The sequence below is a fragment of the Rathayibacter sp. PhB151 genome (assembly GCF_004366415.1).
GTDB classification, from domain to species: Bacteria; Actinomycetota; Actinomycetes; order Actinomycetales; family Microbacteriaceae; genus Rathayibacter; species Rathayibacter festucae.
In genome coordinates, this window is sequence record NZ_SOEN01000001.1 from 1 (window position 1) to 57671 (window position 57671).

Genomic DNA, 57671 nt, shown 5'->3' on the forward strand with positions numbered 1-57671 from the left:
CGACCACGACACCACCATCTTCGAACCACACCCGCCCAGCCACAAGCAGTTTTCCCTCACCACCGAGACGCGAAGCGGCTTCGCCGCTCGATACGTCCGCTCCGCGGGCTACTCGATCAGCATGGAGCGTCCCCCCTGACGAGGTGACCTTCTCGCGTCCCGGACGCACTCCGCTCGGACGTTCGGCTCGCGCTTCCGCTCTGGGCTCGCGATCTCGGCGCATTTCAGCGTGCCGGAGGTGTTTCCGCGTGCCGGAGCTCGCGCGTCACGACGTTCGGCTCGTGCTTCCACCCCGGGCTCGCGGTTCCGACGCATTTGAGCGTGCCGGAGCCGATTCCGCGTGCCGGAGGTCCAGCACAGCCTGGACCCGCGCCCGGCCGCCGTCCGGCGCGACCGGGTAGCATCGCAGGGCCTGTTCCGGCGGACGAAAGCGACGAGGCCATGAAAACGCGAGTCATCTTCTACCTCATCGGCGGCGTCCTGCTCCTCGGCGCCGGCATCAGCTCGCTCGGCGACGGGGTCTCCGTGCCGGACATCATCACCGTCCTCTGCGGCGTGCTGATCCTCGCCCTCGCCGGCTGGCAGTACCGCCGCTCGCACGGCCCCGACGAGCGCACGCCCGGCGACGACGTCGAGCGCCCCCACCGCTAGCCCGCGCTCAGCCAACCGGCGGGCACGACCCGCTCCCCCTCAGCCGCCGGCCCCGGTCAGCGGTCCGCCCGCGCGTGAGCCCGGCCGCGTGTCGCCGAGCAGCCCAGCCCGCAGCGCGCCCTACCCGCGCGCCAGCAGCAGCCGGTACGGCGCCGCCCGCTCCACGCGCCAGCCCTCGGGCGCCAGCACGCGCAGCTCCGGAGCCGTGTAGCTCCGCCGCACCGACAGCGACCCGTCGTAATGCAGGAACGACCCCGCCGCGATCGGCCGGGTCGCCGCCGCGTACGCGGTGTACGCCAGCCGCGAGCGCTCGATGTCGTTGTGCAGCGCGCGCGGAGCGAGCCGCTCACTGTCCTCGAGCAGCGCGCGGAGCGCCTCGGCCGGCAGGTGGTGCAGCAGGTGGTTCGACGTCACGATGTCGTACTGCGCGCCCTCGGCGACCAGTTCGGCGCTGCTCGCCCGCCGGAACTCGAGCCCGGCCGGCGCAGGCGTCGACGTCGCGAAGGCGAACGCCCGCTCGTCCGGATCGATCGCGGTGATCGCGAGCCGCAGCCCGTCCGCGTGCGCCCAGTCGGCGAGCGAGCGCGCGATGTCGCCGCCGCCCGAGCCGATGTCGAGCAGCCGCAGGGGCTCCTCGCTCCGGAACAGCGGGCGCAGCCGGGTCCGGTAGAGCCGCCGCCAGCCGGAGACGAGCCGGTTCACCGTGCCGAACCGCGCGTAGGTCGCGTCGAGCAGCGCGCGGTCGCAGGACGGATCGTCCATCAGCTCCTGCGCGTCCGTCTCCCGGTGCCGGAGGTCGGGGACGAGCGGCGCGTGGGCGCTCACGCCCCGCCGCGCTTGGTCAGCAGCGCCATCTCGACGGTCAGCCCGGGTCCGAACGCCATCGCGCCGATCCGCTCGCCGGCGGCCGCCTCGCCGTGCAGCAGGCGGCGCAGGATGAACAGCACGGTCGCGCTCGACATGTTCCCGACCGTCCGCAGCACCTCGCGCGAGGGCCGCATCTGCTCGTCCGAGAGGCCGATCGCCGACTGCACGCGGTCGAGGATGCTCCGCCCGCCCGGGTGCACGGCCCAGCGCTGCACGTCCGCGGCGCCGACCCCGCCGAGGCCGAGCATCGGCTCGAGCGCGGCGGTGATGTTCGTGCCGATGATGGACGGCACGTAGGTGCTCAGCCGCATGGTGAAGCCGTGGTCGCCGATCGTCCAGGCCATCTCGTCCTCGCCCTCGGGGGTGAGGGTCGTGTCGAGCTCGTCGATGTCGAGCACCGCGGTGCCCGGCTCGGGCGCGCGGGCGGTGACGACCGCGGCGGCGGCCCCGTCGGCGAAGACGGAGGTGGCAACGATCTGCTCCGCGTCGCTGGAGCTGGTCAGGTGGATGCTGCAGAGCTCCGCCGCGACGACCAGCACGACGGCCGACGGGTCCGCCTCGCAGAACGCGCGGGCGGCGCGGAGCCCGGGGAAGGCGCCGTAGCAGCCCATGAAGCCGAGGTGGAAGCGCTGCGTCGAGACCCGCAGTCCGAGCGCGCGGACCAGCTGGTAGTCGGGCCCGGGCGCGTAGAAGCCGGTGCAGGAGACGGTGACCACGTGCGTGACCTCGCCCGGCGCGAAGCCGGCGGCGTCGAGCGCGCGCTGGGCGGCCTGGGCGAAGAGCTCCGGAGCGCGGGCCGTGTAGACGGCGTTGCGCGCGGCCGTGCCCGGGTCGAGCAGGAGGCCGGAGCGGGCGTCGTAGAAGGTGCTCTCGCCCTCGCGCTCCTCGCCGTCCAGCTCGTCGACGACCGTGTGCCGGGTGTCGATCCCCGAGGCGTTGAAGGCCGCGCCGATCAGCCGCGAGCCGAGGCGGGTGACGGCGGGCTGCGCGGCGAAGAGGTCGCGGAGCGCCGGCTGGTGCAGGACCGTGGGCGGGACGGCCGTCTCGATGCTGCGGATGTGGACGCTCACCCGCGGGAACCTACCGCACGTTCCTGCGGGTGAGCGGCGCTCCGGAGGCTCCGCGTGGCGGTGCTCAGAGGATCGGCTTCCCGCCGGTGACGGCGATCGTCGAGCCGCTCATGTAGCTGGCGTCGTCCGAGGCCAGCAGCACGTAGGCGTGGGCGACCTCGGCGGGCTGGCCGGGGCGGCCGAGCGGGACCTGCTCGCCGAACGAGGCGACGGCCTCCGGCGGCATGGTGGCCGGGATGAGCGGGGTCCAGATCGGGCCCGGGGCGACCGCGTTCGCGCGGATCCCCTTCTCGCCGAGGGCCTGCGCGAGCGAGGCGGTCATGCTGAGCATCGCGGCCTTCGTCGCCGCGTAGGGCAGAAGCTGGTACGACGGCTGATCCGACTGCACCGAGCTCGTCGCGATGATCGAGGCGCCGCTCTTCAGGTGCGGCAGCGCGGACTTGACCAGGTGGAAGTAGGCGCTGATGTTCGTCGCGATCGTGCGGTCCCACTCCTCGTCGGGGATGTCGGTGACCTCCTCGCGGCTCATCTGGAACGCCGCGTTGCTGACGAGCACCTCGAGGTGGCCGAGCTTCTCGACGGTCTCGGCGACGACGGAGCGGCAGTGCGCCGGGTCCTGGAGATCGCCGGGCAGGAGCAGCGCCTCGCGGCCGGCCTCGCGCACCCACTTCGCGGTGTCCTCGGCGTCCTCGTGCTCGTTCAAGTAGGAGATCGCGACGTCGGCGCCCTCGCGGGCGAACGCGATCGCGACGGCCTTGCCGATGCCGCTGTCGGCGCCGGTGACCAGGGCGACCTTGCCGTGCAGGCGATCCGAGCCGCGGTAGCTGGTCTCGCCGTGGTCGGCCTTCGGCGTCAGCTGGCCTTCGGTACCGGGCGGGGTCTGCTCAGGGGATTCCGGAGTCATGATGCTCCCTCTCGTCGTGGGTCGGTCTCCCCATGCAAGCCGCTCCCGCCGCGCGGCGGAACGGGGTTGACGCCCGTTCGGCCGCGCCCGAGCCGTGCGCGGCCGTGCGCGAACATGCCCCCCCCCGTGCCGTGCGCGTACATGTTGGTCGAGTAGCCCCGCAGGGGCGTATCGAGACCCACCCACCGTCAGCAGTCCGGCCCTGCAGACCTGCCTGCTGAAGACAGTGGATCTCGATACGCCCGCTGCGCGGGCTACTCGATCAGCATGGGGCGGCGATCCCGATGAGCATCCGGCCCACCGGCCGATCCGCCCCGTCAAGCCCGCGACACCCGACGTACCCGGGGAGTTGACTGAGCCGACGCTCCGCACCGGGGCGCACGAGGAGGCCGACATGAGCACGCCCACCGATCGGGGCCCCGGCTCCGACAGCAGCGACCCGACCCGCAGCGACCGGGACGCGACCGCCCGCTTCGACACGACGAGCACCGCCTCGACCGCCACGGGCGCCACCGCGACCACCGCCCCCGACGACCAGCCCGCCGCGCACCGCGCCCCCGTCGACCCCGACTCCGCGGAGGCCGCGAAGGCCCGCACCGCCGCCCGCAAGGACATCCACCAGCGCGAGAAGGACCGCTTCGGCGGCCTCAAGATCGGCTGCGCCTTCTTCGGCTGGCTCGCCGCGACCGGCCTCGCGGTCATCCTCACCGCCCTGGTCACCGCGATCGGCGCGGCCGTCGTCGGCACGCAGGACGTCACGGCCGACCTGGCCGCGGACCCCGCCGCCTTCGGCTGGGTCGGCGCGATCGCGCTGCTCGTGATCCTCCTCGTGGCCTACTACTCCGGCGGTTACGTCGCCGGCCGGATGGCCCGTTTCAGCGGCGCCAAGCAGGGCGTCGCGGTCTGGGCCTGGGCCGTCGTCGTGGCGATCGTCGTCGGCATCGTCTCCGCGCTCACCGGAGGCAGCCAGATCCTCTCCGCCGTCAGCGGCTTCCCGCAGATCCCGCTCGACGCGGGCGACGCCACCGTCACCGCGATCGTGACCGTCCTCGCCGCCCTGGTCGTCTCCCTGGTCGGCGCCGTCCTCGGTGGCCTCGCCGGCATGCGCTTCCACCGCCGCGTCGACCGCGAGGGCCTCTCGGGCCTGGCCGTCTGACCTCCCTCCCCGCGAGATGCCACTTGGGTACGCCTCCCTCGGCGTGTCGCGTACCGAACCGGCATCTCGGGGGCTGCCGCCGGGGCTCGGACCCCCGGCCGTCTCCGCGAGATGCCACTTATGAGCTTCCGCCTCGGCGTGTCGCCCTCATAAGTGGCATCTCGCGGACAGCCGCCGCGCGCGCGCCCCGGCCCTCCCCGCGAGATGCCAGTTGGGTACGCCTTCCTCGGCGTGTCGCGTACTCAAGTGGCATCTCGCGGGAGGGGGCTCTCGCCTACGCTCGTGCGGGTGGAGAACGCGCGTGGAGGCAGGCTGAGCAGTGAGCTGGCGGAGTGGGCGGCGCCCGCGGCGCTCGCGGGGCTGCGGGACGAGTACCTCGCCTTCCTCGCGGAGCACGGCGACGCGGCCCTCGAGCGGGACGGCGGCCCCGAGCACGTCACCGCGAGCTGCTTCGTGCTCTCGCCCGCGCTCGACCGCGTGCTGCTCTGCTACCACCGCAAGGGCCGCTTCTGGGTGCAGCTCGGCGGGCACGTCGAGTCGGCCGACGCCTCCGTCCCCGCCGCCGCCGAGCGCGAGGCCTGCGAGGAGAGCGGCCTGCCGGCTCTCACCCTGCTCGGCCCCGTCCCGCTCGACCTCGACCGGCACGGCCTCGGGGGCGGCTTCGGCCGCTGCAGCACCCACTGGGACATCGGCTACGGCGCGATCGCCGACCCCGCGCAGCCCTTCGCCGTCAGCGACGAGAGCGACGCCCTGGCCTGGTGGCCGGTCGACGCCCTGCCCGAGGACGTCCCGCCCGGCTTCCCGGAGCGCCTCGCCGGTGCGCTGGCAGCGGCCCGCCGACTCTGACGCCTCGGCGACGCACCCTCGACCGCCCCGATGCGGCACGATGAACGCATGCCCGACCCCGCGCGCCCCGTCGTCGTCCTCGCCGGAGCGAGCGGCTTCCTCGGCACCGACCTCGCCCGCCGCTTCGAGGCCGACGGCTGGACCGTCCGCCGGATCGGCCGCTCCGGCCCCGACGCCCGCTGGGGCGACACCGCCGCGATCACCCGGGCCCTCGACGGCGCCCGCCTGCTGGTCAACCTCGCGGGCAAGAGCGTCGACTGCCGCTACACGCCGGCCAACCGCGCCGAGATCCTGCGCTCCCGGATCGACACCACGCAGGAGCTGCACCGCGCCGTCGCGGCCGCCGCGACCCCGCCGCCGGTCTGGATGAACGCGAGCACCGCCACGATCTACCGCCACGAGGAGGAGCGAGCCAACACCGAGCGGGACGGCGTGCTCGGCGAGGGCTTCTCGGTCGACGTCGCACGCGCCTGGGAGGAGGCCTTCTTCGCCGGCGAGACCCCCGGCGTCCGCCGCCTCGCCCTCCGGATGACGATCGTGCTCGGCGACGGCCCGGCCACCGGCATCCTGCTGAAGCTCGCCCGCCTGGGCCTCGGCGGCCCGCAGTTCGACGGCCGCTGGCCCGCCACCCGCGCCCGGCGCGCGGCCGGCGTGCACCACGAGTACCGCCCCACCCACGGCCGCCAGCACTTCAGCTGGATCCACGTCGAGGACGTCTACCGCTCGATCCGGTTCCTGGAGGAGCAGCCCCTCGACGGCCCCGTGAACCTCGCCGCACCGAACCCCAGCGACAACACCGAGCTCTCCCGTCTCCTGCGCGCCGCGGTCGGCCGGCGGATCGGCCTGCCCGCCCCGCGCTTCGTCCTCGAGCCGGCGACCTTCGCCCTGCGCACCGAGTCCGAGCTGCTGCTGAAGAGCCGCTGGGTCGTCCCCGGCCGCCTCGAGGACGCCGGCTTCGCCTTCGCCCACCCCGACCTCGGCGAGGCCCTCCGCGACATCGTCGCGACCGCGCGCTGACCCCGGGCCGGGATCGCCCGCCCCGCCGACACCGCCCCGCCGACACCGGCGCCCGCCCCGCCGCGCCCCTACCCGATCCCCCGGGTACGTGTTGCACGCGCGCGGATGCTAACGTCACCATGCCTGCAACGGCGCGGATCACCGTGTCGCGGCACGAGGCGGCGCTGCGCTCCGTGAACGGTCACGGATCCCCGCGGCGCCGCCGACTCCGCCGGGCACCGCCGACGAAGGAAGCAGCGCACCGTGGGATCCAGCGACAGCACGGCCCGGCGAACCGCGGCCGGCAGCGTCGAGGTCCGCGCCCGGCGCGTCGACGGGACGACTGTCGGATTCCGCGCCGTGCTGATCGCGACCGGCGACGGCCGCCTCGTCGTCGCGGACAGCACTTCCGTCCCGGCGGGCTGGCGGTTCACCGGCGCCGCGGACGAGCTGCTCGAGGTCCGCCTCCCCGCCCGCCCCGAGCTGCGCGACGTGAGCGTCGTCTACACGACGACCCTCGACAACCTCGACCACGTCGTCGTCCCGGACACCGGCCGCTGGCACATGAACAGCAGCCACCCGATCTCCGCCTGGCGCTTCAGCGGCGACCTGCAGGTGCGCGCGAACTCGCTGAAGACGCCGGTCTACGTCTTCGAGCGGCTCGGCGGAGGCGTCCACGGCGTGGGTGTGATCGCCGCGCCCGCGGAGATGGACATCACCCTGCACGAGCCCGCGTCGAACCGGGCGCTGAACGTGCACTTCCGCCGGCTGCGGGTGGAGTTCACGCTGCTCCACCTCGCCGACACCGCGGAGGCCGGTGACGACGGCGAGGCCGTGCACCGGTTCTGGATCGCCGTCCTCCCCGCGTCGCAGCACGCCGACTGGCGCTCGGTGCTGCGGCGGTTCTCCGCCTGCGAGCGGCTGGCCCTGGACGTGCGCTACTCCACCCGCCCCGAGGCACTCGAGCCCTACTGGTGCACCTGGGTCGACTGGAGCTCCGAGCACGTCACGCAGGAGCTCGTCCTGCGGAACGCCCGCCTCGCCGCGGAGCTGGGGATCCCGAACATCGTCATCGACGACGGCTGGTTCGGCCGCGGACTGGACTCGAGCTACGACGTGCCGATGGACATCGGCGACTGGACCCCCGATCCGGTCAAGTACCCGGATCTGCCGTGGCTGATCGAGTCGATCCACGCGCTCGGCAGCCGGGTGATCATCTGGTGCGCCCCGCACGCCGTCGGTCCCGCCTCCGCGGCGTTCGGGCGGGTCGGCGACCTCCTCGTCCAGGACGCTCTCGGTGCCCCGATCCTGAACCCGACGATGTTCTACTCGCTGTGCTTCCGCAGCGAGCGCGCCCGGCAGGTCATGGTCGACGTCGTGCGGGACCTCTTCCGGCGCCACCCCTTCGACGGCGTCAAGTACGACCTCTTCAACTGGCTGCCGTCCGAGGAGTGCGAGTCCCCCGAGCACGCGCACGACCTCGGCTCGACGATCGTCGGACTGCACCGCGTCCTCGCCGAGTGCGCGGCGATCACCGAGGCGCAGCCGCGGCCGGTCGTCGTCGAGATGAAGCAGGACTACGCCACCGCCGCCATCGCCGGGCTCGGCTCGGTCGTGCGCGGCGGCGACTCCCCGTACGCGTCGCGGACCAACCTCGTGCGGATGGACTACATCCAGGCCCGGGGGATGCCGGGGCTGAACGACTACCAGACCTTCCCCCGCTCGGCGTCGCCCGCCGAGGTGTGCGTCATCGCCCTGCGGATGGTCGCCGGGGGAGTCCCCGCCTGGGGACGCGACCTCACCGCGCTCGATCCGGGCCAGCGCGTCTGCCTCCTCCGCGTGCACCGCTGGTACCGCGCGCTCCTGCACCACGGCGCCGGCGCCCACCGCGAGAGCGACCGGGACGGCGTGCTCCTGCTCCGCACGGACGTCGGCGTCGTCCTGATCTGCACCGAGCCGGGCCGCGTCATCACCGTGCCGGCCGACTGCTGCCAGATCGTGAACGCGACCCTCTCGACCGAGCTGGTCCTGCGCTCGGAGCAGAAGCGGACCGTCCTCGGCACGCGCTCGATCCTCGCCGAGGTCTGCGTCCCGAGGCTGCGCTCCCTCCCGAGCGGCGTCCACCGCCTGGACCTCGGCACCGGGACCGTGCTCACGCTCGCCGTCGAGCTCCGGCCGCACCCCACCGACGCCGACGGAGGCACCCGATGACCACCCGCACCCGCACCGCGCCCACCGCCCGCACCCTCCGCACCGCCCGGCCCTCCCCGCGCCGGCTCCGCCGCGCCCTCGGCGTCGGCTCCGTCCTCACCGCCGTCCTCCTCGCCACCGCCTGCACGGCGCCGGGCGAGGAGACCGTCGACGTCGTCATCGGCTACCAGTCCAGGACCATCAACACGGTGACGGCCGGCACGCTGCTCCGCGAGCGGGGCTTCTTCGAGAAGGCCCTCGAGGAGCTCGGCGGCGGCGGCGTGCGCTACCGCGTGACCTGGCAGGACTACGACACCGGCGCCCCGATCACCGCGCAGATGCTCGCGGAGAAGGTCGACGTCGGCTCGATGGGCGACTTCCCCCTCGTCGTCAACGCATCGACGACGAGGCCGCACGAGCGGGCGCGGACCGAGCTGATCGCGGTCACGGCGTACAGCATCGACGGCGGCCTGAACGGGATCGTCGTCCCCGCCTCCTCCGACGCCGACGGCATCGAGGACCTCCGCGGCGCCTCGATCTCCACGAGCACGGGCTCCGCCGGCGACGGCCTCCTCTCGCGCGTCCTGCGCGGCGCCGGCCTCGCCGAGTCGGACGTCACCCGGGTGAACCAGGCGCCGAGTGTCGGCGCGTCCGCCCTGACGGCCGGATCCGTCGACGCCGTCTCCCAGTTCACCTCCTGGCCCGGGCTGATGGTCCACGACGGCGGTGCCCGCCTCCTCGTCGACGGCGCCGCCACCCGCGCGCCCACCTTCCACGGAGTCGTCGTGCGCAGCGCCTTCGCCGAGGAGCGGCCGGAGGTCGTCGACGCCTTCCTCTCCGCGATGATCGAGGCGACCGGCTTCCTGCACGCCGATCCGCTCCGGGCGTCGACGATCGTCGCGGAGGAGACCGGTCTGCCGGTCGAGGTCGTGCACCTCTACAACGGGGCCGGCGGCATCGCCACCTTCGATCCGACGCTGAAGCAGCCGCTCCTGGACGCTCTCGCGGAGGACGCCGAGTACCTCGACGCGTCGGGCGTCCCGGTCGACTTCGACGCCGGGTCCTTCGCGGACGACTCTGCCCTCCGCGCCGCCTGGGGCGACGGCTACGACGCGGCGGCCGAGTCGCTCGAGAACCCGGCGGTCCAGCTCGTCCGGGACGAGGACTGCCCGGTGACCGAGTGGGCCGCCGCGACCGCGTCCGAGGCGTGGCCGGCAGGCGAGGAGCAGACCGTGTTCCACGCGACCCCGGAGTGCCTCCTCGCGGCGCTCGCCTCCTCGCCCCTCCCGCCGCGGGCGGCCTACGTGCCCGACCACAGCACGGGCACGCGCTGGTTCGCCGACCGGTCGGAGTGGGTCCACGTCCCCGGCGCGGAGGCGGGCCACCGCCTGCTGCCGTTCGCCACGCGCTCCGCGGCGCAGGAGTTCCTCGACGCGGAGCCCGGCGGCGAGTCGCTGACCTACGGGGAGGCGGTGGACCGTGCGCGTGCGCTCTGAGACCGCCGACGCGACCGCGACCGCGACCGCGCCCGCGCCCGCGTCGGCACAGCACCGGACCACGGCCCTGAGGATCGCCACGCGTCTGGGCACCGTCGCGCTCGCGCTCCTGCTGTGGCAGCTGCTGACCACCGGCGGAGCGCGGCTCTGGCTGTCCTTCGGCACGCTGCCGCCGCCGACCGAGGTGCTCGCCGCGCTGCAGGCCCAGATCGCGACCGGCGCGCTCCACCAGGACGTGCTGGCGAGTCTCGGCCGGATCGGCGCCGGCGTCGTCCTCGCCGGCGTCCTCGGCACCGTCGTCGGCGTCGCTGTCGCCCGGAGCGGCTTCGCCGATGCCAGCATCGGCACCCTCGTGGCGATCGCCCGCCCGATCCCGGCCATCGCGCTGGTCCCGATCGCGATCCTGCTCTTCCCGACCAGCGAGCAGGGCATCGTGGCGATCACGTTCGCGGCCGCGTTCTTCCCGGTCGCGGTGAGCACCCGGCACGCGGTCCGCGCCCTGCCCGCGTCGTGGGAGGACGCCGTGCGCACGATGGGCGGCGGTCGCCTCCAGGTGCTGGCCCGGGTCGTCCTGCCCGGCGCGCTGCCCGGGATCGTCGCGGGTCTCTCGGTCGGTGTCGGCGTCGCCTGGGTCTGCGTCATCTCCGCGGAGATGATCTCGGGGCAGTTCGGCATCGGCTACCGGACCTGGCAGTCCTACACCGTCGTGGACTACCCGGCGGTCGTCGCCGGGATGACGGTGATCGGGCTGCTGGGCTGGCTGACCTCCGCGGCCGTCGAGCGGCTCGGTCGGCGCGCGACCTCCTGGCTGCCTCGAGGCGGATCGTGAGCGGCGGCGAGGAGCTCCGGGTGGAGGAGCTCACCGTCACCCTGGCAGGCCGGCCCGTGCTCGCGGACCTGTCCTTCTCCGTCGGCGCGGGCGAGATCGTCACGGTCCTCGGTCCCTCCGGCTGCGGCAAGTCGACGCTCCTGCGCGTCCTCGCCGGGCTGCAGCCGGCCTCGGGCGGAGTCGTCCGGGCCGGCGGCACCGTCGTCACCGGACCGCACGCGAGCCGGGCGATGGCCTTCCAGGACGACGCCCTCCTCCCGTGGCGGACCGTGCGCCGCAACGTCGAGCTGCCGCTGCTGCTCCAGGGCGTCGGGCGCGCCGAGCGGCGGGCCCGGGTGGACGAGCTGCTGGCGAGCGTGGGCATGGCCGACTCCGCGCACCTGCTGCCCAAGCAGCTGTCCGGAGGCATGCGCCAGCGCGCGCAGATCGCCCGGACGCTCGTGGCCGACCCGCGCGTCGTCCTCCTGGACGAGCCGTTCAGCGCCCTCGACCTGCACAGCCGCGGGATCGCCCAGGACGTGCTCCTGCGGCAGTGGAGCCGCTGCACCCCGACGATCGTCTTCGTCACGCACGACGTCGACGAGGCGGTCCGCCTCGGGCAGCGCACCCTCGTGCTGTCCGCGCGGCCCGCGACGATCGCCCTCGAGCGCCGGCGACCCGAGGCGGCGCCTGGCGACGGCGACGAGCGGCTCCGCGAGCACGCCGCGAGACTGACCCGGGCCCTGGCCGCCGGGCCCGCCGCCCCCGGCCTGCGCTTCGACCCCGCCGAGTCCCCCGCCTGCGCAGTCCCCGCCTCCGCAGTCCCCGCACCCGCGACCCCCGCACCCTCCGAGAAGAGCTGACCCCCGTGCCGCAGAATCTGAGCATCGTCGTCCCCGCGTACAACGTCGAGGCCTACCTCCTCGAGTGCCTCACCTCCCTGGCGGACCGGGACGACGTGGGCGAGGTCGTCGTGGTCGACGACGGCTCGACGGACGGCACCCTCGCGCTGGCCCGCGCCTTCGCGGCGTCGCAGCCGCGCGTCACGGTCCTCAGCGAGGAGCACCGAGGCCTGAGCGCCACGCGCAACACCGGGGTCGCCGCCGCGCAGGGCGAGTTCCTCGCCTTCTGCGACGCGGACGACCGCGTCCCGCCCGGCGCCTACGACCACCTCCTCCGCGCCCTCGGCGCGAGCGGATCCGACTTCGCCTCCGGCGACGTGCGGCGCTTCGACTCCGCCCGGGTCTGGGCGCACCCGCGCTACCGGGAGGTCTTCGCCGCGACCCGGCTCGGAACGCACCTCACCCGCGATCCCGCGCTGATCCTCGACCGGATGTCCTGGAACAAGGTGTTCCGCCGCTCGTTCTGGGACCGCTCGGGGCTGGCGTTCCAGCTGGCGGAGTACGAGGACGGCCCGGTCATGATCGAGGCGCACCTGCGCGCCGCGTCGGTCGACGTCGTCTCGGAGGTGGTCTACCACTGGCGGGTGCGCGAGTCCGGTCCGCACTCGATCACGCAGCGCCTGCACGAGCCGGCGAACGCGGCGGCACGGATGACCATGGCGGTCGAGACCGCGCTCGTCCTGCAGCGCCTCGCGCCGGAGCTCCTGCCGGAGCTGGCGCTGGACATCGTGCACGGTGACATGCGGGTCGTCGCGAACGCCGTGCAGCGCGGCACCGGCGACGCGATCGGGGTCGCCGTCGCGCGGGCCTGCGACTTCCTCGACCTCCTGCCCCCGAAGCTGCTCGAGCTCTCGGAGGAGGACGCTGTGATGGTCGCGCGGTTCCGGCGCGGCGACCTCGCGGCGATCCGCAGCGACGCCCCCGGCCACGACCCGACCGGACGGACCCCGCCGCGATGACGACCGCGCGCGAGAGCGTCCGGAAGATCCTGCGGGCGAACCCGGACTACCGCCGCGTCTTCCTCGCCCAGATCGTCAGCCAGGGCGGTGACTGGTTCACGATGATCCCGCTGATCGTCCTGCTCCAGCGCCTGACCGGCGACGGCGCCCTCGGCGCACTGCTGCTCGCGGCCGAGACCGCGGTCGTCGCCGTGCTCTCGCTCTGGGCCGGCGGGCTCGTCGACCGCCTGTCGCGCCGGACGGTGCTGGTCGTCGCGCAGGCGGGGTCGGCGCTCGCCGTGCTGCCGCTGTTCCTGCTGCAGTCGGCGGCGACCGCGTGGCTCGCGGTGCTCACCTTCGGACTGCTCGCGGCGGGCAAGGCGTTCTTCACCCCGGCCGTCAACGCGATCGTCCCGCAGATCGTGCCGCGGGAGAGCCTGCTCGTCGCGAGCACCGGGCTGAACTCGGTCTGGGGAGTGATGCTCGCGCTCGGCGCCTCCCTGGGCGGCATCGCCTCCGCGCTCGTCTCGCCGTACTTCTGCTTCGCGATCACCGCCGTCGCCTACGGGTTCTCCGCGCTGCTCCTGCTCGGACTGCCCGCGGCGCGCGGGGCCGGGCAGGGGGCGGGGCGCGAGGCCGGGCGGCGCGGAGGAGCGGCCCGCTTCGCCCGCGACGTCCGCGAGGTCGCCGCCTTCTGCCGCTCCGACCGGCGGATCCCGGCCCTGCTGCTGGCGAAGCCCGGCAGCCATCTCGGCAACGGCGCCATCGCGCTCTTCCCGGCGCTTGCGCTGACGATGGCGGCGGACCCCGCCGTCGCCGCGAGCCTCCTCTTCGCCGCGCGCGGCGTCGGCGCCGTGATCGGGCCCCGCGTCGCGCGGTTCGCGGCGGAGCGCTCGCCCGACCTGCGCGGCGGGATCGTCGGCGCCGTGCTCCTCTTCGGCCTCGGCTACGCCCTGGTGTCGATCAGCACCTCCGTCGTCCTCGCGATCGCCCTCGTCCTGCTGGCCCACATCGGCGGCAGCATGAACGCGAGCCTCAGCGGCTACGGCCTGCAGTCGATCACCGCGAACGACCTGCGCGGCCGCGTCTTCGCCGTCGACAACATGATCGCCATGCTCGCGATCGCCCTCAGCCAGGCCCTGGTCTCGCTCGGGATCCTGCTCCTCGAGCCGCGCACCGTCATGGCCCTGTGCAGCGCCGTCGTCCTCGGCTGCGCGGCGCTCTGGTGGTCTGCGACCCGCCGCACGCCCCTGCGCACCGCCTGACCCCCCTGCTGCCCCGCTCCGCTCTCCAAGAGTTGTCGTACCGGCGCCTCCGCTGCGACGACTCGTGAGGAGCCGTCCGCCGACGCCGCACCGACTCTCCAGAAGTCGTCGTACCCGTGCGGCGGGTACGACAACTCTTGCGGAGCGAGCGAGCGAGCGAGCGAGCGAGCGAGCGAGCGCGGGGCGTCAGTGCCCGGCGACGCGCAGCGCGATGTCGCGGCGGTACTGGCCGCCGTCGAGGGTGATCAGGTCGAGGGCGCGGTAGGCCCGCTCGCGCGCCTCGGCGAAGTCGGCGCCGCGGGCGACGACGTTCAGCACCCGGCCGCCGGTGGCGACGAAGCGGCCGTCGACCAGCTGGGTCGCGGCGTGCGCGAGGGTGACGCCGGGGACCTCGGCCGCCGCCTCCAGGCCGCCGAGGACGCGCCCGGTGGCGGCGTTCTCGGGGTAGCCCTCGCTGGCGAGCACGACCGTCACGGCGACGTCCTCCGAGAAGGCCGGCCACGGAACGGAGGCGAGCGCGCCGGTCGCCGCCGCGAAGAGCAGCGCCGAGAGCGGGGAGACCAGGCGCGGCAGCACGACCTGGGTCTCCGGGTCGCCGAAGCGCGCGTTGAACTCGATCACGCGGATGCCGGCCTCGGTGACGATGAGGCCGCAGTAGAGGAGTCCGACGAACGGGGTGCGCTCGCGCTCGAGCTGGCGGATGGTCGGGATGGCGACGGTGTCGATGACCTCGTCGACGAAGGCGCGCTCGCTCTCCCAGCGGTCCGCGAGCCAGGGGAGCGGGGAGTAGGCGCCCATGCCGCCGGTGTTCGGGCCCTCGTCGCCGTCGGCGAGGCGCTTGTAGTCCTGGGCGGGCGAGAGCGGGACGACGTCGTGGCCGTCGGAGAGGAGGAAGAGCGAGACCTCCTGGCCGGCCAGGAACTCCTCGATCAGCACGTCGCCCGACTGCAGCCAGAACTCGGCGTGCGCGACGGCGGCGGTGCGCGACTCGGTCACGAGCACGCCCTTGCCGGCGGCGAGGCCGTCGGCCTTCACGACGTAGGGGGCGCCGAACTCGTCGATGACGCGCGTCGCGTCGACGAGGGTCGAGACGCGGGTCGCCCGGCCGGTGGGGACGCGCGCCATGTCCATCACGCGCTTGGCGAAGGTCTTCGAGCCCTCGAGGGCGGCGGCCGCGCGGTCGGGGCCGAAGGTGGGGATGCGGCGGCGGCGCAGGGCGTCGGCGACCCCCGCGACGAGGGGCGCCTCCGGCCCGATGACGACGAGCTCGATGCCCTGCTCGACCGCGAAGTCGCTGACCAGGCGCGGGCTGTTGGTGTCGAAGTGGATGACCTCCACGTCGCGCGCGATCCCCGCGTTGCCGGGGGCGGCGATGATCTCGTGCGCCTCCTCCTCCGCGAGCAGAGCGGTGATGATGGCGTGCTCACGGGCACCCGAGCCGAGGACGAGGATCTTCACCCTGACAGGATAGGCCCGCCCCGGAGCGCCCCCGCCCGCCGCGCGCCCCGTCGCCGCCCGCCCCGGCCGGCGCCGGCCCCCTCCTCCGCGAGATGCCACTTGTGCACGCCTTCTGCGGCGTGTCGCGTGCACAAGTGGCATCTCGCGAGAGCAGGCAGACACGGGGGACGCCGGGCGGCACGGCAGACTGGTCGCATGGCCAAGGGGAAGATCGACGAGGCGACCGGGCAGGACGCCGTGCGGGCGGCGCTCGCCGGCGGGGCCGATCGCACCACGACGGCGACCGCCGTGCGCTTCCTCCTGCAGATCATCGAGACGAACGTCCCGGGCCGCAGCGTCGAGGTCCGCGTGCCGCCGTTCGGTGCCGCCCAGTGCGTCGAGGGCCCGGGCCACACCCGCGGCACGCCGCCGAACGTGATCGAGATGGACGCCGCCACCTGGCTGCCCCTCGCGACCGGCTCCCTGCCCTGGAGCGAGGGCCTCGCGAGCGGCCGGATCCACGCCTCGGGCGTGCGCGCCGATCTCTCGCCGTTCCTCCCGCTGCTCCACGTCCGCCGGCCGTCGGCGAATTAACATCTCGTAAACGCACCGCCGCCGCCCCGATCGACGTTTGACGGGCAGGCCCGCGTCGGGTTGTCTGGGAAAGTTCCCCCACTGCGGCAGGAGTTCTCTCCGAATCGCCGCTCGATGCTTGGAGACCTCCTAAAGATGCGAAGCACTACCCCCGGCCGTCGCGGCCTGACCAGACTCCTCTCCGTCACCGCCGTCAGCGCGGTGGCCGGAGCGGCCCTCCTCGGAGCGGCTCCCGCGAGCGCCGCCGAGGGCGATGTCGCGATCGACATCCTCTCGATCAACGACTTCCACGGCCGGATCGAAGCCGACGGCACGACCGCCGGCGCCGCTGTCCTCGCCGGCGCAGTCGACTCCTACCGCGCCGCCAACCCGAACACGCTGTTCGTCTCGGCCGGCGACAACATCGGCGCCTCCACCTTCACCTCCAAGGTGCAGGACGACCAGCCGACCCTCGACGTTCTCAACGAGATGGGCCTGGATGTCAGCACGCTCGGCAACCACGAGTTCGACAAGGGCCGCGCCGACGTCGACGGCCGCGTGACCGACGAGTCCGACTTCCCCTACGTCAACGCGAACCTCTTCGACACGACGACCGGCGAGCGCGCCTACGACCCGTACTTCATCGCGGATCAGGGCGGCGTCTCGGTCGCCTTCATCGGCGCGATCACCGAGGACCTCCCGACGCTGGTCAGCCCGGGCGGCATCTCGACTCTCTCGGTCGAGCCGATCATCGACAACGTGAACGAGGTCGCGACCGAGCTCCAGGACGGCGACGCCGCGAACGGCGAGGCCGATGTCATCGTGCTGCTGCTGCACGAGGGAGCCGACGCCGACGCCGCGAAGACCAACACTCCTGAGGCCGACCCCGGATTCGGCCCGATCGTCACGGCTGTCGCTCCGAACGTCGACGCGATCATCTCGGGGCACAGCCACGAGGAGTACAGCACCTCGGTCGACGCAGGCCGCGCGCAGCCGACGATCATCTCCCAGACCGGCAGCTACGCCGAGAACCTGGGACACATGACAGTGACCGTCGACCCGTCCACCAAGGAGATCACCGGTCTCACGAACGAGAACGTCGTGCTCACGCAGGTCGTCCCCGACCCGACGGACGCCACCAAGACCACCATCGTCGGTGCCTTCCCGGCCGACCCCGAGGTCGCTGCCATCGTCGACGAAGCGGTCGAGTTCGCGATCGTTCCCGGCAGCGTCCAGGTTGGCACCATCACCGACGACATCTCCCGCGCCTACCGCGAGGACGGCACCACGACGAACCGCGGCTCCGAGTCCACGCTGGGCAACCTCGTCGCCGACGCGCAGCTCTGGGCCACCCGTGAGCTCGGCACCCAGATCGCCTTCACCAACGCCGGCGGCCTGCGCGACGACCTCGACTTCGCCGCCAGTGCTGAGACCCCGGGCGACGCCGACGGCGTCGTCACCTACGCGGAGGCCTCCGACGCGCAGCCGTTCGCGAACACCCTCGTGACGCTCCAGCTCACCGGTGCCCAGATCAAGGACCTGCTCGAGGAGCAGTGGGTGGGCAGCTCGGCTCACCCGCAGCTCAAGCTCGCGACCTCGGCCGCGCTGACCTACGTCTTCGACCCGGCCGCTCCCTTCGGCTCGCGCATCTCGGAGGTCTTCTTCGACAACCAGCCGATCGACCCGACGGCGACCTTCACGATCGTGACGAACAACTTCCTCTCGACCGGTGGCGACGGCTTCAGCACCTTCACCGAGGGTGTCGGCACGGCCGACTCCGGACGCATCGACCTCGACGCGTTCGTGGCCTACATCCAGGACCTCGGAACGGTCAGCCCGGACCCGGTCCAGCGCTCGGTCGGCCTCACCGCCAACCTGCCCGAGTCCGGTGAGTACGCGGTCGGCGACACGATGACCGTCGACCTCTCCTCGCTGCTGTTCAGCACCGGAGCGCCCACCGACACGGTCGTGACCGTCTCGGTCGACGACGCGGTCGTCACCACCGCCGAGATCGACCCGGCCAGGGCCGTGACCGACGACTCGACGGGTCGCGCCTCCGTCTCCGTGCCGATCGGCGAGAGCCTCGCCGGTGCCACGCACACCGCGAGCTTCGCTCTGGGCGACGCGACCGGCACGACGATCAGCCTCGATTTCGCCGTCGCGGCCGTCGCCACCACGCCGACCCCGACCCCGGAGCCCACCGAGACCGTCATCCCGACGACCCCGGCGACGACGGCCCCCGCCGTCCCGGGCGCCTCGGGCGGCTCGACCGGTCACCTCGCCGCGACCGGCGTCGACGCGACTCCGGCCTTCGCGGCCGGTGCCGCGGCGCTGCTGCTCGGACTCGGCATGACCGTGGCGCGCCTGCGCCGCCGCACCGCCGCGAAGTAGCACTCGCACAGAAGAGGCCCCGCGGTTCGCGCCGCGGGGCCTCTTCTGCGTTCACGAGCGTGCGTGACCCGCGGGCGGCCCCGGCAACGCGAGAACGCCGCCTCCCCGGAGGGGGAGACGGCGTCGGAACGCGATGAGGTGCTGTCGCGGAGCGCGGGGCTCAGTGGCGGACGGGGACCTGACGGTATCCGTCGCGGCTGGCGACGAGCACCGTCGACACCGTGCCCCATGCGGCGACGGCACCGAGGACGACGAGGATTGCGATGCTCATGAGTGTTCTGCCTTTCGTTGCTCCGACGTGTCTGCCAGGTTTGGCGATCCATCCGCCGGGATGCTCTGTACAACGTCCACTCTCGGGCTTTCTGTTCCTTAGGACAATCGCACTGTTCTTGGCCTGACGTGTAGCGTTCCTACATGGACGTGCGACGGCTGGAACTGCTCCGGGAGCTCTCGATGCGGCGCTCGATCACCGCGGTGGCGGCGGCGACGCACCGCACTCCTTCGGCGGTGTCGCAGCAGCTCAAGGTGCTCGAGCGCGAGGCGGGTGTTCCGCTGATCGAGCGCTCGGGACGCGGCGTCGTCCTCACTGCGGCCGGCCGCGAGCTGGCCCGCAGCGCCACCGAGATCGCGACCGCGCTCGAGCGCGCCGACGCGGTGTGGCAGACCTTCAAGAACAACCCGATCGGCGAGGTGACGATCGCGACCTTCCCGACGGCCGGGCAGATGCTGCTGCCGGACGCGCTGGTCGCGCTGCGCAGCGTCGAGGGGCTCGTCGTGCACTGCGAGGACGCGGATCCCGGGACCGACGAGTTCCTCGATCTCACCGCCGACTTCGACATCGTCCTGGCGCACTCTCCCAACGGCCGCAGCGCCTGGGCCGGGCACGGGCTCGCGATGGCCGAGCTGATGGTCGAGCCGCTCGACATCGCCCTGCCGCTCGGCCACCGGCTCGCCGACCGTGCGACCGTCACCGCGGGCGACCTCGTCGGCGAGACCTGGATCGGCGTGCCCGACGGCTTCCCGTTCGAGCGGATCATGCAGGAGATCGAGACGACCTCGGGCGAGCCGGTCCGCGTCGAGCAGCGCTTCGCCTCGACCCGCGTGACGGAGGCGTTCGTCGCGGCCGGCCTCGGCATCGCCGTGGTCCCGCGCTACACCGCGGGCACGGCCGGCATCGTCGTGAAGCCCCTCCGCGGCGTCAACTCCGTGCGCCACATCGTCGCGCTGATGCGCCCCGACCGCGCGGAGCGGCTCTCCGTGCGGACCGTCGTCCGCGAGCTCCGCGCCCAGGCGGGCCGGCTCCTCCACTCCATGTGACCGCGCCCTCGGAGCCGCGACGCGGCACCCGCGGAGCCGCGATGCGGTACCCCCTCATGACTGACCGCGGAGCCGCGAGGCGGCGCCCCCCTCGTGGCCGGCGTCGGAGCCGCGAAGCGGCGCCCCTCGCATGTTGGTCGAGTAGCCGCGCAGCGGCGTATCGAGCGGCGAAGCCGCTTCGCGTCTCGGTGGTGAGGGAAAGGGACGCGGCTGCGCCGCGTCATGCTGGTCGAGTAGCCCCGCCAGGGGCGTATCGAGACCCGCCGTCACCAGCAGGGCGGGTCTGCAGACTCAGGTGCAGACGGTGATGGATCTCGATACGCCCGCTGCGCGGGCTACTCGATCAGCATGGTTTTTCCATACCTATGAGGTGATCTTTCCTAGGAGACCCGCCGCCTCTCGACCGCGCTACCCGATCCGCCGCCGCCTCGCCACTCGGCCCGCGCCCGGTCGGGCACAGGGGACAATGGAGGCATGACCGATCCGCTCGACTCCTCGCCGCGCCCCGACGACGTCGAGATCACCCGCGAGGAGGTCGACGTCCGCCGTTCGCCGCGGGTCTGGCGCATCCTCGCGCTCGGCGCGGGCCTCGGCGCGATCGTCGCCTTCGTGCTCACCTTCGCGCTGCCCGAGACCGAGGGCTTCAGCCAGGCGCAGGTCTTCGGCTTCAGTCTGCTGCTGTTCGTGACGATCTTCGGCGGTCTCGCCGCGCTCGTCGTCGTGATCCTCGACCGGGTCGTCGGCCGCCGCGTCGTCCGCACCACCGCCGAGCGCACGGTCGCCCGCGAGGTGGACCGCGACGACGAGCCGACGGACGACCTAGACGCCCCGGACGAGAACGAGGCGCCCGGCACGGAGCCGGACGCCTCGACGCGCTAGAGACGACGCTCTACAAGCGAGTGGTCAGCGGCGCTTGCGGCTGCTGCGGCTCGTCGAGCGCGCGGCGTTCTGCGTGGCGCGCTTGGCCTTCTGCGACTTCTTCAGGCGACCCGCGATGAACGTCAGGAGCAGGGGCAGCAGGCGGTAGATCACGGGGACTCCTCGTCTCGGGCGCACGGAGCGGCGCTCCACGATCATGGACGATCCGTCGCCGCACGGCACCCCGTTGCGCGCATCCGGGCGCTGTGCCTGCCGGATGCGCGCTCTCCCAGCGTCAGCTCAGCTGCGTGCGCTCCACCCAGTCGAGGTACTCCGGCGTGACGGTGCCGGTGACGTACTCGCCGGTGAAGCAGCTGGTCTCGAGGTCGGTGACGTCCGAGCCCTCCAGGATCGCCGCCTTCATGTCGGCGACCTCCTGGTAGATCAGGTAGTCGGCGCCGATCGCCTCCGAGATCTCGGGGATCCGGCGGTTGTGCGCGACGAGCTCCTGCCGCGACGGCATGTTGATGCCGTAGACGTGCGGGTAGCGCACCGGCGGCGCCGCGGACGCGAAGGTGACGCTGTTCGCGCCGGCCGTGCGGGCCATGTCGACGATCTCCTTCGACGTCGTGCCGCGCACGATCGAGTCGTCGACGATCAGCACGTTCTTGCCCTTGAACTCGCTCGACATCGCGTTGAGCTTCTGCCGCACCGACTTCTTGCGCACCGCCTGCCCGGGCATGATGAACGTCCGGCCGACGTAGCGGTTCTTGTAGAAGCCCTCGCGGTACGGGATGCCCAGCTTCTGCGCGACCTGCATCGCGGCGGGGCGCGAGGAGTCCGGGATCGGCATGACCACGTCGATCGCCCCACCCGGCGTGTACTCGGCGATGGTGTCGGCGAGGCGGTCGCCGAGGCGCAGCCGGGCTTCGTAGACCGAGATCCCGGAGAGGATCGAGTCGGGCCGCGCGAGGTAGACGTACTCGAACGAGCACGGGATGAGGCGCGGGTTCTTCGCGCACTGGCGGCTGGTCATCCGGCCGTCGGGGGTGATGAAGATCGCCTCACCCGGAGCGACGTCCCGGACGATCTCGAAGCCCTGCGCCTCGAGGACGAGCGACTCGGAGGCGACCACCCAGTCGTCCGGCCCGTTCACGTTGAACCGGCGGCCGACGATCAGCGGCCGGATGCCGAACGGGTCGCGGAACGCGAGCAGCCCGTGACCGGCGATCAGTGCGATGGTGGCGTAGGAGCCCTCGACCCGCTCGTGCACGCGGGCGACGGCGTCGAACACCTCGTCCGCGTCGAGGTCGCGGCCCGAGATCGAGGCCTGCAGCTCGTTCGCGAGGACGTTGACCAGCAGCTCGGTGTCGGAGGTGGTGTTGAGGTGGCGGCGATCGACGGTGAAGAGCTCCTCGGTGAGCTCGCGCGTGTTCGTCAGGTTGCCGTTGTGGATGAGGATGATGCCGTACGGCGCGTTCACGTAGAACGGCTGCGCCTCCTCCTCGCGCTCCGCGTTGCCCTTGGTGGCGTAGCGGACGTGCCCGAGGCCCATCGTGCCGAGCAGCGAGCGCATGTCGCGGGTGCGGAACGCCTCGCGGACCTGGCCCGCCGCCTTCTTGATGTGCAGCGTGCTGCCGTCGGCGGTCGCGATGCCGGTCGAGTCCTGGCCGCGGTGCTGCAGGAGGGAGAGGCTGTCGTAGATGGACTGGTTGACCGGCCCGGAGGACACGATCCCAACGATTCCGCACATGCCGGAGGGGCTCCCAAGGGGATAGCAGGGGGGATTGACGGTCCATCCTGGCACGCGGACGACGCATCCCCTAACGGTTCGCTCCCGGCGGATCCGCCCGGGCGACGGCGCTCGCGGGTGGCGACGCGGGCGGATCGGCCGGTCGGCGGTCCGGCTCACCGGACGCGCGCTCAGCCGCGGCCAGCTGCTCGATGGCCGGATCGGGCCGGCCGAAGATCTCGGCGATCGCGGCGCTCACCTCGACGGCCGTGAAGCCCGTCGTGAAGTGCAGCTCCGGCCAGCGGTGATGGAGGACCGTCGCGCGGAGCAGTCGGCGGACGATTCTCGCGGCAGCCGGGGGCAGCGTCGTGCGGAGTCGGCGTCCACCGTGATGATCCGGTCGGATCTCCGCCGGCGTGCTCGGTTCGCTGGGTCCGTCGGTGATCGTCACTTCGACGACGTCGTCGTTCTTGAAATGCGCCTGTTCGCTTCGCGTCAGCATCATCAGCGCGAGCAGTGAGTGCTTCCTCTCGCCGGAGAACTGCAGCTCGTCACGTTGCCACGCGGGCAAGCGCGTCGCTTGGAGGACGATGCCGGCCGCGACGTCGAACGTCTTCCACGAGACGACGACGGTCCGGCCGGGCGTGCAGTCAGCCTCAGTCATCGGGTCCTTCTCTGTGTGCGAAGAGTCGTCCCGAAGGCTCGCTGAAGTCCGAAGGCGGATCGGCAGAATTGGCCGACGAATAGTCGCGTCTACCTTCGCTGGTCAGGTTCACCCCATGATCGCGCGCGATTGCGAAGGAATGGACGATCTCGTTGCTCATGTTCGCACCTCTATTCCTTCTTTTCTGTCGAACGATGCCCTGCTCCGAATGCGCGTTATGCCCCACGATGCCCTGGCTTCAGCAGTGGGTTCAGCTCAACGCTCGAGCAGGACGGTGGTGAAGCTGTACGACCTCACCGGAGAGTTCTCCCAGGCCTGCCCGATGATGCTCGATATCCGTCGGAACGTCTCGCGTTCTCCCGGGTCGTCCGCCAACAGCTCGCCCGATCCGCGAATGAGAATCAGAAAAGAGAAGGCCTGGTACCAGGACAGGTCTCTCATCTGCTCCGCGAACGAGGGCCAGTTCTCGACCCTCCACGGGAACTCCAGCGCACGTCCGTAGCAGTCCCAGAGGTGCTCGACGGTCCGCATCCCGCTCGCGTGAAGTTCGATCAGCCCGCCGTCCGTCTCCGTCACATCGATGAGGTTCGCCAAATGCAGATCTCCGGCCTCAATGTCGAACAGCCACGGCCTTCCCGTATAAGGTGCAATATTCATTTCCTCGCCAGTGCTTGCGATGAGCAGCCTCGGATAATGACGATCCTCGCTGCATGTCCGTTCACATCGCTCCCCTTTTTCTCGGTGACGGTGCTGGAAGCATCATTCGTAATTGGTCCGTCCTTCTCGCAGATCGGCGAAGGTCGGCTCTTCTTTGCCGAAAAGATCGAAAAAGACATTCGACATCTCCCATGCATGAGTGCCGGTCGTGTACCAGAGCTCGGGCCATCTGTGAAAGACTACCGTCGCGTGTAATAGTGCATATAGCTTGCGTGCAAGACTCACGGGAATTCTTATTCTGAGAATGGTTCGTTCTCGCCTCGAATCTGGATGATGAGACCGGTCGTCAATCTCTCCTTCACGAGCGACAAGTTCCGCCGCGTCTACTTCAACGAAATCGATCAATACCTCATGGACGCCGCCGGCGTGCCTGGCGCATTGTCGTGTTCGGTCATTGAGATCGAAGTAGAATTCGACTTCGTCATTCGTAATACCTATTTCTTCACGAGTTGCTCGAGGAAGTCGCGTAGACTCGCCGAATAGGCGTAGGGCGATGTCTAGTGATTCGAATTTGATATGCTTCACATCCCCACCCTCGACTTTACTGCAATGTTTTGCGGAAATATCTTTCACCTTCCTCTGGCCTGAATACAGAGCCACCATTTCCCTCTTCAATCACAACCACGCCCCGCTCGGCGTCCCAGTGGCCGACCCGCCCTCGCTGGAGATAGCGGGCCTCGCTCGCGATATTTCCGTCGAGGATGTCGTCGACGTATTTGATTAGGTCTTGATGATCAAAGCCATCGATCTGATGGTCCATGTCTCCCTGAAACAATCGTTGACGAGAGTGGTCTGCAATGTTACGAGCCTGCTCAGACGCTCCGTCGCTTGCGCCGTCATCTTCCTCGCTGCAATCCGGCATCACCAAGGGGCAGTCCGAGTGCTGAGTTGGGTCCTCGGCCTCCGCGGCCCCGTCATTCGCGCCGGTCGAGTCTCCGGACATCGACAGCACGAGGCCGACGGCGCCGGCTGCGCCGAAGAATCGCCCGGCTGCGGCCCACGGAACGGCAGGTATCTCGACGTCCCATCCGGGCGCCTGCCACGTGGGCGCCATCGGGGGAGCGAGCGTCGTCGCCTTCCCCGCAGGGCCGGAGTGCCGCGCGAGGGACTCGTCGCGTCGCTGGTCGACGCTCGGGCGGCCCGCGGGCGCGGGCGCTGCGCTCCCCGATCTGGGCTTGGGCTTCGGGGCCGCATTCGGCGCGTTGCCGTAGCCGTTCGCGTTGTCGAAGGTTCCGAGGGGACGCAGGCCGGACGCGTCGGACAGTGTCACGGGCGAGTTCGACGAGTACGAGTACCCGTTGTTCTGCTGCGGCTCGAACGGCGACAGGACCGGGTCGACGCTGACGAACTTCCCGAGGCCCGGGTCGTACTCCCGCGCCCCGAGATGCGTCAGGCCGCTGGCGGACGACCTCGGCGCGTTCAGGTACGCGTTGCTCGACGTCCATCCGGATCCGGGCCCTCGGCTGTTGCCGTAGGCGTCCATGAATCGCCGGCGGACGGATCCGGTGGCCTGGTCGACGGAGACGGACGCCGTTCCCACCGTGTCGGTCGCGAGCCAGACGACGGTGCTCACCGCGGGTGCGGCGTCGGTCGTGGTCCGCTCCGCGACGGCGGCGCCGTTGAAGCTGTAGGTGCGGGTCCCGGAGGTGGTCGAGGAGCCCGGCTTCCGCTGCAGCACGGTGTCGCCCAGGAAGAGGCGCGCCCCTTCGCCGGAGTCGACGCGCAGCAGGAGGTCGCCCGACGCGTCGTAGACGTTCGCCTGGGTGGTCGGACCCGCCACCACACCGCTCAGCTTCCCGCGCGCGTCCCAGTTCAGGGTCTGGCCGGGCCGGCTCACCGTGTTGCCCGCGCCGTCGTAGGCGTAGCTGCTCGTCGCCGGCGCTCCGGCTCCGGTGGTCTGCGCCCTCGCGCTCACCGCGTGGGCGTGCCCGGCCGCACCGTAGCTGTAGTCCGTGGTCGAAGCGACTCCGCCGCCCGCCGCCGCGGCCGTCGTCTGCGTCGTCCGATTCCCGGTGACCGGATCGACCGTGTAGGTCGTCCGGTATGCGGCCGACCCGCCGAGTGCGACTCCCTCGCCGCTGTCACCGCACGTCCAGGTCCCGTCGGCCGATGCCGGGGTCCACGCGTCCTTCAGGTTCTGCAGGGCGTCGTACGCGAAGCACTGCATCTCCTGCGCCGCAGTGTCCGCGGGGGACGGCGTGACGGTGTCGATGCCGGGGTCGCCGATCCGGGTGCGGATCGACGTGATGCCACCCGCGGGGTTGCGGCCGATCGTGCGGTCCGCGACCGTGAACGCCCCCCGCGTGCCGATGGTGAGGTTGCGGATCGCGGTGATCCGCCCGGTCGCGCCGTCGTGGTCGGTGGTGGTGAACATCTTCGTGTGCCCGGCCGCGCCCGGGTCCGGGTCGCTCTGGAACTGGGCGACGTCGCCGGTGTTGGTCAGGACGACCTTGCTCACGTAGTCGCGGAGTCCGGTCGAGCCGGCGACGAGCCCGAGGGAGTCGTAGCGGGTCTCCACCGTCTCCGCGGGGAGGCCCGGCTGTCCGGGCAGCCCGGCGACGGCCGGGAGGATCGACTTCTTCAGCGCCCCGTCCCGGTAGTACTCGAGCCCTTGCGTGTATCGGAAGCCGGAGAAGGCCGGCGCGCCCTCGGGGATCGAGGTCGTGACGCTGGTCGGCCGGTACCCGGCGTCGATCGCGTCGATGCTCTTCAGGTAGGTCTTGCCGTCGACCGTGCTCGACGAGGCGGCGAGCTGCCCCTTGGCGCGGAGGTCGTAGGTCCAGCCGGCGAGCTGGGCGCCGGCGCCGTCGAGCTGCGCCACCTTCCGGTCGAGCTCGTCGTAGCGGTACGCGAGAGCGACTCCACGTCCGTCCACCGAGGTGAGCACGTTGCCGGCGTCGTCGTAGGTGAAGCTCGAGGACCCGGTGTCGGGATCGCTGGAGCCGGTCTTGCGTCCGCGGACGTCGTAGCTCCAGGACCAGGTGCTGCCGTTCTGGTCCTTCATGGTCGCCATCCGGCCCTGAGCGGTGTAGCTGTATGAGGTGGTGATCGGCGAGGCGGAGTCGACGGCTCCCTGCCACTGGACGAGTCGGCTGGTGAGGCCCCGAGCGTCGGTGTAGGTCGTCTGCGCGGTGGCGCCGGCGGGCGGCGTGACGTCGACGCGGTCGACTCCGGAGTAGCGGGTCGTGGTCGTCGAGCGGAGATTGTTGCCGACCTCGTAGAGCGAGGAGGCGGTGATCCTGCCCGCCGAGTCGTAGGAGTGGACGGTGCGGGTCGGGATGTTGTTGGACGAGTAGGCCTGCAGCACCACGGCGCTGCTCGAGTACTCCTTGTTCGCGCCGTACGGTCCGTTGGTGGCGATGATCTGCCCGAGGCTGTCGTACTGGCTGTCCGCCACGACCGTGCTGTTCTCGGGCCCGGGGGTCCGGGACTGCACGACCCGGCCGAGGCCGTCGTAGACGTCGAGCTTCTTCAGGACCTGCCCGGCCGAGATCGTCGACGTCTCCACAGTGGAGATCCCGGTCGCGTTGATCGCGTAGCTGAAGCCGATGCTCGGGGAGTCCGGGTTCTCCGTCTTCAGCCGGCCCGGCTGCCAGACCGCCGTCAGCCGGCCGAGGGCGTCGTGGTCGGTCGAGGTGATCCGGCCGTTCGGATCGGTGCTCGTCGTGGCCTGGCCGCGGGCGGGGTCGAGCGCGGTGACGCTCTGCCAGCCCTTCGGGTTGGTGACGACGATCTGCGTCGGGGCTCCGGAGCCCGCGGCCGCACCCGCCGCCGGGGTGTACGCGGTCGTCGTGGTGCGCTGCGCGACGTCGGCGACCGAGGTGACACGGCCGAGGGCGTCGTAGCCGGTGGTGCTGGTCCGCAGCCAGGTCGGCGTGTATCCGGAGTACGACGCGGCGACCCAGTTGCCGGTGGCGTCGCCACGCGACGGTGCGGCGCCGGCCTCCGCTCCGTCGTACGCCGCCCGGGTCTGGACGATGACGTCGTCGGGGTAGCTCGCGTCGACGCCGCAGGCCTTCCCGAGCTTCAGGACCTCGCTGGAGAGCCCGATGATCCAGGCCGTCGTGTTCGCGGCGGCGTAGCTCGTGATCGTGCAGCTGGAGAGCTCTCCAGCGGGTGCGACGACGCTGACCGCGGTCGGGTAGCCGTAGGTCGGGTCGAAGGCGGTCGTCGTCGTGGTCATCCGGTCGCCGCCGGTCGAGAGGCGCTCCGTGACCTGGACGGTCCCGTCGCCGAGCTTCCGGGACTGCCGTGCACCGTCGTCGGCGCCGACGGCGGAGGCCCACGGCGTCGTCACCGTGCCGGTGAGCACCGTGTCGTCGACGTACGTCCTCACCTCGCGCACCCGGCCGGCGAGCCACCGGTCGTCGGGTGCCTCGGTGCCGGGGACCATGCGCGCGCCCGGCTTGCCCCGGTCTCCGTTCAGTCCCCGGTAGAAGACGTAGTCGGTCCGGACCCGCTTGTCCGAGGTGCCCGGATCGCCGACCCGGACGCTCAGCTGCGCGTAGCCGGCGTACTCCGACCAGGTGCGCTTCGCCTCCGGCAGCAGGGGGTTCCGGTCGTAGCGCCAGGCCACCCCTCCGCTGTAGTCGTAGGTGGACACCTTCGTCGGGTCGACGGCGCCGTCGGTCTGCGGGCTCTCGAGCATCGTGCCGACGACGTAGGCGTTGAAGAGGTCCAGGCGCGGCACCGCTCCGGTGACCTTCGGCGTCCACCACTGCGGGAAGCAGCGTCTGGTGTTCCCGGCGAGATCGCCGAGCACCGCGGACTGGACGGCGGGGTCGTCGCACTCGGGGGCGAGGTAGGTGACGCTGATCCCGCCGCCGGTGGGCAGCCGGACCGCGTTCAGCCGCATCTTGTTGAGGAGCGCGTAGCCGATCGCGGCTCGTGCCCGGTTCTGGAGCTGTCGGCCGGAGAAGGTCGTCGTCCCCTCCTGCAGCGTGCTCGCGCCGCTGCCGCCGGCGTGCGCGATCGAGTCGAGCCAGAGGGCGGGGTCGGTGCCGTCGCCCGTGTCGGGGAAGGAGTGGCCGAGCGTCCAGGTGTCGACGGTGGCGTAGGCGGAGGGGGTGCGGACCTGGGTGGTGACGGTGTCCAGGCGCGCGGTCGTCCAGAAGGTGGGCGAGCGCTGGCCGTCGCAGCTGCCGGTCGTGCAGTTGAGGTCGAACGGGACGTCGGGGTAGACGCTCGCGCTTCCTGCGGCGCCGTCCACGCCCGGTGTCCGGACGTCGCCGCCGAGGGCCAGCGGTGCGCACGCGCTCGCGTCGGAGGCGTTGCAGCGGCCGGTGGCGCTGTAGCCGAAGGTCACCTTCCCGGTCGCGGCGTTCGCGGCGTAGACGGTGCCCTCGGTCAGGCCGTACTCGATGCTCGTCAGAGCGCCGCCGCGGACGTAGCCGGTCGGGCCGGTGCCGGCCGTCGATCGGAAGCGATTGGTCTCCTGGGCGTAGGAGAAGACCTCGGCGTTGCCGTGCGTGTCGACGACGTAGTCGAGGTTCCAGCGCCACGCCTGCGCGCAGGACGACGATGCGAAGGTCGAGCCGTGGCAGGGCTCGCCCGCGTCGTCGCCGAAGACGGGCGCGGTGAAGACCGACTTCGTCTCGGGACTGCCCGGCGACCAGCCCGGGAGGCGGTTCCGGCCGAAGAAGTACTGGGTGCCGTCGGTGGTGGTCATCCGCCAGCACTCGGCGTCCTTCGCGCCGTTGCCGGCGCACTCGGCGGATCCGGTGAGCTTCTCGATCCGGGACCCGTCGTCCTGCTCGAGCTTCCAGATGTTCGTCGTCCCGTCGCGGACGAGCACGCCGGAGTGGCCGCCGAACGACAGGGTCGCGTTGTCGGTCTTCCAGCAGAGATCGCCGGACGCCTTCGCATCGCGGCCGGCCGCGTCCTCGAGGGCGCAGGGGAGATAGCTGCGCTCGATGAAGCCGCTGCCCGCCAAGTCCCAGCCCTCGCCGACGACCGAGGTCTGGTTGTTGGTGGAGGCGGTGCGGCCGTCGACGCTCTGCGAGTCGTAGGCGAGAGCGAGCTCCGGCTGCGGGCCGGCCGCCGGGGGTGGGACGGCCAGCGGGTAGCTCCAGACGAAGGCGCCGGTCTGGGCGCTGACGTCCCAGGTGCTCGACGGCGCGAGCGAGGTCGCCCGGTAGTCGCCGTTCCCCGCCGCCGAGCTCGCCGCCGCGGCCGCGGTCACCACGGTCGGCGTCGCGTCCGCCTGCACCCTCATGACGCTCGCTCCGCCGGTGCTCTTCGACGCCACCGGTGTCGCCGCTGCTCTGCGGGGAGCGATCGCCGCCGCCGTCCTGATCGCCGACGCCGGCGCGGCTGTCGCCGTCGAGGGAGTGCCCGGGATCTGCACCCAGGACACCCGCGAGGCGTAGTCCCCGCCGTAGAGGGCCGACGTCAGCTCGTCCGGCACCGACAGCTCGACGACGCCCGCTGCGGTCGTCCCGTCCGTGCGGGACACCTCGAGGGTCAGACCGGTCGCACCCTTCGCCGCCGCCTCCTCGGCGCTGAGGATCGAGACGGACACCGACTCGACGGCGGGAGAGCCCTCCGCCGGACTCGCCTGGACCGTGATGCCCGTGTCGCCGAGCTCCGTCGAGGAGGTGTGCGCCCCTGCCTCCGGTTCGTCTGCTGACAGGAGGGCCGCGAGGCGCATCGCCGTCGACGCCGCAGCGGGCGACGCCGCAGCGGGCGACGCGGCGTCCGGCGACGAGGGAGAGGAGGTCTCGGCTGACAGATCGACGTCGAACGACTCCGGCTCCGGCAGTGCTGCCTCGTCCACGAGTGGAGCGGGTGCCGCTTCCCCGTCGGACTCGCGTCCGGCGATCGCATCGACGTCGACGAGGACGCCGCGGTCGACCGGCGGCACGACCTCGGCGGCGTGGGCAGGTGTCACGGAGAGGACCGTGACGACCAGCACGGCACTGACCGTCGAGGCGAGGAGGCGCCGGAAGCGGGCGCGACGGAGGAGGGAGTTCGGAGATGCCACAGGAAGGCCCGTTTCTCGAGGGTGTGCCGTCGGAGACGGACTAGTGGTCAAGCGGGTGCGGGGCGACCGAGGCGGGGGTCTGCGGACGGGTGGGGGTCGTCGGGTCGGCGGAGGCGGCGATCCTGAGCTGTGCGACGGTGGATCGAGTGCCGTCGGCGTTGGGGACGTTCGCCCAGCTGCCGACCTTGTCGACGCTCGTGACGACGAGCGTCGAGACCTCGGCGATCGGCGTGACCGTGACCGTCGCCGACCGGCCGGAGGCGTCCAGGCAGACGACGTGGGTCTCCCCGCTGCTGCTCCCGCAGGCGGGCAGCGCGTCGACCTCGGTCTTCAGGCTGTAGTCGCCCGGCACCCCGTCGGAGGGGACCCAGCGGTAGAGGAACCTGTCCACCCCGTCCTCGGCCGGTGCCTCGAAGTGGACGGTGAACGGCCGGCCCACGGTGTACCCCGCGGGGCCGGCGTCGTTCGTGATCGTCGGAAGGGTCGAGGGGCCGCTGCTGCGGACGGTGAAGTAGCACCACGGGGAGTCGTCCGACTGCAGACGAACGTCGTCCGCGCGGGCCGACCAGGCGTAGCGTCCGTCCGCCAGTGTGCCGGCGTCGATCGTCATCGTGCGGTCCCAGCCGTCGGGCTCGATCGGCGTGGTGGCGAACACGACCCTGCCCGCATCGGGCGGGGCGTCGTGGCCGGTGCCGCCGTTGCTCGCCGTCACGACCTGGAAGCGCCCGTACATCGGATCGCCGTCGGGGTCGTGCATCGTCGCGCGGAGGACGAGCGCGGTGCGGTTGGTCACCCAGGCAGGATCGGAGGCGACGCCGCAGCCGCGATCGGGTGTCGACATCGCGACGTTCGTCGGCGAGTCCGGCCTGCGGTCGTACGTGACGGTCAAGGAGGCGGAGGGATCGAACCGCTTCCACTGGCTGTGGGCGGCCTCGTCCGGCGCTCGCAGACCGAAGGTGAGGGAGTCGGCGTTCGAGCCGGCGGCGACCTTCGCCCCCTCGGAGGCGTTCCATCCGACGTTCTTCTCCGGGCAGTCCGCCGCGCCTCGCCGCCCGGACGCGACGACGGTGTCGAGCTTCTGGATCCAGTTCCCGCCACCCGATTCGTTCCAGGTCGCGCCCTCGCGCATGCTGCCCGTCCACCAGAGCTCGACCGGTGTCGCGGTGCAGTTCCAGGACCAGATCTCGTGCGCGCTGAAGCTCGCGCTGATGATGTCCGCGCCCTTGATGCCCTCGGTGGGCATCAGGAAGAAGGATCGGGCGCTGCGGATGTCCCCCGCGGGATCGTCGACGGAGCCGACGGACTGCCCGCGGCCGTCGTTGCCCTGCCCATCGAGGAACGAGGCGTTCGGCAGGTTGGACGCCACCCACCAGGAGTGAGCGCGAGTGCCGGAGAAGTCCGGGTCGATGAAGACGGGAAAGTCGAGGCCGGGAGTCGCGAGAACGGAGTCGACGTCCAGGGACAGGGTGTCTCCCGTCGTGCTCGTCGGGACCGTGCTCGACTCGGGTGCGTCGCCCGTCGGTCGGCTTCCCCCGTCGACGGAGGACGAGTCCCACCAGGTCGGTGCGCTAGCGACGAGGGCGGAGTCCGTCCCGTCGATCTCCGCCGACAGGCCGCCGTCGGCCTCCCGAGAGACCTCGCCGCCGTCGAACTCGAAGCGGACGGTGTCGAGCTCCGGATTCGTGGCGGCCTCCGGCGTCTTCACGATCAGGACCTGCGACATCCCGACGTTGGTCGACGTGACCCGGAGGTCCACCTCGGGGAAGACGTCCCGGTACAGCGCCGTCGAGCCGTCCAGAACCGGGCTCGGCAGCACGCCGTGCTCCCAGTTCATCGACAGCCAGGCGCCCGTCGCCGTCCGGATCTGTGCCAGCTTCCGATCGCCGCCGCCCGAGAATCGGACGGGCACCGTGGCGACTGCCGGCTCGATCGAGCCGTCCGCTGTCCGGGACATCCTGGTGTCCACGTCGATCCACGAGCCGTTCCGCTCGACGCGCTGCGGCTCCGTGCTCGCGACGTACTGCATCGTGCCGTCGGGCAGGGCCGTCGTGATCTCGGTCGCGGTCGTCCTGCTGCTGACCACGACACCGTGGTCGAACGTTCTCGCGAGGGACGCGGCGTCGGCGTCGGTGGAGGCTTCAGCGGCATCGGCGGTCGCGGCGGCGACCCGCTCGACGGTGGGCGCCGTCGGAACCGCGCCCGCGACCGGCGCCAGGAGCGGGGCGATCAGGGCGGCGACGGCGAGGAGCGGCACGCGCCGCCCGCGGCTCCGATCGCCGGTCGCGCTCCTGCGGAACTCCGTGTGCTGCACTGCCCACTCCTGCCTGTCGACGGACAGGTGAGTGGACCTCACCTCGTCTCGGGTCGAGAGCCTGGCAGCCGACGCGCGAATCCCCCCTGAAGATCTTCGAAGCCGATCGGATCGAGAGCCGAGCGGCTCACTGCTGAAGGGGCTCGGGAGAGCGCGCTACGCCAGCGCGGGAGCGGACTCGGTCTCCGGACGGAGCGCTTCCGACCGGCGCAGCGCCCGCCGAAGCTGGCGCGTCGTGCGGGCCGCCGATGGCGCGTCCTGCGTCAGCAGCCGATCGAGGAGATGACGTACCCGCCGCCCACGTAGGACGGCCCGTGGTAGCCCCAGGCGTTCAGGTCGGTCGCGTTCGTGACTCCGGCGACGAGGGCGGGTTGCGAGCGGCCGGAGTTGTCGAGGTTGCCGCCCCAGGCGTACACGGTCGCGTTCGAGGCGAGCGCCAGGTAGGTGCCGTCAGTGCTGAACACCTTCGTCAGGGTGACGCCTGCGGGGATCGTCCTCGCCTCCGTGCGGTAGGCGTTGCCGGCGGGCTGCGCGGCGAAGAACTGGGCGACCGTCCCCGCCGTGGTGGCGTACACGCCGCCGGTGTAGCCCTCGTAGGTCCAGGCATTGGTCGTCGCGACGTTCTCGGCGCGCAGGATCCAGCCCGCGCCGCCGGGCGACGAGGTGAACGCGGCGCCCTGCGTCCACAGCTCGCCGGAGCCGGTGAGGGCGTAGACGGTGGACTGCCCGGCCTGGAACTCGACGATGTCCGCCGGAGCGCCGCCCAGGGCGGTGAGGGCGTGGCTGCCGTTCCAGGCGCTGACGCCGCCGTCGGCGCGGAGGATCCCGCCGCCGAAGGCGAGGACGCCGTTGGCTCGGCGGTAGCTCCAGGTGCTGATCGCCGACGCCCCGGCCGTTCCCGCGATGAGCGTGGCGGCGACCCGCTCGCCCGAGGTCGCGTTCGCCCACCAGTGCAGGCCGGTGCTCGTGAGGGCGTAGCTGTAGCCGTCGTTCGACTCGGCAGCGAGGACCGTGCCGGTGACGCCGGTCACCGCCGCGACCGTGAGGGGCCCGGCGCCGGTCCCCGTGCGGTACCACTGGCGGACGGAGTCCGCTCCGGCTCCCGCGGCGACGCCGCCGGCGGAGGTGTTGCCGGCCTGCACGCAGGTCCAGGTGTCGATGAACACCATGCCCGTCACCGCGGCTCCGGCGAACGTCAGGGTTCCGGGAGCCGTCACCGGGGCGCCGAGGTTCGCTCCCCAGTAGCGCACCCGGCCGTCGGCGGTCAGCACGGCGGCGTTCCGGCCGGCGCTGGCGGCGAGCTCGTCACCGGAGATCGCGCCGTGGACGCCGTCGACGACTCCGGGCACGACGGCGGAGGAGAACGTCGGCTGCTGATTCGCGCCGCCGGGGGAGCGCGTGAGCTCCACCACCTGGCCGGGGCTCGCGGTCACCGTCCCCGGCGCGTAGGCGATCGCCGTGCCGTAGGTGGCCGTGATCGTGTAGGAGCCCGCGGAGCCCGACGCCGCGAACGCCGGGACGGAGACGACGCCCTCCGTGCCGACCGCCACCACGGCGGAGCTCCCGCCGGCGGAGAAGCCGAGCCCGGGCGGGAGCGTCACGGTCACCGAGGCGCCCCTGGCCGCAGGAGACGTCCCGTCGAGGGCGCGGAAGAGCACGGTGCCGGCGGGCACGACGTCGCAGCGGACCGCCTCGAAGCCGGTCACGTCGAGCAGATCGGGCGGACCGACCGGCTCGGGCGGTGTCGAGGCGGCGGCGTGCGGTGCCGCGGTGACCACGGCAACGGTGGGGATCGTCCAGGCGGCGGCCGCCACGATCGAGCGCCGGCGGAGCGGCGGGCCGGACGGGGAGGCGGGGTCGGCCATCAGGTTTCCTCGGGGGCGCGGAGGACGGCGTGGAGTGCGACGCCGTCCCGGATGAAGAGGGGACGCGCCGATCATGGCAACGCAACCATCGTCATGTCTGCCGTGATTCTCAGATCAACCCCTGAAGGGGGTGCGGTCCGCCCGAACCCGATGCGGGGTCGTCGGGCCTCCCGACGGCAGCGTCTGCGTGGCGCGGCCCTTCGGTAGGGTCGTCGCGTGAGCAACGAGACGAGCAGCTACGCCCGCGCGGGAGTCGACACGGCGGCCGGGGACCTCGCCGTCGAGCTGATGAAGGCGGCGGTGTCCGCGACCCACGACCGCAACGTGCTCGGGGGAGTGGGCGGATTCGCCGGCCTCTACGACGTCTCGTTCCTCAAGGACTTCCGGGCGCCGCTGCTCGCGACCTCGACCGACGGCGTCGGCACGAAGGTCGCCATCGCGCAGGCGATCGACAAGCACGACACCATCGGGCAGGACCTCGTCGGCATGGTCGTCGACGACATCGTCGTGGTCGGCGCCCGCCCGCTCTTCATGACCGACTACATCGCGTGCGGCAAGGTCGTCCCCGCGCGGATCGCGGACATCGTCGCGGGGATCGCCCGCGCCTGCTCGGCCACCGGGACCGCGCTCGTCGGCGGCGAGACCGCGGAGCACCCCGGGCTGCTCGGGCCGGACGACTACGACGTGGCCGGAGCGGCCGTCGGCGCGGTCGAGGCGGACGCGGTGCGCGGCGCTGACCGGGTGCGCGACGGCGACCTCGTGATCGCGATGGCCTCCTCCGGGCTGCACTCCAACGGCTACTCACTCGTGCGGCACATCCTCGCGGAGAAGAAGGTCCGCTTCACCGACACCTCCGCCGAGCTCGGGGGCGTCGTGGGCGAGGTGCTGCTCGAGCCGACCCGCCTGTACACGGCGCCGCTGCTCCGGGTGCTCGAGGACGAGGCGCTCGGCGCGGGTGTGCACTCGATCAGCCACGTGACCGGCGGCGGGATCGCGGCGAACCTGGCGCGGGTGCTGCCGCGCGGCTCCTGGGTCGAGGTCGAGCGCTCCAGCTGGAGCCCTGCCGACGTGTTCCGGGCGCTCGCCGCGATGTCGGGGGCGACGCTGGAGAGCACCGAGGGCACCTGGAACCTCGGCATCGGGATGTTCGCCGTCGTCGACGCCGACGCGGCGCCCGCGGTGATCGCGGCGCTCGAGGCGTCGGGCGTGCCGTCCTGGGTCGCGGGCCGGGTGTCGCTGAGCGAGCGCTCGCTCGACGGCTTCGAGCAGGGCGCCAAGGGCGTCGACGGCGGCGCGGTGCGCCTGGTCGGCTCGTACGCGGGCTGACCGCGGGCTGTCGACTCGCGGGGGCGCTGAGGCGCGGGGGTCCGGCTCGACCTCGGGCTCGTCGATCGGGCTCCGGCTCGTGGGAACCGGCTGATCCGGCGTGCCGGGGGTGATTCCGCGAGCCGGAGACACCGGTGTTGGAGCTTCGGCACGTGAGTCGGGCCTCGGCTCGTGAATCCCGGCCGATCCGGCGTGCCGGAGGTGGTTCCGCGTGCCGCAGGTTCCGGTGGTCGAGCTTCGGCTCGCGGGACGGGCCTCGGCTCGTGGGAATCGGCTGGTTCGGCGTGCCGGAGCTGCATCTGCGTGCCGGAGGTTCCGGCGGTGGAGCTTCGGCACGTGAGTCGGGCTTCGGCTCGTGGGAACCGGCTGATCCGGCGTGCCGGAGGTGGTTCCGCGTGCCGGAGGTTCCGGCGGTGGAGCTTCGGCGCGTGGGACGCGCCTCGGCTCGTGGGAATCGGCTGATCAGACGTGCCGGAGCTGGATCTGCGTGCCGGAGGTTCCGGCGGTGGAGCTTCGGCACGTGGGACGCGCCTGGGCACGTGGGAATCGGCTGATCAGGCGCGCCGGAGCTGGATCCGCGTGCCGGAGGTTCCGGCGGTGGAGGTTCGGCACGTGAGTCGGGTTTCGGCTCGTGGGAACCGGCTGATCCGGCGTGCCGGAGCTGGATCCGCGTGCCGGGGGTTCCGGCGGTGGAGGTTCGGCACGTGAGTCGGGTTTCGGCTCGTGGGAACCGGCTGATCCGGCGTGCCGGAGCTGGATCTGCGAGCCGGAGGTTCCGGCGGTGGAGGTTCGGCACGTGGGACGGGCCTCGGCTCGCGGGGATCGGCTGGTTCGGCGTGCCGGGGGTGGTTCCGCGTGCCGGAGGTCCGGCCGGAGGGGTGGGGCGGGGTGCGTCAGGCCGGGCGGTGGCGGCTCGCCGGCGATGGAGCCCCCGGGGCGGCGGGCTGCGCGGCAGGGCGCCGGCGCTCGGGGGCGTGCGCCCGCTCCCAGGAGTGCTCGCGGCGGGTCAGCAGCCAGGAGCCCCAGGCGCAGAGCAGGAAGGCGGCCGCCGTCGCGAGCAGCGCGGTGATCCAGGTCGCGGCGTCCCGGCTGACGAGGAGGTTCGCGGCGAGGATCAGCACGCCGAACGCGGCGCCGACGCTCGTCCCGGCGATGAAGGCGCCGCTCCGACGGCTCATCGCGCGGACGGTGACCATGCCGGCGATCGCGCCGAGGCCTCCCACCGCGCCGAGGCCGGCGCCGGAGGCGACGCCCATCAGCATCCCGAAGCCGACCAGCGCGGAGGGGTCGAGCGCCCCGGCGGCGAGCGCGCTCGGGAGGTAGAGGGCCAGGGCGACCGCGGCTCCGACCGCGCCGCCGACGAGGACGGCGCCGATCAGCAGTGCGGCGGTCACGGACATGATCCGGGCGACCGGGCGCGCGGATCCTTCGGGTTCGAACATCGCGGCTCCATCGACGCGGACCCGCGGGTCGTTCCGCGGGTGGACTTCGGACACTACGCCTCCGAGAGCCCTGGCGGGGTCGGCGCGGCGGAGTCCTCGCGGTGCGGCCAGGTCCGCCGGGCCGACGCTCGGGAGCTGTGGCCGATGCTGCGTCGTGCGGCGTCGCGGAGTGAGTGACGCCGGTCCGGCGGCGCGGACTCAGCGGCCGGACGCAGCGGCCCGGACGCAGCCCCGCGGGCCCAGCGAGGCAGGCTCAGCGCCGCAGGGTCTCGCTCGGCAGCTCGCCGAAGCGCTGGGTGTAGTGCTGGGCGAACCGGCCGCCGCTGATGAAGCCCCAGTGCGCGGCCACGTCACCCACGACGAGGGTCTGCGGGCCGCCGGCGACGAGCTCGTCGTGGGCGAGGTCGAGGCGCACGCCGCGCAGGTACTGCCGCGGCGTCATCGAGTAGGCGCGCTGGAAGGCGAGCTGGACGCCGCGCACGGTCAGACCGGCGGCGTCGGCGATGTCGGCGACGCCGAGCGGCAGGTCGGCGTTCGCGTGCACGAACTCGACCGCCCGTCGCAGCCGCCGGGCGCTGACCGAGTGCGGTGCGGAGGGCAGCGGGACGACCCGGTGCGCGAAGGCCTGCAGCACGGCCGCGGCGGCGACCTGCGACGCGGATTCGCGCTGCAGCGACGAGGGAGCCTTCACTCCGGTGAGCGTGTCGCGGAGCACCCGCACCGCCGCCCACCAGGGTGCGGGCGAGTGCGCGAGCGGGGCGAAGCGGATCGGGCCGGGCGCGGTGCCGTGCAGCTCGGCGGCGGCGCGCTCCAGGTAGGCGGAGTCGAAGTGGACCAGCGCGTCGCGGTACTCGCTCGTCTCGAAGCCGAACGGGCGGCCGGCGGGGAACATCGCGGGCCGGCCGGTGGCCAGGCGGTTCTCGTCGCGCCCGAGGTCGAGGCTCGCCCGGCCCTCGTTGAGCCAGATCACCACGTACACGCCGGTGGGCTCGACTGTGCCGCGCACCGAGCCGAGGAAGGAGGCCGCGTGCAGGCTCACGGGGCCCGGGCCGGTCGACGCGTAGCGGTAGGCGAACGGGACGCTGGTGTGCTCGGCGCGGAAGCCCGACCCGTTGTAGCCGCGGGAGTAGAACGCGCGCGCCTCGTCGAGGTCGCGACCGCGCGTCTCCGAGTGCCACACGGGCGACGGCGCGGACGCGGGCTTCATCTCGACATCCTGGCAGCGACGACCGACATCGTCCGCGCCCGGGCGGTCGGCGCGCTCACGAGCCGAGCCCCCGGTCCAGCCAGAAGAGCCCGAGCGCGGCGACGTCGGAGGTGCCGACGATCGCGCCGGAGCGGACCATCGCCGCCACCTCGGCGTCCGGGAACCACTGCTGGCGCATGTCCTGCTCGGTCTCCTCGCGCTCCGGCTCGCCGTGCTCGAGGTCCTCGGCCAGGAAGACGTCGAACGATTGCGCGACGAAGCCGTCGGCCTCGCTGAGACGGCCGAGCGGTCGGAGTCGTCCGGCGCGCAGTCCGGTCTCCTCGCGCAGCTCGGCACGCGCGAGCGCCTCGGCGTCGCCGCCGGGCGAGTCGTGCGGCCAGCCGCCGGACGGGAACTCCCAGGTGCGGCGGCCGATCGGGTAGCGGTACTGCTCGACCAGCCAGAAGCCGTCGCGCTCGCGCGGGACGATCAGCGCGTAGTCGGCGCGCTCGACGACCGAGTAGACGCCCTCGACACCGCCCGGCCAGCGCACCTCGTCCTCGCGGACGCGGATCCACGGCGTCTCGTACGCGACACGGGTCGAGAGCTGCTCGACGCGGCCGTGCTGTCCGGACCGATCCGAGAGCGGAGACCGTTCCGGGAACGCAGACCGCTCCGGGAACGCAGAAGCCGCGGGGTCACTCGACTGGAGCGGCCCCGCGGCGGAGGAGGGATCAGGCACGCTTCTGGTGCTGCTCCTCGACGAGGTCGGTGTCGTCGCCCTCGTCCTCGTCGTCGATCCACTTCGAGTAGTCCGGCTCGTCCGGGTGGCTGAGCTCGCGCTCGAGCGCACTGTAATCGACCGTTGGGCTGAACGACTTCAGCTCCCGAGCGATCTTGGTGTTCTTTGCCTTCTGACGGCCGCGCCCCATGGGTGACCCCCTCACGATGACAGGCCAGACGGGCAGTGAGCCGGCTGGAGAAAAAGAAGCAGACAGGAAGTATGAAATCTAGCCGGTAGTTTAGCAGACGAGGCACCGGCCCCCCTGTGCGCGAGCAGCGGAGTGAGCGGCGCCTCCCGACCGCGTGGGGAGCACCGTGGACAGTGCGCTCGATCCGCGGCCCGTCGTCGTGGTCGGCGCCGGTCAGGCGGGGCTCTCGGTCGCCTACTACCTCCGCCGTCTGGGCCTGCGCCCGGGCGTCGATTTCGCCGTCCTGGACCGTGGGCCGCGCTCCGGCGGCGCCTGGCAGTTCCGCTGGGAGGCGCTCCGGCTCGGCTCCGCGCACCGGGTGCACGACCTGCCCGGGATGGACCGGCTCGGCCTGTCCTTCGCGACCGCGGACCGCCGGCGGCCCGCCCGGGACGTCGTCACGGAGTACTACGAGGCGTACGAGAGCGCGTACGAGCTCGCCGTCCGGCGGCCGGTGGCGGTGCGCGGCGTCAGCAGCGCGACGATCGGCGACAGGACGGCACCGCTCGTCGTGGAGACCGACGCCGGCAACGAGCGCGCGCGGATCCTGGTCAACGCCACCGGGACCTGGGGCTCGCCGTTCCTGCCGTACTACCCGGGCCGGGACGGCTTCGAGGGCGTCCAGATCGACACGACCGAGTATCTGCGCGCCTCCGACTTCGCCGGGCAGCAGGTGATCGTGGTCGGCGGCGGGACCTCTGCGATCGGCTTCCTCCTCGAGCTGGAGCGGGTCGCGCGCTCGCTGACCTGGGCGACGCGGCGACCGGTGGTCTACCGGGACGGCGAGCAGCTCGCGCTGGAGTCGGCGGTGGAGGCGGTGGCGGAGCAGGACCGCGCGGCGCGGGCCGGCCGCGCGCTGCCGAGCATCGTCGGCGGCACCGGGGTGCAGCGCACGCGCCGGGTCGTGGCGGGGATCGAGCGCGGCGTGCTGCACGAGCGCGGGATGTTCTCCTCGATCGAGCCGCACGGGGTGCGCTGGCCGGACGGCTCCTACACCCGCGCCGACGCGATCATCTGGGCGACGGGATTCCGTCCGGAGCTGCGGCACCTCGCGCCGCTCGGCCTGCGCGAGCGCGAGGGCGGGGTCGCGGTCGAGGACGGAGCGTCGCTCACGGACCCCCGGGTCTTCTTCGCGGGCTACGGACCGACGGCGTCGACGATCGGCGCGAACCGCTCCGGCCGGCGGATCGCCCGCGCGGTCGTGGCGCGGCTGTCCTGACGGCGGGGCTGTCGACGCGGGTGGATCTCGAGACGGCCGCCGCGCGGCCTCCTCGATCAGCATGGACCGCTGCGCGGGCTGCTCCATCCGCAAGCGGCGCCGCGGCCCGGTGAGGCGGCGCCCTTCCATGCTGGTCGAGTAGCCCCGGAGGGGCGTATCGAGACCCACCGTTGTCAGGACGGTGGACTGCAGACCAGCGTCCTGACGGCGGTGGATCTCGATACGCCCGCTGCGCGGGCTACTCGATCAGCAAAGGGGACGGCGAGGGCCGCTGGGTCGGCAGGAAGAGCGGAGCCTCCGCCGCTCAGTGGGCGTCGCGCCAGTCGATGGGGACGACGGAGCCGCGGTAGCGGATCCCGTCGACGCGGATGGAGCCGGCGAGGGGCGGCGTGATCGGCGCGACGACGAGCGTCGAGCCGCCGGGGGCGAGGCCGAGGGCGGCCGAGAGCACGGCGATCGAGGCGGCGGCCGACCAGGCCTGCGGGCGGCAGGCGGCGGGGTACGGCACGGGGGCCGCCACTTCGGCGGCGGCGTCGCCGGAGTGCAGCTCGGGCATCCGGTAGCCGAAGCCCTCGGCAGCGGCGAGCAGTCCGCGGGAGAGGGCGGTCGCCTCCGCGCCGAAGCCCTCGCGGGCGAGCCCGGTGACGGCGATCGCCGTGTCGTGGGCCCAGACCGAGCCGCCGTGGTACGAGAGCGGCCAGTAGCCGCCGGAGTCGGTCGACAGGGTGCGCAGCCCGTAGCCCGAGTCGAGCTCGGGGGAGCCGAGCAGCTGTGCCACGCGGGCCGCCTGCTCGGGCTCGAGGATCCCGGTGCCGAGCAGGTGCCCGATGTTGCTGGTGACGGTGTCGACCGGGCGCTTCTGCGCGTCCAGCGCGATCGCGGGGTGCCCGCCGTCCGCGTCGTCGATCCAGAAGGCGCCGACGAAGCGGTCCTTGAGCGCGGCGGCGTAGGCGCGCCACTCCGCTCCGTCGCGGCCGAAGTGCTCGAGCAGCGCGGCGCCGCCGACCGCTGCCTCGTGGGCGTAGGCCTGCACCTCGCAGAGCGCGATCGGCCCGTCGGCGAGGCTGCCGTCGCGCCACTGGATCGAGTCGCCCGAGTCCTTCCAGCCCTGGTTCGCGAGGCCGTGGCCGGTGGTGTCGACGTACTCGAGGAACCCGTCGCCGTCGGAGTCGCCCTCGTCGCGGAGCCAGCGCAGCGCGGCTTCGAGCGCCGGCAGCAGCGCCTCGACCTCCTCGTCCGCGAGACCCCAGCGCCAGGCGTCGTGCAGCAGGCAGACCCAGAGGGCGGTCGCGTCGACGGTGCCGAAGTAGAGCGGCGGCAGCGAGACGCCCTCGCCCGGGATCTCGAGGGTCGTCGAGCGCAGCTCGTGCATGATCTTGCCCGGCTGCTCGGCCGTCTCGGCGACGTGCTCGGTGCCCTGCAGCCCCGCGAGGACCCGGAGGGTGGAGGCGGCCAGCTCGGTGCCGAGCGGGAGGAGCATCCGCGCCGCCCAGATCGAGTCGCGGCCGAAGAGCGTGAAGAACCAGGGCGCGCCGGCGGCGAGGAACGGCGCGTCCGGCCGCTCGAGGGTCACCATCCGCAGCGCGTCCAGGTCGTCGAGGGCGGCGCGGCACCAGGCGGCGAGGCGCGAGTCGCCGGCCTCGACGGTCGCGCCCGCCCACTCCGCGGGGCCGGGGGCGGCGCCGACGACGGCCGCGGAGTCGGTCATCGCGATGCTCCAGGCGACCTCGACCGAGCCGCGGGCCGGGACGACGACGTCCCAGGAGAGCGTCCCGCCGGGAGAGACCGCGGCACCCTCGGCCCGGACCTCGGCGCGGGCGCCCGCGTGCGTCCAGACCAGGGAGGAGCCGTCGACGGCGGTCGCCACCGCGGTCTCGTCGCGGAGCCCCGCCTTCACCACGTGCACGAGCGAGAAGTCGGGGTCGAGCGCGAGCTCGACCGTGGTGGCGACGGCGTCGGGCAGCGCCGACTCGAGCCGGATCCGCTCCTCGAGCCCGCCGGCGGTGACCGTGCGGAGGCGCACGACGCGCAGCCGCGGGTCGGCGGCGTCGTCGTCGAGGTGGCGCGCGAGGGCGGTGAAGCGGGCGGAGGAGGCGCCGTCGCGGCCGACCGCGATCGACTCGAGCGGCTCCCCGCCGACGAGCAGGCGCAGGCCCGCCAGGACGCGGACGTCGCCGTGGTAGAGCCCGTGCGCGGGCAGCGCGCCGAGCTCGCCGGCGTCGTCGCTCCAGAGCTGGGTGGGGGCCCGGAGCAGGACGACGGCGTCGTTCAGCAGGGGCTGCCGGGGCGGGCGGGGGCGGTCGTCGTGGTCGGTCGTCACGGTCGACTCCTCACTGGATCGTCGGTACTGGAGCGTACGGCCGGTTGACAGCGCCGTCGCCGCAGGTAACATTACCCAGGAATTTGATCGATCAAATAACTCGGTCCACCGGGATTTGAACGATCAAGCCCGAGGACCGCACCACCGCACACCCGTCGAGGAGGACGCATGGCACTGCCGACCGTCGAGGACGTCGCCCGCGCAGCCGGTGTCTCGCGCCAGACCGTCTCGAACGTGCTGAACAGCCCGCAGATCGTGCGCGAGAGCACGCGGGAGCGGGTGGAGAAGGCGATCGGCGACCTCAACTACCGGCCGCACGCCTCCGCCCGGCGCCTGCGCACCCGCAAGTCGGGGACGATCGGCGTGCGGATGGACCGGGTGCTCGACGGCGTCTCCGGCAGCCTGCTCGACCGCTTCCTGCACGCCGTCACCGAGCAGGCCGACGCCCGCGGCATGCGGATCCTGCTCTACACGGCGGCGAGCCCGGAGGAGGAGATCGAGCGGATCGGCAAGCTCCGCGACGGCGCCGACGTCGACGCCTTCGTGCTCACCTCGACCTTCTACGGCGACCAGCGCACGGCCTGGCTGATCGAGCAGGGCGTGCCGTTCGTCACCTTCGGCCGCCCCTGGGGGCTCGACGACCAGGGCGACCCGCAGCACCTCTGGGTCGACGTCGACGGCGCCGCGGGCGTCGCGCAGGCCACCGCGCATCTCGCCGACGAGGGCTGCTCCCGGATCGCCTTCTTCGGCTGGCCGGACGGCTCGGCGACCGGCGACGACCGCCGCAGCGGCTGGGAGCGGGTGATGGCGGAGCGCTTCGCCGACGTGCCGCTGCTCGTCGCGGAGGCCGAGGACGACGTGCAGCGCGCGCGCTCCGCCGCGATCGCCTTCCTCGAGGCGCACCCCGGCGTCGACGGGCTCGTCTGCGTCTCCGACTCCCTCGCCCTCGGCGCCTCGATGGCGGCCGTCGCGGTCGGCCGGCCGAGCCTTGCGATCGTCGGCTTCGACAACACCCCGGTCGCCGGAGCCGTCGGCCTCTCCAGCGTCGAGCAGGACCTCGGCGCGGTCGCGGCCGGCGCCCTCGAGCTCCTCCTCGGCGAGCAGGGCGACGACGTCGTCCACCGCCCCCTCGCACCCGGGGAGGCGCACCGACTCATCACGCCGCACCTCGTCGTGCGCACCCCGCTCCACCACTCCGAGAGCTGACGCCGCACACCGGGCGCCACCTTCCCCCACGACTCCCCACGACTCCCTCCCGAAACCCATGAAAGGTCAGAACATGACGCACAGCACCAGAACGGCACGCTGGGGTGCCGCGGTCCTCGCCGGCGGCCTCGCCCTCTCCCTCGGCGCCTGCTCGAGCGGCGGCGGCGGCGGATCGGACGACTCCGCCGGGCTCACCGTGATGATCGGCTCGTCCGGCGACGCCGAGACCACCGCCGTCACCGACGCCGTGAACTCCTGGGGCGAGGCGAACGACACCGCCGTCGACGTCGTCGCGGCCAGCGACCTCACCCAGCAGCTCGGCCAGGGCTTCTCGGGCGGCAACCCGCCCGACCTCTTCTACATGAGCTGGGACCAGTTCCAGACCTACGCGAGCAACCGCTACCTCGAGCCCTACGCGCAGGACGCGGACGACGCCGACGCCTTCTACCCGGCGCTGCGCGACGCCTTCACCTACGACGACCAGTTCTACTGCGAGCCCAAGGACTTCTCGACGCTCGGCCTCGTGATCAACACCGACCTCTGGGCGGCCGCGGGCCTGACCGCTGCGGACATCCCGACCGACTGGGCGTCGCTCCAGTCCGCCGCGCAGAAGCTGACCGCGAACGGCGTGACCGGGCTGTCCTTCGGCCCCGAGTACGCGCGCATCGGCACCTTCATGAACCAGGCCGGCGGCTCGCTGCTCTCCGAGGACGGCACCACCGTCACCGCGGACACCCCCGAGAACGTCGCGGGCCTCACCGAGGTGAAGACCCTGCTGAGCGACGGCGTGCTGAAGTTCCCGGCCGACCTCGACTCCGGCTGGTCCGGCGAGGCGTTCGGCAAGGGCGCGGCCGCGATGGTGATCGAGGGCCCGTGGATCAACGGCGCGCTCGAGGCCGACTACCCGGACGTGAACTACACGGTCGCCGAGCTGCCCGCGGGCCCCGGCGGCAAGTCGACCTTCACCTTCAGCAACTGCTGGGGCATCCCGGCCGGCAGCACCACCGCCGACCAGGCCGAGTCGCTCGTCGCGTCGCTCACCTCGGACGAGCAGCAGCTCGCCTTCTCGGACGCGTTCGGCGTGATCCCCTCGACCGAGTCGGGCGCCGCGGAGTACGCGAGCAAGTACCCCGAGAACGCCGCCTTCGTCACCGGCAACGACTACGCCGTCAGCCCGGTCGCCTTCGCCGGCGCTGCCACCGTGATCACCGACTTCAACTCGGCCCTCGAGGGCCTGGCGTCGGGCGACCCGGAGGCGATCCTCGCGGACCTGCAGACCAACCTGCAGGACGCGCTCGACACCGCGAACGCGAAGTAGCGCGGGACGACGCCGATGAGCACCGCCACCGCCGCCCGGAGCCGCCGCTCCGGCATCCGCGGGAACGAGGCCCGCTACGGCTGGCTGTTCACCCTCCCCGCGATCCTCGTCGTCGGCGTCTTCCTGGTCGTCCCGATCGCCCTCGCGCTCTGGGTGAGCGTCAGCAACTGGAACGGTCTCGGCTCGCCGCTGGGCCCGACCGCGCAGTTCGTCGGCGCCGACAACTACCGGGCGGTGCTCCTGGACTCCGGGCTGGCGCAGAAGGACTTCGGCACGGCGATCCGCAACAACGTCTACTACGTGCTGCTCGTCGTGCCGCTGCAGACCGCGCTCGCGCTGTTCCTGGCGGTGCAGGTCAACCGCCGGGTGCTGCGCGGGCGCGGCTTCTTCCGCACCGCGTTCTACTTCCCGTCGGTGACCTCGTCGATCGCGATCACCGTGATCTTCCTGTTCCTCTTCAGCGCTTCGGGCGTCGTGAACGCGGTGCTCGGCTGGTTCGGCGCCGACGGCCCGACCTGGATGGCGGACCCGACCGGGGTGCTGCACTCGCTGCTCGGGCTCGTCAGCGTCGACGGCAGCTGGTTCGCCGGCGGCGCCCCGCTGGGGCTGACCTGGTGGGACTGGCTGTCCGGCCCGTCGGTCGCGATGTGCGTGCTGATCACCATGGCGATCTTCACCACCTCGGGCACCTTCATGCTGCTGTTCCTCGCGGCGCTGCAGAACATCGGCGCCGAGATCGACGAGGCGGCGCTGATGGACGGCGCGGGGCCGCTGCGCAAGTTCTTCTCGGTGACGCTGCCGATGCTGAAGCCGACGCTGTTCACGGTGCTCACCCTGGGGCTGATCGGCACCTGGCAGGTGTTCGACCAGATCTACCTGACCGGTGGCGGGGCTCCGGGCAAGACGCTGCTCACGCCGGCGTACCTCGCCTACGAGTCGTCGTTCACGGACCTCCGCTGGGGCCAGGGCGCGGCGATCGCCTTCATCCTGTTCTTCATCATCGTCGTCCTGACGCTGCTGCAGCGCGCGATCCTCCGCGAGAAGGGCGAGCCGAGCGCCCGCCGGACCCGCCGGGCCGCCCGCGCGGACGCCGCGACGACCCTCACGACGGGAGGAGTGCGATGAGCACCCTGGTCGACTCCGAGCCGCGCACCGAGGCGGAGCCGCCGACCCAGGCGCCGCTGCCGCACCGCCGCGTGCAGCTCGGTGCCCGCGGGCGCGCCTCGCTGATCGGCGGCTACCTGCTGCTGATCGGCCTTGCGCTGGTCTACATCTACCCGTTCCTGATCTCGGTGGCGTCGTCGTTCAAGACCGACGCCGACGCGACCTCGAACCCGCTGTCGCTGCTGCCGGCGACCTGGTCGTTCGCCTCCTACGAGCGGCTGTTCACCGATGTGCCGCTGCCGCTCTGGACGCTGAACTCGGTGATCGTGACCGTCTTCGTCACGGTCGGGCGGGTGTTCTTCGACTCGCTCGCGGGCTACGCGCTCTCGCGGCTGCGCTTCCGCGGTCGCGGGCTGCTCTTCGCGCTGTTCATCGGCGTGATGAGCGTGCCCGCGGTGGTGCTGCTGATCCCGCGGTTCCTCATCCTCAAGCAGCTCGGGCTCTACGACAGCTACGCGGGGATGATCGTGCCGCTGATCGTCGACGCGGCGGGCATCTTCATCATGAAGCAGTTCTTCGACTCGATCCCCCTGTCGATCGAGGAGGCCGCGCGGATCGACGGGGCGGGCGTCTTCCGGACCTTCCGCTCGATCGTGGTGCCGATGGCGCGGCCGGCGATCGTGACGCTGTTCATCCTGTCGTTCCAGGGCTCGTGGAACGAGTTCTCGCACTTCGTCGTCTCGCGGCAGTCGCCGGAGCTGAACACGCTGACGACGGGCGTCGCCTCGCTGGTCTCGGGGCAGCTGGGCACCGGCAACCAGTACCCGCTGCAGCTCGCGGCGGCGGTGCTGATGTCGATCCCGGTCGCGGTGCTCTTCTTCGTCTTCCAGCGGCGGATCATGAACACCACGGAGGGCGCGGAGAAGGGCTGACAGCGGGGTCTCGATACGCCGCGTGCCGCGGCTACTCGACCAGCATGAAGTTCATGCTGATCTGAGAGCGCGAGCAGCGCGGCCTTCATGCTGATCGAGTAGCGCGCGCAGCGCGCGTATCGAGATCCACCATGACCGGGACTGCTGGTGGAAGCGGGTCTCGATACGCCGCTCCGCGGCTACTCGACCAGCAGGGAAGGGCGCGAGATCCGGGGACGCGGAAGGGGCGCTCCGCCGCAGCGGAGCGCCCCTTCCTTCGTGCTACTTCTTCAGGAACTCGAGGACGACGCGGTTCCACTCCTCGGCGTGGCTGACGTTGACGCCGTGCGGGGCGCCGGCGACGACGTGGAGCTCGGAGCCGGGGATCGCGGCGTGCGTGCGCGCGCCGGAGCCCTCGAAGGGGACGGTGCCGTCGCCGCCGCCGTGGATGACGAGCGTCGGAACGGTGACCTTCGGCAGGTCCTCGCGGAAGTCGGTGCCGGCGAACGCGGCCATGCAGGCCAGCGCGGCGTGCTTGGACGACTGCTTCGCGAGCGCGAGCGCGTCCTGGCGCTGCGCCTCGGTGACCTTGAGCTCGCCGTTCACCGAGAAGAACTCGGTGGTGAACTGCTCGTAGAACGAGTCCTCGTCCTTGGTGAGGCCGGCGGTCATCTCGGCGGCGGCCGACTTCTCGAGCGGTCCGTCCGGGTTGTCGTCGGTCTTCATCAGGTACGGCGGCACGGCCGACGCGAAGACGACGCTGTGCAGGCGCTCGGTGCCGTACTTCGAGAAGTAGCGGGCGACCTCTCCGCCGCCCATCGAGAAGCCGACGAGCGTGACGTCCTGCAGGTCGAGCTCGGTGAGCAGCGTGTGCAGGTCCTCGGTGAGGGTGTCGTAGGTGTAGCCGGTGAGCGGCTTGTCGCTGCGGCCGAAACCGCGGCGGTCGTAGGTGATGACGCGGAAGCCGGCCGCCGCGAACGCGGGGACCTGCTCGCTCCAGGACTCGCCCGACAGGGGCCAGCCGTGGATCAGGACGACGGGACGTCCCGAGCCGCCGGTGTCGTCGACGTGGAGGTCCGTGTCCTTGAAGAGGCCGTGGTGGGCGGTGATCTCTGCCATGAGTCGTGCTCCTTCCGGCGCCGAGGATCGGCGTCGATTGTCTGTTCGAAGGAGTGTGGCGCCGCGGATGGGGAGCGAGCCGTGAGGGGAGGGGCCCTTGACAGCCCCTCCCCGCGCTGGTTAGGAGAGCGCGTCGACCGCGGCGAGGATCGCCTCGGTCTCGGTGCGCGTCGTGTAGTCCACGTGCACGTCGGCGAAGCGGACGACGCCCTCGGCGTCGAGCACCAGGACGGTCGGGAACGGGATCGCGGGGGTGTCGTCGGCGTTCGAGTCCTTCACCGCGAACCCGAGCGCCGTGTGCGCCTCAATGGCCGCGTCGCTGGGGGCGGTGACGATGCCGAGCTCGGTGGCGAGCGCGTTGCCCGGGTCGGTGACGACGGTGAAGCCGAGCTCGCCGCCCAGCGTGGCGGAGGCATCGGGCGTCTCCGGGCTGACCGCGACGAAGGCGACGCCGCGGCTCGCCAGCTCGGGGGCGAGGGTCGCGTCGTAGTGGCGCAGCGTGATGTTGCAGTAGGGGCACCAGGCGCCGCGGTAGAACACCAGCACGGCCGGGCCGTCGCCGAGGAGGGAGGAGAGCGCGACGCTCTCGCCGCCCCCGGTGACCACGGTCGCGCTCGGCAGCCGCTCCCCGGCTGCGACGGCTCCGGCGGGGACGCCGTTCTCGACGAGGTCGGCCTGCTCGCTCGCGAAGACCGCAGCGAGCTCGTCGCCGATCGTCTCGGTGAAGCCGGTGGTGAAGTCGGCGGTCTGCGCGCCGATCGTCGCGGTGGTCTGCTCGGTGGGCATCGTCGTCTCCGTCCGGGCGGCCGTGGATCGGACGCTCCGGCGCGATCGTAGGGACGCGGACTCGGAGCGGACCTGGGCGACGTCACGGTTCGTCATGAAGAGCCTCCGGGCGCAGACGAAGACGCCGCCCCGGATCGCGGATCGCGACCGGGACGGCGTCCGTGCTCCCGCGCGGGAGCGGGGAGGCGATGCTGCGGACTACTGGAATCCGCCGCCGCGGTCCTCAGGGTCCTCGACGGGGTCGGAGTCGGGGGCGTCGAGCGCGTAGGTCACGTGGACCGACTCGCCGACCTCCTTGGCCGAGACGGACGTGTAGACGAGGTGCGTCTCCTGGCCGTCGACGGCGGCATAGACGTCGACCGACTTCTCGTAGCCCCCCTCGGTGCTGACACGGGTCTCGGTCTGGCCGTCGAACGGCCCGCCCTGGAAGAAGGCGAGGTAGCTCTCGCCCTCGGAGAGTTCGCGGATGTCGTTGCTCATGGGACAGGTCTACCACTCGGCGTCGGGCGTCCGCCGGGCGGCCCGTGTCCGCGGCTCCCGCCGGGCGGCGAGAACGTAGGATGACGGGGATGACGATCGGACGCCGCCTCTTCCTGTCGGGAGCCGCCTCGGGCGCCGGTCTCCTGGTCCTCGCGGGCTGCACTCCGCCGCGGCCGACCCCCACGCGCTCCGTCACCGAGGCCCCGGTGCCCACGCCCAGCACCACCGCCGTGCCGACGCCGGCCGCCTTCGTCCGCTCGGGCTGGGCCGACGATCCCTACGCGCTCGGCGCCGTCTCCTACCTCGCGGTCGGGGCGACCCCCGAGCACCGCGACGACCTGGCCGGGAACGTGCTCGACCGCCTGTTCTTCGCCGGCGAGGCCACCGACTCCCAGGAGCCGGGCACCCTGCAGGGCGCCTGGAACTCCGGGGTCCGCGCGGCCGGCGAGATCGCCGCGATCGCCGAGGAGGGCGAGCGGATCGCGATCATCGGCGCCGGTCTCGCGGGGGCCGTCGCCGCCCGCCGCCTGCTCGACGCCGGCTACGACGTCGCGCTGGTCGAAGCGCGCGACCGCGTCGGCGGCCGCATCGCCACCAGCACCCCCGACGGCTGGCCGATCGCCGTCGACAGCGGCGCCTGGGCGCTCGTCGGCGCCGGCCCCGCGCTGCGCGAGAGCGTCCTCGACGCCGGGATCACCACCTCCGCCGTCGACCTCGCGACCGTCCTCTCCAGCACCGACGACGGCGACCGCCCCGATGTCGGCGACACCGCCGCCAAGGGGCTCACCCGTGCGCTCGAGTGGGCGGCGGAGCAGCCCACCGACCTCTCGCTCGCCGACGCCTTCGCCGGCTCCGGCGCTCCCGACCCGGCGGCCGTCGAGCCCGGCAGCGGGGACGGCGACGCCGCCCGCCTCGCCGCGTTCCTCGCGGGCGGCCCGGTGCTGCGCACGGGCGCCGCACCCGCCGAGCTCTCCGCCTGGTACGGGCTGGGCGACGCCTCGGCCGCCAGCACCGCGGAGGACGTCGCCGACTCCTCCGACGAGGCCTCCGCGGTCCTCACCGACGGCCTGGCGCCCCTCGTCGAGACGCTGCTGACCGACGTCGAGATCTCGCTGCGCGCGGCCGTCAGTGGCATCGGCTACAGCGACACCGGCGCGAGCATCCGGCTCGCGACGGGGGAGTCCTTCACCGCCGACCGCGTCCTCGTCACGGTGCCGATCGGGGTGCTGCAGAGCGACGCGATCGCGTTCGATCCGCCGCTGCCGTTCGCGCACCGCACCGCGATCGCGGCGATCGGCTCCGGGGTCGTCGAGACGCTCTGGCTCCGCTTCGACGAGCCGTTCTGGGACACCGATCCGGCCCTGCCCGCGCGCTGGTCGCTCGTGGGCTCCGCTGCCGGGATCACCGAGTGGCTGAACCTCGAGCCGACCACCGGCGAGGCGGTGCTCGTCGGGCTCGTCGGCGCCGATCAGGCCCTGTCGCTGCAGTCGCTCAGCGACGACGAGCTGCTCGTGGTCGCGCAGTCGGCGCTCACGCCGTTCGCCGTCGCTGCCGGCTGAGCCGCTCCCGCAGCCGGGCGAGCGGGCCGCGCCACTCCGTCGCACGCGCCGCCCCGAGCGGCCGGACCCGGCTGAGCGCGAGCATGAAGGCCGCGATGCCGGAGATCAGGCCGAGCACGATCACGTCGTAGACGACGAACATCACCGGGCCGTCGACCTGCGCGGGGTCGAGGAAGAAGTAGGGGTACCAGCCGATCAGCGCGCCGCGCACCAGCGTGATCACGCCCCAGACGATCGGGAAGCCGAGCACGGTGAGCGTGCCGCGCCAGGCGACGGGGCGGCGGCCGGGGGCGAGGAGCCAGTCGAGCAGCGCGAGCGTCGGGATGACGAAGTGCAGCAGCGCGCTCGACCACGGCACGTCGACGCGGACGCCGCGGTTGTTCGCCTCCACGGCGATCAGCCCGAAGACGATGCCGGAGACGACCATGTAGGTCAGGACCAGCGCGCGGAGGGTGCTGAGCCAGCGCGGCTCGCGCTCGCGGGCGAGGGCGACGATGCCGGAGAGACCGAGGACGACGACGCCGGCCATGTTCGACTGCGTGGTGAAGTACGCGAAGAAGTTGTCGATCTGGAACAGCCGGAAGCCGAGGGTGTAGAGGAAGTCGCCGACGAGCCCGACGGCCCCCAGCCCCGCGAGCGCGAGACGGAGGATCGCGAACGCCTTCCGCACACCCGCTCCGATCCGTCGCCTCGACCAGCCCGGAGGGCCGGACGTCCGGACGATTCTACGGTCGCGGCGCTCCGAGCTCCCCGGGCGGGGGCCGTGCGGGCGGCGTCCGGGGCCGCCGGAGGGAGGGGTGCACGGGATACCGTGCACTATGCCGTTCACGCCGAGCCACGCCGTCGTCGCTCTGGCGTTCACGAACAGCCGCATCCCCGCCGCGGCGGTCGCGATCGGCGCGATGGCCCCGGACATCGGCCTCTACCTGCCCGTGCGCTGGGCCCGCGATGCGACGCACTCGATGCTCGGGGTCGTGACGGTCGACCTCGCGGTCGGCGCCGTCGGCCTCGTGCTCTGGCTGGTGCTGCTCCAGCCCGCCTGGCGCGACCTCGCGCCGTGGATCGTCCGGGTGCGCCTGCGACCGCCGCCGGCACCGCCGAGCACCGCGCGGGCGAGGACGGCGGCGATCGTCCTGGCGATGGTCGGGATCGTGATCGGCGCGGCGTCGCACGTGCTCTGGGACGCCTTCACCCACGACGGCGGTCCGTTCGTCGCGGCCCTGCCGTTCCTCCGCGAGGAGCTCGGGCCGTTCGCGGGCTACAAGTGGGCGCAGTACGCCAGCGGGGTGCTCGGGCTGGTCGGTCTCGGGATCGGCGCTCTCGTCTGGTACGTCGCCCGCCGGCCGCACCACGTCGCCGTCGACCACCGCGGCCCGGCGCGGGTCGCGGCGTGGACGGCCGTCCTCGCCGCCGCGGTCGTCCCGGCGGGCGTGGTGCTCTCGGGCTCGGGGCTCGACCCGTTCGAGGAGGCGTACCGCTCCTACGTCGTCGACGCGGCCGTCCTCACGGTCGTCTGGACGACCGCCGCCCTGCTCGCGGTGGCCGTGCTCTGGCACCTCGCGCTCGGCGTCGCACCACGCCAGGGGGCTGACGCGGATCCGTCGTGAGGAGGATGCGCGGGTGCATAGCCCGCCGATAGCGTCGATGACGGCCCGTTGGGGCGGGCCGCCTTCGGGGGAAGGCACAAGGGGAAATCGAGGGCCCGCGGCGAGTCGCCGCGGGCCCTCTACCTGTCTGCGGCTGCGCGGCCGCGGATGATCCCACAGCGCTGAGTGGCGGCAGTGCCCTCCGCATGCTGGTCGAGTAGCCCCGCAGGGGCGTATCGAGACCCCGCGTCCTCTGCAGGGTGGTCTGCAGACTCGTCCTCCGGCGCTGGTGGATCTCGATACGCCCGCTGCGCGGGCTACTCGATCAGCATGAGGCGGCGGTCGAAGGACCAGCCGCGAGCCGTGGCTCGCGTCCGCCCCGCGGTCGCAGGCAGGCGGCGGGCTAGCGGCGCTTGCCGCCGCCCTTGCCGGCGGGCTTCTTCGGGCGGGTGGCCGCGGCGGTCCGCGAGCCGCTGCGCGGGGCGCCCTCGCCGGCCGCGCCCTTGGGCAGGACGGAGGCGGGCGGGATGGGCCGGCGGGTGACGGGGCGCACGGGCTCGCCGCGGCGGGACTGGCCGGGGATCGGACGCGAGCGGCGGCCGTAGATCAGCTCGGAGGAGTCGAGCAGCCACGGGACCAGCGCGACGGTGACGCCGTGCACGAGCAGCAGCTTCTGGCGGATCCGGCGCGACTTGTGGTTGTGGAGGAAGCCCTCCCACCAGTGCCCGACGATGTACTGCGGCATGTAGACGGTGATGATCTCGGAGCCGTGCTCGAGGCGGTGCGCCTTGATGTACTTGATCAGCGGGTACGAGATGTCGCGGTACGGCGAGGCGATGCAGCGCAGCGGGACCTCGATGTCCATCCGCGCCCAGTCGGCCTTGAGCTGCGCGGTCTGCGCGTCGTCGATCGACGAGTGCACCGCCTCCAGCGACTCGTGCCGCGCGGCGATGGCGTAGTCGAGCGCCTTGAGTGTCGGCTTGTTCATCCGGCCGACGAGGACGACGGCGTGGTCGCCGTTGGCGCCGAAGGTCGTGGTCGGGTCGACCTCGATCTCCTTCTCCACGTCGCGGTAGTAGCGGTAGACGCCCGCCATCAGCACGCCGAGGATCGGCATCACCAGGTAGACGAGCCACGCGCCGTGGGTGAACTTCGTGATCGTGACGACGACGAGCACGGCGAAGGTGAGCGTGGCGCCGAAGAGGTTGATCGCGAGGCTGGTCTTGACGGTGCGCGAGCCCTCGCCGTTCTTGATCATCCGGATCCAGTGCTTCACCATGCCGGACTGCCCGAGGGTGAAGGAGACGAAGACGCCGATGATGTAGAGCTGCACGAGGCTGGTCAGCGAGGCCTGGTAGACGAGCAGGATGATCGCCGCGACGAGCGCCAGGATGATGACGCCGTTGGAGTAGATGAGGCGGTCGCCGCGGGTGTTCAGCGACTTCGGCGCGTAGCCGTCGCGGGCGAGGACCGAGCCCAGCAGCGGGAAGCCGTTGAACGCCGTGTTGGCCGCGAGCAGCAGGACGGCGGCGGTCGCGGCCTGGATCACGAAGAAGAGGATCGTGTTGTTGCCGAAGGTGGCGGCCGCGACCTGCGCGATCACGGAGCGCTGCGGCGTCGTCGCGCAGTCGGTGAAGCCGACGAGGTGGCAGGCGTTCTCGGCGTAGTGCACGTTCGAGAGCAGCGCGAGGGCGGTCAGCCCGACGAAGAGGACGATGGCGATCGTGCCCATCGCGACGAGGGTGCGCTGCGCGTTCTTGACCTTGGGGACGCGGAAGGCGGGCACGCCGTTCGAGATCGCCTCGACGCCGGTGAGCGCGGCGCAGCCGCTGGCGAAGGAGCGCAGCAGCAGCAGGACGATCGCGGCCTGGGTGAGCTGCTCGCCCTGCACCGTGTAGCCGGCCGACTCCGCGATCGGGGCGTCGCCGAAGGCCGCGCGGCCGAGGCCGACGACGACCATCACGAAGACGCTCGCGACGAAGAGGTAGGTGGGGACGGCGAAGGCCTTGCTCGACTCCGAGACGCCGCGGAGGTTCACGGCGGCCAGGAGGATCACGAAGAGGATCGCGAGCTCGACCCGGAGCGGGGCCAGCGCGGGGATCGCGGAGATGATGTTGTCGACGCCGGACGCGACCGAGACCGCGACGGTGAGCACGTAGTCGACCAGGAGGGCCGCGGCGACCGTCAGCCCGGCCGTCTCGCCGAGGTTGGTGCGGGCGACCTCGTAGTCGCCGCCGCCCGAGGGGTAGGCCTTGATCAGCTGCCGGTAGCTGAGGACGACGACCACCAGCAGCACCACGACGCAACCGGCGACCCAGGGCGCGAAGGTGAGGAAGGAGAGGCCGCCGAGCAGCAGGATCATCAGCAGCTCCTGCGGCGCGTAGGCCACGGAGGAGAGCGGGTCGCTCGCGAAGATCGGGAGGGCGAGCCGCTTCTGCAGGAGCTGGCCCTCGAGCTTGTCGCTGGAGAGCGGTTCGCCGATGAAGAAGTGCTTCGCGGTGCGGAGCTCGTTGGCGTCGGCGTCGTCCGCACCGGTGGGGGACGCCTTCGCGCCCGAAGGGGGGCCCTCGTGTGTCACGAGCGACGACACTACTCCGTGGCCGGGGGCAGTCAAGCCGCCGGGACGCCCGCCGCGAGAGCGCTGAACCCGCGCTGTGACCGGGCATTTCCGCAGCTGTCGGGCAAGCGGTTCCAACGAGGTCCCCATCTGTGGGACAGGGGGTCAAATCACCCTCGAACTGGGGTCACCCTCGACGCTGTGAGATCACCTGAAGTCTGTTGAAGTCGAAGACAGGTCACTCCGATGGGGGGAGCCGACGGGTTCCGCCCGTCGACGCTCGGAGAGGCCTGCACCGTTCCGCCGCCTCCCGGCCTCTGACCCGAGCCCCGCTGCAGCGGCGCGGGCGCTCGCTCGGAGTGCCTGCGTCGACCCGCCCGCACCACGACAGGTCGGCCGAGACGCCGACAGAATCGACGGAACCCGTGTCCACTTCCCGCACCGCCGCGCCGCCGGCCCGCTCGCGCCTCTGGCGCGCAGCCGGCCTGGCCACCGCGCTCGCCGTCACCGCCGGCATCGCCCTCGCCGGCTCCGCCCCCGCCCAGGCCGCCACGACCGGCCAGTACCTCGTGTCGGTCGACTCGAGCTCGATCTCGGAGCAGGTCGTCCGCGCGCTCGGCGTCGCCGACGACGTGCAGTTCGAGGGCGGCGTCGCGGGCTTCACCGCCCCGCTCACCGAGCGCCAGAAGGCGGTCCTCGAGGCCGACTCGCGCGTCCTCGGCATCACCCCCGCCGACCAGGTCGTCGACGGCCAGGCGCAGACGACCCCCTCGCACGTGCTCACCGCGGAGGCCGACAAGGCCCCGGTGCGCGCGGGCGACGGAGTGACGAACTACACCGGTCCGGCCGTCGCGGTCATCGACTCCGGCGTCAGCTCGCACCCCGACTACAACCTGAAGGAGCAGATCAACTGCTTCGGCTCGGGCACCGCCGCCGACGCCAACGGCCACGGCACCGGCGTCTCCGGCTACATGGCGGCGCTGGACAACGGCTCCGGCTCGGTCGGCGTCGCACCCGGCGCTCCGATCTACTCGGTCCGCGCGCTCGACGCGAACAATCGCGGCAACACGGGCACCCTGATGTGCGCCCTCGACTGGGTGTCCGCGAACGCGGCGAAGTACAACATCAAGGTCGTCAACATGTCGCTCGCCACCTACGGCACCGACGATGGCAACTGCGGCCGCTCGAACGGCGACGTGATCCACCAGGCGATCTGCGACCTCGAGGCCAAGGGCATCGTCTCCGTCGGCTCCGCGGGCAACACCTCCGAGGACCTCGCGGGCTGGATCCCCGCCGCCTACGACGAGGTGCTCGCCGTGACCAACATGGCCAACTACGACGGCAAGCCCGGCGGACTCGGCACGGCGCCCTGCGGTGTCCAGACCAAGGACGACGCGGTCTCGACCAACAGCAACTTCGCCGTCACGGCCGCCGACCAGAAGCACACCATCGCCGCCCCCGGCATGTGCCCGTACACCACCAAGAAGGGCGGGTCGTACGCCTACATCCAGTCGGGCACCAGCATGGCGGCCGCCGGCACCAGCGGCGTCGTCCTCGACTGCATGAGCTCCGGTGGATCCTGCGCGGGCAAGAGCCCGGCGCAGGTCCGCGCCCAGGTCATCGCGCAGGCGAAGGCGGCGACCGA

47 protein-coding genes (1 of these 47 running past the window's edge) are annotated in these 57671 nt (G+C 72.4%); 25 read left to right on the forward strand and 22 right to left on the reverse strand.

From position 1 onward, the window contains the following. Positions 1-441 precede the first annotated feature (441 nt). Positions 442-651 (forward strand): hypothetical protein, encoded by a 210-nt coding sequence (locus tag EDF35_RS00005; RefSeq protein ID WP_123706287.1) that lies wholly within the window; start codon positions 442-444, stop codon positions 649-651. 120 nt (positions 652-771) lie between these two features. Here the strand turns inward: EDF35_RS00005 and EDF35_RS00010 are convergent, their stop codons facing one another. The 3 genes from EDF35_RS00010 to EDF35_RS00020 all read right to left on the reverse strand — a co-directional run bounded on the left by EDF35_RS00010 (position 772) and on the right by EDF35_RS00020 (position 3492). Next, the gene (locus tag EDF35_RS00010; RefSeq protein ID WP_243732965.1) at positions 772-1476 is read right to left on the reverse strand and encodes a methyltransferase domain-containing protein; all 705 of its coding nucleotides are present in this window, start codon (positions 1474-1476) and stop codon (positions 772-774) included. Continuing rightward, entirely contained in the window at positions 1473-2588 is a 1116-nt protein-coding gene (locus tag EDF35_RS00015; RefSeq protein ID WP_133960367.1) for a type III polyketide synthase, read from the reverse strand. The genes EDF35_RS00010 and EDF35_RS00015 overlap by 4 nt, the downstream gene beginning before the upstream one ends. A 64-nt stretch (positions 2589-2652) precedes the next feature. Beyond that, positions 2653-3492 (reverse strand): SDR family oxidoreductase, encoded by an 840-nt coding sequence (locus EDF35_RS00020; protein WP_133960368.1) that lies wholly within the window; start codon positions 3490-3492, stop codon positions 2653-2655. Positions 3493-3886: 394 nt separating this feature from the next. Between EDF35_RS00020 and EDF35_RS00025 the strand changes: the two genes are divergently transcribed. The 9 genes from EDF35_RS00025 to EDF35_RS00065 all read left to right on the forward strand — a co-directional run bounded on the left by EDF35_RS00025 (position 3887) and on the right by EDF35_RS00065 (position 14089). After that, the gene (locus EDF35_RS00025) at positions 3887-4648 is read left to right on the forward strand and encodes a hypothetical protein (RefSeq protein WP_133960369.1); all 762 of its coding nucleotides are present in this window, start codon (positions 3887-3889) and stop codon (positions 4646-4648) included. Between the two features lie 288 nt (positions 4649-4936). Further along, positions 4937-5494: an NUDIX domain-containing protein gene (locus tag EDF35_RS00030; protein ID WP_243839793.1), complete on the forward strand. Its 558-nt coding sequence runs from the start codon at positions 4937-4939 to the stop codon at positions 5492-5494. A gap of 48 nt (positions 5495-5542) precedes the next feature. Next, positions 5543-6511: a DUF1731 domain-containing protein gene (locus tag EDF35_RS00035; protein WP_133960371.1), complete on the forward strand. Its 969-nt coding sequence runs from the start codon at positions 5543-5545 to the stop codon at positions 6509-6511. A 243-nt stretch (positions 6512-6754) separates the two neighbouring features. Beyond that, on the forward strand, positions 6755-8701 hold the full coding sequence (locus EDF35_RS00040) for an alpha-galactosidase (RefSeq protein ID WP_133960372.1): 1947 nt from the start codon (positions 6755-6757) through the stop codon (positions 8699-8701). Further along, a complete protein-coding gene (locus EDF35_RS00045; RefSeq protein ID WP_133960373.1) occupies positions 8698-10176 on the forward strand; it encodes an ABC transporter substrate-binding protein in 1479 nt (492 codons plus the stop codon). The genes EDF35_RS00040 and EDF35_RS00045 overlap by 4 nt, the downstream gene beginning before the upstream one ends. Beyond that, positions 10166-11005, forward strand: coding sequence for an ABC transporter permease (locus EDF35_RS00050; protein WP_243839794.1), 840 nt, complete (start codon positions 10166-10168; stop codon positions 11003-11005). The genes EDF35_RS00045 and EDF35_RS00050 overlap by 11 nt, the downstream gene beginning before the upstream one ends. 20 nt (positions 11006-11025) lie before the next feature. Then, positions 11026-11847 carry an ABC transporter ATP-binding protein gene (locus EDF35_RS21340; RefSeq protein ID WP_208322985.1) on the forward strand — a complete coding sequence of 274 codons (822 nt, stop codon included), beginning with the start codon at positions 11026-11028 and terminating at the stop codon, positions 11845-11847. Positions 11848-11852: 5 nt separating this feature from the next. After that, positions 11853-12845, forward strand: coding sequence for a glycosyltransferase family 2 protein (locus EDF35_RS00060; RefSeq protein WP_166673962.1), 993 nt, complete (start codon positions 11853-11855; stop codon positions 12843-12845). Beyond that, on the forward strand, positions 12842-14089 hold the full coding sequence (locus EDF35_RS00065) for an MFS transporter (protein ID WP_133960376.1): 1248 nt from the start codon (positions 12842-12844) through the stop codon (positions 14087-14089). Before EDF35_RS00060 ends, EDF35_RS00065 begins: the two co-directional genes overlap by 4 nt. Positions 14090-14275: 186 nt before the next feature. Here the strand turns inward: EDF35_RS00065 and purD are convergent, their stop codons facing one another. Continuing rightward, entirely contained in the window at positions 14276-15547 is a 1272-nt protein-coding gene (gene purD, locus EDF35_RS00070) for a phosphoribosylamine--glycine ligase (RefSeq protein WP_133960377.1), read from the reverse strand. A 195-nt stretch (positions 15548-15742) separates the two neighbouring features. On the opposite strand from purD, the gene EDF35_RS00075 reads away from it, so the two are divergent. The 4 genes from EDF35_RS00075 (at position 15743) to EDF35_RS00090 (ending at position 20686) form a co-directional block, all read left to right on the forward strand. Beyond that, on the forward strand, positions 15743-16120 hold the full coding sequence (locus EDF35_RS00075; protein ID WP_123732481.1) for a sterol carrier family protein: 378 nt from the start codon (positions 15743-15745) through the stop codon (positions 16118-16120). A 135-nt stretch (positions 16121-16255) separates the two neighbouring features. Next, positions 16256-18490: a bifunctional UDP-sugar hydrolase/5'-nucleotidase gene (locus EDF35_RS00080; protein WP_133960378.1), complete on the forward strand. Its 2235-nt coding sequence runs from the start codon at positions 16256-16258 to the stop codon at positions 18488-18490. Positions 18491-18904: 414 nt separating this feature from the next. Further along, entirely contained in the window at positions 18905-19807 is a 903-nt protein-coding gene (locus EDF35_RS00085; protein WP_127887736.1) for a LysR family transcriptional regulator, read from the forward strand. A 474-nt stretch (positions 19808-20281) separates the two neighbouring features. Further along, positions 20282-20686 carry a hypothetical protein gene (locus tag EDF35_RS00090; protein WP_123706300.1) on the forward strand — a complete coding sequence of 135 codons (405 nt, stop codon included), beginning with the start codon at positions 20282-20284 and terminating at the stop codon, positions 20684-20686. Between the two features lie 24 nt (positions 20687-20710). On the opposite strand, the gene EDF35_RS21345 is transcribed toward EDF35_RS00090, so the two are convergent. The 5 genes from EDF35_RS21345 to EDF35_RS00105 form a co-directional block, all read right to left on the reverse strand. After that, positions 20711-20839 (reverse strand): hypothetical protein, encoded by a 129-nt coding sequence (locus EDF35_RS21345; RefSeq protein ID WP_260303555.1) that lies wholly within the window; start codon positions 20837-20839, stop codon positions 20711-20713. A gap of 121 nt (positions 20840-20960) precedes the next feature. Beyond that, entirely contained in the window at positions 20961-22418 is a 1458-nt protein-coding gene (gene purF / locus EDF35_RS00095; protein ID WP_123448060.1) for an amidophosphoribosyltransferase, read from the reverse strand. 70 nt (positions 22419-22488) lie between these two features. Beyond that, the gene (locus tag EDF35_RS00100) at positions 22489-23061 is read right to left on the reverse strand and encodes a hypothetical protein (RefSeq protein ID WP_133960379.1); all 573 of its coding nucleotides are present in this window, start codon (positions 23059-23061) and stop codon (positions 22489-22491) included. Further along, positions 23054-23221 (reverse strand): hypothetical protein, encoded by a 168-nt coding sequence (locus EDF35_RS20545; RefSeq protein WP_166673963.1) that lies wholly within the window; start codon positions 23219-23221, stop codon positions 23054-23056. Before EDF35_RS20545 ends, EDF35_RS00100 begins: the two co-directional genes overlap by 8 nt. Positions 23222-23316: 95 nt before the next feature. After that, on the reverse strand, positions 23317-23655 hold the full coding sequence (locus EDF35_RS00105; protein ID WP_166673964.1) for a barstar family protein: 339 nt from the start codon (positions 23653-23655) through the stop codon (positions 23317-23319). Between the two features lie 99 nt (positions 23656-23754). Here EDF35_RS00105 and EDF35_RS20550 point away from each other — a divergent pair, with 99 nt between their 5' ends. Both EDF35_RS20550 and EDF35_RS20555 read left to right on the forward strand, forming a co-directional pair. Further along, a complete protein-coding gene (locus EDF35_RS20550) occupies positions 23755-23973 on the forward strand; it encodes a hypothetical protein (RefSeq protein WP_148059241.1) in 219 nt (72 codons plus the stop codon). A 78-nt stretch (positions 23974-24051) separates the two neighbouring features. Then, positions 24052-24261, forward strand: a complete 210-nt coding sequence (locus EDF35_RS20555) for a hypothetical protein (protein WP_148059242.1) — start codon at positions 24052-24054, stop codon at positions 24259-24261. 58 nt (positions 24262-24319) lie between these two features. Here the strand turns inward: EDF35_RS20555 and EDF35_RS00115 are convergent, their stop codons facing one another. The 3 genes from EDF35_RS00115 to EDF35_RS00130 all read right to left on the reverse strand — a co-directional run bounded on the left by EDF35_RS00115 (position 24320) and on the right by EDF35_RS00130 (position 34936). Next, positions 24320-30760 carry an RHS repeat-associated core domain-containing protein gene (locus EDF35_RS00115; RefSeq protein WP_166673965.1) on the reverse strand — a complete coding sequence of 2147 codons (6441 nt, stop codon included), beginning with the start codon at positions 30758-30760 and terminating at the stop codon, positions 24320-24322. Positions 30761-30800: 40 nt separating this feature from the next. Further along, entirely contained in the window at positions 30801-33071 is a 2271-nt protein-coding gene (locus tag EDF35_RS00125) for a hypothetical protein (RefSeq protein ID WP_133960384.1), read from the reverse strand. Positions 33072-33334: 263 nt separating this feature from the next. After that, positions 33335-34936, reverse strand: a complete 1602-nt coding sequence (locus EDF35_RS00130; RefSeq protein ID WP_133960385.1) for a hypothetical protein — start codon at positions 34934-34936, stop codon at positions 33335-33337. Positions 34937-35152: 216 nt separating this feature from the next. Between EDF35_RS00130 and purM the strand changes: the two genes are divergently transcribed. After that, a complete protein-coding gene (gene purM / locus EDF35_RS00135) occupies positions 35153-36262 on the forward strand; it encodes a phosphoribosylformylglycinamidine cyclo-ligase (RefSeq protein ID WP_133960386.1) in 1110 nt (369 codons plus the stop codon). An 893-nt stretch (positions 36263-37155) separates the two neighbouring features. Here the strand turns inward: purM and EDF35_RS00140 are convergent. From EDF35_RS00140 to EDF35_RS00155, 4 genes are all read right to left on the reverse strand, one after another. Further along, a complete protein-coding gene (locus EDF35_RS00140) occupies positions 37156-37704 on the reverse strand; it encodes a hypothetical protein (protein ID WP_127887732.1) in 549 nt (182 codons plus the stop codon). Positions 37705-37957: 253 nt separating this feature from the next. Beyond that, positions 37958-38911 (reverse strand): helix-turn-helix transcriptional regulator, encoded by a 954-nt coding sequence (locus EDF35_RS00145; protein ID WP_123706314.1) that lies wholly within the window; start codon positions 38909-38911, stop codon positions 37958-37960. 55 nt (positions 38912-38966) lie between these two features. Next, positions 38967-39632, reverse strand: coding sequence for an NUDIX hydrolase (locus EDF35_RS00150; RefSeq protein WP_166673966.1), 666 nt, complete (start codon positions 39630-39632; stop codon positions 38967-38969). Continuing rightward, positions 39625-39822: a DUF3073 domain-containing protein gene (locus EDF35_RS00155; protein WP_123448069.1), complete on the reverse strand. Its 198-nt coding sequence runs from the start codon at positions 39820-39822 to the stop codon at positions 39625-39627. Before EDF35_RS00155 ends, EDF35_RS00150 begins: the two co-directional genes overlap by 8 nt. A 166-nt stretch (positions 39823-39988) precedes the next feature. On the opposite strand from EDF35_RS00155, the gene EDF35_RS00160 reads away from it, so the two are divergent. After that, complete coding sequence (locus EDF35_RS00160) at positions 39989-41080, forward strand: NAD(P)-binding domain-containing protein (RefSeq protein WP_243839795.1); 1092 nt, start codon at positions 39989-39991, stop codon at positions 41078-41080. A gap of 304 nt (positions 41081-41384) precedes the next feature. Here the strand turns inward: EDF35_RS00160 and EDF35_RS00165 are convergent, their stop codons facing one another. Further along, a complete protein-coding gene (locus EDF35_RS00165; protein ID WP_243839796.1) occupies positions 41385-43400 on the reverse strand; it encodes a glycogen debranching N-terminal domain-containing protein in 2016 nt (671 codons plus the stop codon). Between the two features lie 168 nt (positions 43401-43568). Between EDF35_RS00165 and EDF35_RS00170 the strand changes: the two genes are divergently transcribed. The 4 genes from EDF35_RS00170 (at position 43569) to EDF35_RS00185 (ending at position 47960) form a co-directional block, all read left to right on the forward strand. Continuing rightward, positions 43569-44606, forward strand: coding sequence for a LacI family DNA-binding transcriptional regulator (locus EDF35_RS00170; protein WP_133960388.1), 1038 nt, complete (start codon positions 43569-43571; stop codon positions 44604-44606). A 73-nt stretch (positions 44607-44679) separates the two neighbouring features. Further along, on the forward strand, positions 44680-45924 hold the full coding sequence (locus EDF35_RS00175) for an extracellular solute-binding protein (protein WP_133960389.1): 1245 nt from the start codon (positions 44680-44682) through the stop codon (positions 45922-45924). 15 nt (positions 45925-45939) lie between these two features. Continuing rightward, positions 45940-47049: a sugar ABC transporter permease gene (locus EDF35_RS00180; RefSeq protein WP_133960390.1), complete on the forward strand. Its 1110-nt coding sequence runs from the start codon at positions 45940-45942 to the stop codon at positions 47047-47049. Continuing rightward, a complete protein-coding gene (locus EDF35_RS00185) occupies positions 47046-47960 on the forward strand; it encodes a carbohydrate ABC transporter permease (protein WP_133960391.1) in 915 nt (304 codons plus the stop codon). Before EDF35_RS00180 ends, EDF35_RS00185 begins: the two co-directional genes overlap by 4 nt. 261 nt (positions 47961-48221) lie before the next feature. On the opposite strand, the gene EDF35_RS00190 is transcribed toward EDF35_RS00185, so the two are convergent. The 3 genes from EDF35_RS00190 to EDF35_RS00200 all read right to left on the reverse strand — a co-directional run bounded on the left by EDF35_RS00190 (position 48222) and on the right by EDF35_RS00200 (position 50324). Then, positions 48222-49058: an alpha/beta hydrolase gene (locus tag EDF35_RS00190; RefSeq protein ID WP_123741048.1), complete on the reverse strand. Its 837-nt coding sequence runs from the start codon at positions 49056-49058 to the stop codon at positions 48222-48224. 120 nt (positions 49059-49178) lie between these two features. Continuing rightward, positions 49179-49844, reverse strand: coding sequence for a peroxiredoxin-like family protein (locus EDF35_RS00195; RefSeq protein ID WP_133960392.1), 666 nt, complete (start codon positions 49842-49844; stop codon positions 49179-49181). 198 nt (positions 49845-50042) lie between these two features. Further along, complete coding sequence (locus EDF35_RS00200) at positions 50043-50324, reverse strand: oligoribonuclease (RefSeq protein WP_123448078.1); 282 nt, start codon at positions 50322-50324, stop codon at positions 50043-50045. Positions 50325-50413: 89 nt separating this feature from the next. Between EDF35_RS00200 and EDF35_RS00205 the strand changes: the two genes are divergently transcribed. Next, complete coding sequence (locus EDF35_RS00205; RefSeq protein ID WP_133960393.1) at positions 50414-51883, forward strand: NAD(P)/FAD-dependent oxidoreductase; 1470 nt, start codon at positions 50414-50416, stop codon at positions 51881-51883. Here EDF35_RS00205 and EDF35_RS00210 read toward each other — a convergent pair. Beyond that, positions 51855-52553, reverse strand: a complete 699-nt coding sequence (locus EDF35_RS00210) for a Pr6Pr family membrane protein (RefSeq protein WP_123706324.1) — start codon at positions 52551-52553, stop codon at positions 51855-51857. The genes EDF35_RS00205 and EDF35_RS00210 overlap by 29 nt on opposite strands. A gap of 148 nt (positions 52554-52701) precedes the next feature. Between EDF35_RS00210 and EDF35_RS00215 the strand changes: the two genes are divergently transcribed. Next, positions 52702-53490, forward strand: coding sequence for a DUF4184 family protein (locus tag EDF35_RS00215; protein WP_133960394.1), 789 nt, complete (start codon positions 52702-52704; stop codon positions 53488-53490). Between the two features lie 382 nt (positions 53491-53872). Here the strand turns inward: EDF35_RS00215 and EDF35_RS00220 are convergent, their stop codons facing one another. Beyond that, positions 53873-55951 (reverse strand): APC family permease, encoded by a 2079-nt coding sequence (locus tag EDF35_RS00220; protein ID WP_243582199.1) that lies wholly within the window; start codon positions 55949-55951, stop codon positions 53873-53875. A gap of 500 nt (positions 55952-56451) precedes the next feature. On the opposite strand from EDF35_RS00220, the gene EDF35_RS00225 reads away from it, so the two are divergent. After that, on the forward strand, positions 56452-57671 hold the 5' portion of the coding sequence (locus EDF35_RS00225) for an Ig-like domain-containing protein (RefSeq protein WP_133960395.1). Its footprint extends 553 nt past the window's final position; only the first 1220 of its 1773 coding nucleotides appear in the window; it begins with the start codon at positions 56452-56454; its stop codon lies off the right edge, out of view.

Excerpts from the sequence above, each read along its gene's own strand:
- EDF35_RS00215 (WP_133960394.1), top strand. The coding sequence starts at position 52,702 with ATGCCGTTCACGCCGAGCCACGCCGTCGTCGCTCTGGCGTTCACGAAC.
- EDF35_RS00065 (WP_133960376.1), top strand. The coding sequence starts at position 12,842 with ATGACGACCGCGCGCGAGAGCGTCCGGAAGATCCTGCGGGCGAACCCG.
- EDF35_RS00190 (WP_123741048.1), bottom strand. The coding sequence starts at position 49,058 with ATGGCAGAGATCACCGCCCACCACGGCCTCTTCAAGGACACGGACCTC.
- EDF35_RS00155 (WP_123448069.1), bottom strand. The coding sequence starts at position 39,822 with ATGGGGCGCGGCCGTCAGAAGGCAAAGAACACCAAGATCGCTCGGGAG.
- EDF35_RS00025 (WP_133960369.1), top strand. The coding sequence starts at position 3,887 with ATGAGCACGCCCACCGATCGGGGCCCCGGCTCCGACAGCAGCGACCCG.
- EDF35_RS20545 (WP_166673963.1), bottom strand. The coding sequence starts at position 23,221 with ATGAGCAACGAGATCGTCCATTCCTTCGCAATCGCGCGCGATCATGGG.
- EDF35_RS20550 (WP_148059241.1), top strand. The coding sequence starts at position 23,755 with ATGACGATCCTCGCTGCATGTCCGTTCACATCGCTCCCCTTTTTCTCG.
- EDF35_RS00145 (WP_123706314.1), bottom strand. The coding sequence starts at position 38,911 with ATGAAGCCCGCGTCCGCGCCGTCGCCCGTGTGGCACTCGGAGACGCGC.
- EDF35_RS00005 (WP_123706287.1), top strand. The coding sequence starts at position 442 with ATGAAAACGCGAGTCATCTTCTACCTCATCGGCGGCGTCCTGCTCCTC.
- EDF35_RS00170 (WP_133960388.1), top strand. The coding sequence starts at position 43,569 with ATGGCACTGCCGACCGTCGAGGACGTCGCCCGCGCAGCCGGTGTCTCG.
- EDF35_RS00195 (WP_133960392.1), bottom strand. The coding sequence starts at position 49,844 with ATGCCCACCGAGCAGACCACCGCGACGATCGGCGCGCAGACCGCCGAC.
- EDF35_RS00045 (WP_133960373.1), top strand. The coding sequence starts at position 8,698 with ATGACCACCCGCACCCGCACCGCGCCCACCGCCCGCACCCTCCGCACC.
- EDF35_RS00080 (WP_133960378.1), top strand. The coding sequence starts at position 16,256 with ATGCGAAGCACTACCCCCGGCCGTCGCGGCCTGACCAGACTCCTCTCC.
- EDF35_RS00035 (WP_133960371.1), top strand. The coding sequence starts at position 5,543 with ATGCCCGACCCCGCGCGCCCCGTCGTCGTCCTCGCCGGAGCGAGCGGC.
- EDF35_RS00020 (WP_133960368.1), bottom strand. The coding sequence starts at position 3,492 with ATGACTCCGGAATCCCCTGAGCAGACCCCGCCCGGTACCGAAGGCCAG.
- EDF35_RS00175 (WP_133960389.1), top strand. The coding sequence starts at position 44,680 with ATGACGCACAGCACCAGAACGGCACGCTGGGGTGCCGCGGTCCTCGCC.
- EDF35_RS00085 (WP_127887736.1), top strand. The coding sequence starts at position 18,905 with ATGGACGTGCGACGGCTGGAACTGCTCCGGGAGCTCTCGATGCGGCGC.
- EDF35_RS00140 (WP_127887732.1), bottom strand. The coding sequence starts at position 37,704 with ATGTTCGAACCCGAAGGATCCGCGCGCCCGGTCGCCCGGATCATGTCC.
- EDF35_RS00205 (WP_133960393.1), top strand. The coding sequence starts at position 50,414 with ATGACGATCGGACGCCGCCTCTTCCTGTCGGGAGCCGCCTCGGGCGCC.
- EDF35_RS00185 (WP_133960391.1), top strand. The coding sequence starts at position 47,046 with ATGAGCACCCTGGTCGACTCCGAGCCGCGCACCGAGGCGGAGCCGCCG.
- EDF35_RS00100 (WP_133960379.1), bottom strand. The coding sequence starts at position 23,061 with ATGACTGAGGCTGACTGCACGCCCGGCCGGACCGTCGTCGTCTCGTGG.
- EDF35_RS00200 (WP_123448078.1), bottom strand. The coding sequence starts at position 50,324 with ATGAGCAACGACATCCGCGAACTCTCCGAGGGCGAGAGCTACCTCGCC.
- EDF35_RS00180 (WP_133960390.1), top strand. The coding sequence starts at position 45,940 with ATGAGCACCGCCACCGCCGCCCGGAGCCGCCGCTCCGGCATCCGCGGG.
- purF (WP_123448060.1), bottom strand. The coding sequence starts at position 22,418 with ATGTGCGGAATCGTTGGGATCGTGTCCTCCGGGCCGGTCAACCAGTCC.
- EDF35_RS00075 (WP_123732481.1), top strand. The coding sequence starts at position 15,743 with ATGGCCAAGGGGAAGATCGACGAGGCGACCGGGCAGGACGCCGTGCGG.
- EDF35_RS00090 (WP_123706300.1), top strand. The coding sequence starts at position 20,282 with ATGACCGATCCGCTCGACTCCTCGCCGCGCCCCGACGACGTCGAGATC.
- EDF35_RS00130 (WP_133960385.1), bottom strand. The coding sequence starts at position 34,936 with ATGGCCGACCCCGCCTCCCCGTCCGGCCCGCCGCTCCGCCGGCGCTCG.
- EDF35_RS20555 (WP_148059242.1), top strand. The coding sequence starts at position 24,052 with ATGAGACCGGTCGTCAATCTCTCCTTCACGAGCGACAAGTTCCGCCGC.